This window comes from Thermostichus vulcanus str. 'Rupite' (assembly GCF_022848905.1).
In the GTDB taxonomy this organism is placed as follows: Bacteria; Cyanobacteriota; Cyanobacteriia; order Thermostichales; family Thermostichaceae; genus Thermostichus; species Thermostichus vulcanus_A.
This window is the reverse complement of the sequence record NZ_JAFIRA010000004.1, coordinates 57,672-111,691: the sequence shown is the minus strand read 5'-3', so window position 1 is coordinate 111,691 and position 54,020 is coordinate 57,672. Positions and strand designations below refer to the sequence as shown.

The following is a 54,020-nucleotide window of genomic DNA, read 5'->3' as shown; positions in this document are numbered from 1 at the left end:
ATCGCCTGAGGTGCGTAGGTGTGGCACTTTTTCGGGCAGATGCGTGAGCAAGCCTGGCAGCCAATACAGAGGGCGGCGTTAACGATGGTCATCACCTTGCGCTCGCTCTCTTCGTCTTCTTCGTCTTCAACAAATTCGCCCGCTTCGTTCAGGGCCTTGAGGGCAAAGACCCCACGGCCACAAACTTTCAGGCAGCGGCTACAGCCCAGACAGTGGGTGATATCCAGGCTTTCGATAAACTGAGGGATCCAAGGGGATCCGCCTTTGGTGAGAGCAGTCATCAGGGTGGCCATAACGGGGTCTCCAAAAGGATGGGGGTCTGTGGAAAATCTGGGCAGGTAACTTGAGGACTGAGGTGGAAATCAAGGCAAAAGAAGAACTAGGACTGAAGGGGGTTGTGCTCAGTCGCCTTGGCGGGACGGAGTTCTATCGCCTGGTTCACCAGCCAGGTTTGGTAAAACTTGAGGGCGACGGTTTCGATAACGTCGTAGTCTTCCACCACTTCCAGGCCCGCCTCGCGGATCCGTTTCATGGGGCAGTCACCGATCTTGGAGACCAGCACCGACTTACAGTCGCGGATCACCTCTAGGATTTGATCCAGGTTGTTGTCCTCGCCGGATCCACCGTGGCAGTACTGTGGGATCTTGCGGTGGCCGACGAACTGGGCACCGTGGGCGTTGACCTCGTAGATGAGGAACTCTTGGGCATGGCCGAAGTGGCGATTCACCAGCCCTCCCCCTTTGCTGGCCACCGCCACCAGAATGGCGGGGCTATCCGAGGGCACCGCCGTCGTCAGACTGTCTTTGGTCGCCTGCTGTTGAGCTTGCAACTGGGCAATGCCCACCTGCACCCGGCGACGTTGTTCGGGGTCGTACTCTGGGGTCATCTGCAAAAAGCGGTCTTTGGTGAACTCCTGGCTGCGGTCTTCCCCCAGTAGACCCACCGCATCTGCCCGGCACTGACGGCAGTGACGCATCATCTTCATGTTGCCGGAGCACTGATCTTGCAGGGCTTTCAGCTCTTTGGGGGTAGGGCCCCGTTGCCCATTCAGACCAAAGTAGGTGCCGTGTTCGGGGGCGGAGATCAGGGGCATGATGTTGTGCAAAAAGGCCCCTTTGGCCTGGATAACTCGATTCACCTCCGGCAGGTGGGTGTCATTGATGCCAGGGATCATGACGGAGTTGACCTTGCAGAGGATATCTGCCTCCCGCAACAGATCCAGGCTCTGCATCTGGCGCTCGTGCAGGATACGAGAGGCTTCTACCCCCGTGATGCGTTTGCGCTGCCAGCGGATCCAGGGGTAGATTTTCGCCCCGATTTCCGGATCCACCATGTTGATGGTCAGGGTGACATGGTCGATGTTGAGCGCTTTGATGGTGTCAATGTGCTCCGGCAGCATCAGGCCATTGGTGGAGAGGCACAACTTGATATCGGGGGCTTGCTCGGCAATGCGGGCGAAGGTCTCGAAGGTGTGTTTGGGGTTGGCCAAGGGATCCCCTGGCCCGGCGATGCCCACCACTGTCAACTGGGGGATCTTACCGGCAATCACCAGCACCTTGTGGGCAGCTTCGGCAGGGGTGAGCAGCTCACTCACCACACCGGGGCGACTTTCGTTGGCACAGTCAAACTTGCGATTGCAGTAGTTGCACTGGATGTTGCAAGCGGGGGCTACCGCTACGTGCAGGCGGGCGTAGTGATGGTGGGCGGATTCGCTGTAGCAGGGGTGGGTGGCGATGCGCTGCTGCACATTGGCCGGTAGGGTTTGTCCACTGGTGCTGGTACAGCCACAGGCGGTTACCCTGGCGCGGGGATCCGCAGATAAACCAGGGGATCCCGAGGAGGGGGGCGGCGTGGATCGCAGGGGGGTCAGAGTCATCGGCCTAGAAGCAGTTGGGTTACTGGTCGTTATACCAACCGCTTTTTTGAGGCCCAATTGCACTCAGTCCGATAAGACTGATTAGGTTAATTAGTCCTGCACTCAAGCTTTGAATGCCTGACCAGAAGCCCGATTCAATTTTTTTGTGGGTTAGGGGGTCTGGTTTTTTGAGGTCAGGGATCCCGTATTTTGGCCTGGGGGTACGGGGAAAACGGTTTCGAGTTGGATCCCGGAACCGTCCTATATACATGGACTTGCAGCGATGCTTAAGTAAACCTAAAGACCTCTAATCGTGCACTCAATCCCCGCAGATTCGACCTGCGTTTTGCATCAACGGCTACATTTAATAAGATATCAGCCAAAAAGTGTATTGAAAATAGCAATTTATGGGAAAAAGCCCATTGTTTGCCGGTGATGTTGGCAGGCAGGCCGAAAGTCGTTGAGTACATGGCGAACGCTCAGGGCCAGAGCTGCAAGTTTCCTGTCTGGGACTACCTCAGAGAGATTTGATGTACTCAGAAAAATACAGATCCCCCTTAGAAGAATACCGGATCCCTGAGGGCAAAAGACTCAACCCCCTGCCCCGAAAAAAACTTTTTTTCTGCCCAGGACAAGGATCCTGGGCTGTGAGTACAACCCCAATAATCCAATCAATCCTGATCGCCTGTCGCTAAATCTTGGCAACAGGTGCCGCTTGTTATAAGCAGGGGAACAGAAAAACCAACGTCCCCTCTTCGGTGAGCTTATGTCCCCCACCCTTTCTCCCCAACCGGAAACCGCCGAAGTGCTGCAGGTACCCCGCTGCGATCGCTGGCGGATCCTCTACCGTCTGCAGGAACTGGACTTGACCTGCGGTTGCACCCCCACCGACCAGGTGTGGGTGATGGTGCGTACCCCTACAGAGGCCCTGCTGGTGAACAGCGTCCTTTGGCCCTTCACCCACAACCGAGTTGGGCTGCTGAGCTGGTTGGATCGCTGCTGGTCAGCCTCCCTGCCCTCCGACTCAACTGGCCCCTGACACAGGCGCAACCCCGGATCCTGTCTTTTTCCCGTCTCCGGTGCCCGCCTTTCTTCACCCCTTTTCATCCACCCTACCCAGGCACGCTCATGGCAACGTCACCCACTCTGGTTCGCCCCTTCACCCAGGTTCAAGACAACCCTGTCGGCCTTGGGCGCGAGATCACCGTCCCTATCTGTGAGGGCCTCAACTTAGTTTGGGCCAGTTTTCAGGGGCTGTATCTGCAATACCTGAAGCACCATCTGGTGGTGGAAGGGGCTGAGTTCTACGAAATTCATCAGTTTTTCAACGAAAGCCTGCAAGAAGTTCAAGGCCATGCCCACGACGTGGGGGAACGGCTGAACGGACTGGGCGGGATCCCGGCCTCCAGCTTCAGCACCCTAGCCGAGCTGTGCTGCTTCACCCCAGAGGGGGACGATGCAGTGGCGATACGGCCCATGTTGGAGGCGGATTTGCAGGCGGAACAAAGCCTGATCGATCTGCTGCGTCGGCAAGCTGCTTTGGCTGAGAGCGTCGGGGATCGGGCTACCCGCTACCTCTATGAGCAGATCCTGCTCAAGACTGAGGAGCGCGCCTTTCATGTGTCCCATTTTTTGGCCTCTGACAGCCTCACGTTGGGTCTGTCGGAGAGTCTGTCGGGCTAAGGTTCCGAGTTTCGCTTTTGCTTCTGCCTTTGGTTCCCTGTTTTGGAGACTGCCCCATGATGCCCCCAGATCTTACCCCCTTGCTTCAGTTTTTGCGCTCTGAGTTGGGCATTCCTGAGGCGGCCATTCAGTTCATTCTGCGGCGACTGGTGCGGGAGCAGGGGCCATTGCCGGTCATTCTCTGGCGCTATGGCCTCGTCCCCATCGAGCGAATGCCCCAACTGTTTGAGTGGTGTGCTGGATTGGAAACTCGCATTCCCTCTACCTGGAGGCTAGACCCATGACTTCTCACTCCCCTTATCACCTCAGTAACCCTTCCCAGGGGCATCTCAATCCTTTCACCTGGCTGGTGCACAGGTTACGCCACTGGCTGGATGGCATTGCCATCACCAACCCTCGGCAAGCTGCGTGGATCTGTCGGTTGATCCCGGCCAGTTGCCCCTTTGAGCGGGACATCCGTCTGGGATCCCGCACCGTTCACATTCCGGCCCTATGCCGCATCAACCCTCTCTATGAGCAGTTGATTGCTTTACGGTTACGGGCCTCGAGCTATCTTGTTCAATCTTCCCGTTCAGGTTTTTCTAGTTCTTTCCAGCAACCCGATTCTCATCCTGTACAGGAGAGTCCATCATGCCCATGATCAGCCGCAGCAAGGTGGCAGAGCTGCTCAACGAAACTGCCTGTGAGCACAACCACAAAAAAGACGGCAAAGGCAAAAACAAGGTTTGCACCGAACAGGCCAAGCCGGGTGGAGCTCAGGGAGGGTGTGCCTTTGATGGTGCCTCGATTGCTCTGGTACCGATCACCGATGCTGCCCATCTGGTACACGGGCCGATTGCCTGCAGCGGCAACTCCTGGGGCAACCGGGGCAGCCTCTCATCGGGATCCCGTCTTTATCAGATGGGCTTTACCACCGACCTGAGCGAAAACGAGATCATCTTTGGGGGCGAGGGCAAACTGACGCAAGCCCTGCTGCAACTGCACGCCCGCTACGCCCCTGCCGCTATTTTCGTTTATCTCACCTGTGTCACTGCCCTGATCGGGGACGATGTGGAGGCGGTGTGTCAGGAGGTGAGCCGCCAGATCCAAATCCCGATCATCCCCGTCAATGCCCCCGGCTTTGTGGGCAGTAAAAACCTGGGCAACCGCCTTGCCGGAGAAGCCCTGTTGGACTATGTAATCGGTACCGCCTCGCCGGAGTACACCACCCGTTATGACATCAACCTGATCGGGGAGTACAACATCGCCGGTGAGCTGTGGAATGTGCTGCCTCTACTGGAGGAGCTCGGGATCCGGGTGCTGGCCAAAATCACGGGGGATGCCCGCTACCACGAGGTTCGTACCGCCCATCGGGCCAAGCTCAACGTGCTCATCTGCGCCAAGGCCCTGCTGAATGTGGTCCGCAAGATGCAGGAACGCTACGGGATCCCCTACCTGGAGAGCTCCTTCTACGGCCTGGCGGATATGAACCAGTGCCTGCGGGACATTGCCCGAGCGTTAGGGGATCCCGACTTGCAGGCACGCACCGAAACTCTGATTCAGCGGGAAACCGCAGCCATCCAAGCGGCCCTAGCCCCCTATCGGCAGCGGCTACAGGGTAAGCGCGTGGTGCTCTACACCGGCGGGGTCAAAAGCTGGTCGATCATCTCGGCAGCCCAAGATTTGGGCCTAGAGGTCACCGCCACCAGTACCCGTAAGAGCACCGAAGAGGACAAAGCCCGCATCCGCCAGCTACTCGGCCAGGAGGGCATCCTCATGGACAAAGGTGGCCCCCAAGAGCTGCTCAAGGTGGTGGAACGCACCCAGGCGGATTTGCTCATCGCCGGTGGCCGCAACCAGTACACCGCCCTCAAGGCCCGCATCCCCTTTCTGGATATCAACCAGGAGCGCCACCACGCCTACGCAGGCTACCGAGGGTTGCTCACCCTCGCTCAAGAGATCGACCAAGCCCTCAGTAGCCCGATCTGGGAACAGGTACGGCGGCCTGCTCCCTGGGATCTGGAAGGCGAACGTGAGGACTCTGGGCCGCTGATGCGATTGGATCCCGCCACTAATCCTGCTACTGATGCTGCACCGGAGGTGATGTGATGGCTCTGATCATGCACGACCGCAAACCCCTCACCATCAACCCCTTGAAGCTGAGTGCTCCCTTGGGTGCGGCCCTAGCTTTTCTGGGGGTCAAGGGTTGCCTGCCCCTGTTTCACGGATCCCAGGGCTGTACTGCCTTTGCCAAGGTAGTGCTGGTGCGCCACTTTCGGGAGGCCATCCCCATGTCCACTACTGCCATGTCTGAGGTGGACACGATTTTGGGGGGGGAATCCAACGTCGAAACCGCTATCCTCACCCTGGTGGAGAAAGCCCAGCCGGAGCTGATCGGCCTGCTCACCACCGGCCTGACCGAAACCCGTGGGGATGATATGCCTGGCATCCTGCGGGATCTGCGCCAGCGGCAGCCGCAACTGGATGGATTGCCCATTGTGCTGGCTGCTACCCCCGACTTCAAGGGATCCCTGCAGGAGGGCTATGCCACTGCTGTCAAGAGCCTGGTCAGCACGTTGCCGGAACCCCTCTTGGGATCCCCTGATCCTGCCCAGGTAACGGTGTTGTGTGGCTCCGCCCTCAGCCCTGCCGATGGCCAAGAGGTTAAGGAAATGGTGCAAGCCTTTGGCCTGGATCCAGTTCTGGTGCCGGATCTCTCGGGATCCCTGGATGGGCACCTGGGGGAAGGGTTTGCCACCACCCCCAGCGGCGGCACCACCCTGAGCCAATTGCAACAATTGGGCCGCTCGGCGGTAACGCTGGCCATCGGCGAGAGCATGCGCCCGGCTGCCCAGATTCTGTCAGAACGATTCGGCACCCCCTTTCACCTGTTTCCCAGTCTGACGGGTCTCAAACGGGTGGACGCCTTTTTGGCCAAGCTGGCGGATCTGAGCAAACGGCCCGTACCCGCCCGCTATCGACAGCAGCGACGGCAGGTGCAGGATGCTCTGCTGGACAGCCACTTTTTCTTTGGGGGCAAACGGATCGCCCTGGCCCTAGAGGCAGATCTGCTCTGGGGCTGTGTGGATTGGCTCCTGGATATGGGCTGCATTATTCAAGCTGCTGTCAGCCCCTCGGCTGCCCCTGGCCTGGAGGATCTGCCCATTGAAGAGGTTTGCATCGGCGATCTGGGGGATCTGGAAGACCTCTCGGGCGGGGCCAATCTGCTGGTGGGCAACTCCCATGTGGCTCGCCTGGGCAAACGACTCGGGCTCCCGGTGCATCGGCTGGGGATCCCGATCTTTGACCGCCTCGGGGCCAACCACATCTGTCAGGTGGGCTATCGCGGCACCCTTTCCCAACTTTTTGCCATCGGCAACCTGTTGATGGAGCAGGAAGAAGAGCATCACCCCACTCCATCGTGAAGTTCTTGGGCAGGGATCCCTTGGGAGCCAGCCCCTCTACCCCCCTCTCGACCTGAGAAACCCTCAAATCGCAAGGAGAACACCCATGCAAGTTGCTTTCGCCACCCGTGACGGGGAACACGTCAACGCCCACTTCGGTTGGGCCAGCCAAATCGACCTCTACGAGGTCACCCCACAGGGTTATCACTTCCGCAAGACCCTCACCTTTGGGGGCAACTTGGAGGCCGATGGCAGCGAGGATAAGCTGGTGCCCAAGCTGCAGGCACTGACCAATGTCACCCTCATCTACGTGTCCGCCATCGGCAGCAGTGCAGCAGCCCGCCTGATCAACCGCCGCATCACCCCGATCAAGGTGCAGTCAGAGGAGGAATCCATCGACAATCTGCTGCAACGGCTGGTAGCCACTTTGCACAGCCCTCCCCCTTGGTTGCGCAAAGTGTTGCAGACCGAAAACACACCCACCCCTACACCCCAGGAGGCACACCGATGACTGCCACCCCCCTGTCCCTCTCCCCCAGCACCAGCCCCATCCTGCAGGAGATCGTTCGCCAAATTCGGGCGGCGGATCCCTATGGCACCTACCGTACCTGGGCTGATGAGCTGTTGCTCAAACCCTTTGTGGTCAGCAAAGCCCAGAAGCGACAGATTGCGGTGGAGGGAGAGGTGGATCCGATCGTGCGGGGCCGCATCCTCACTTACTACCGGGCGATTGCCGCCCTGATTGAAAAAGAGACGGGCCTGTTGGCTCAAGTGGTACTGGATCTCAACGGCGAAGGCTTTGGTTGGGTGCTGATCTTTTCGGGACGGCTGCTGCTGCTGGTCAACACCCTGCGGGATGCCCATCGGTTCGGCTTTGACTCGCTGGAAACCCTCACTGAAAAAGCCACAGCTTTGATCGAAAAAGGGATCCAACTGGCCCAAACCTACCCGGAGGTGGGCCGACTGTAGCGGCTCATGGGCTGCATTCTAGCCCCGCATTCCCTATTGAGTGTTCTCAGTTTATTCAAAGTACTCGTTTTTTTGGAGAAGTCCCCACCCATGACTCGTGCGACCAATCCCCTTGTGGATCCCTCTAGTCCCTCTTTTGAAGAGCTGAAACACCTTTCCGCCAGCGAGATCCAGGCCCAGATTAAACGCCTAAATAGCAAAGCAGGCCAACTCAAAATGGATCTGCACGATTTGGCGGAGGGTCTGCCTACTGATTTTGAATTGCTGCCGGATTTGGCAGCCCGCACCTACGATTTGTTCGCTCTGCTGCACACCCTCAAGCAACACTTAAAAACCCTGGAGATCTCCCCATGAGTCTGAGCCCCAACCGACGCTGGCAAGACTTGCAAGCTCTGGTCAATGCCGAAGATTATTTTGCCTTTTTCGACCTCCCTTATGATCCGCAGGTGGTTAATGTGAATCGCCTACACATTTTGCGGAAATTTGCCCAGTATTTACGCCCTTTGGCAGACTTTCAGGGGAGCGAACAAGACCAACTGGACCAAGCTCGCCAAGGACTGGCCAAGGCTTATCAAACCTTTCTCACCTCTACTCCTCAGCAAGAAAAACTATTCCGCGTCTTTCAGGACTATGGCTCCTCCTGCCGGGATCCAGTCACGGGCTGTGGGGGCTGTGGATCCCTGGCAGAGTCAGGCGAATGCCGTTCCGGGATCCCGGCCTAAGCCCTTATTTGCCCCTATCCCTCGTTAACCCACTGGAGACTTTCCCATGGCCACCTACACCGTTCATCTGATCAACAAAAAACGACAACTGGATGCTTATATCTCGGTGGATGAGGATACGACCATCCTGTCCGCTGCCGAAGACCAGGATATTGATTTGCCCTCCTCCTGCCAGTCGGGAAGCTGCTCCTCCTGCGTGGGAAAACTGGTTGAGGGGGAAGTCGATCAATCGGAACAAAACTTTTTGGATGACGAACAAATAGCCAAAGGATTTGTGCTGCTCTGTGTGGCGCAGCCTCGCTCAGATTGCACCATTCGCACCCATCAGGAAGCCTACCTGGTTTGATGGGGCATTGACCCAAAGAATCTTCCTTCTTGTTCCACCGCATCAGGGATCCCGGTATGTTGTCTCAATCCACGATTTCCATTACGCTTTCTCCTCTCCACCTCATGCAACCAGGGGAAGAAGGGCGCATCCATCAACTGCGAGGATCCGACGATGTCTGTGCCCAGCTGCAACAGCTAGGGCTGACTCCGGGTACTCGCATCCGAGTTGAGCAGAACCATCCCCACTGGATCCTGGCCTCACACAGTCGCTCAATCTCTATTGCCGATCACTTGGCCAGCCAAATCTCCGTGTGGATGGATCCCTGTTGTCTATTGCCTTTTCCGAAGAAGCAGGAAAAGACGTTTTGGATCCAAAAAATTGCATTAAATCTGTCAAAGTGTATCCTGTTTATCAAACCGTCTGCTTGAAATCTAAAATAATAAAAATACGCGAAGAGTCTATCCTCAAAGCGGCCTCAATTTCTAGATATCCAATTTTGGATGTCTACTCTTGCATCCATCTTGCCAAACCTTAAATCCCGGCAAATTTGCTTAGTAAAGTTAACCCTTCGTTAATTCTTCAGTCAATCATTTTTCAGAGGGCAAAGAACCATGAACGTCTATTTCCTGAACTTAGGCTCTATCCTCAAAGTTGCTGAGGACCTGAGCTTAGTAGAAAGACCTTTCCCCAAGCTGCAACACATTCAGCGCTGCACAGGGCTGAGTACAGAAGAAATGGTACGGGCCTTAGAACTGGAGCCCAACCCTTTGGGGTGGCATTTGGAGCGCAGCGTAAATCCCAACGATGAATCTGCCTATTGGGTGGATGGTCAACCTGTTGTTGGTCTGGTCATCGAGCGTTTCGCGTGATCCATGTTCTGGAGGGGAATGGTCCAAATGGCTGGGATCCCTGGATGCCAATCCTCCGGTGCTCCGTATCCGCAAGTGCCCACAGCAAACTTCGTCACCGTTGAAGCGAACGCGGATTTACCACGGTAAAGCTTGGTTCAAAGCTTGGTTCTCCGCCCACACGGTAGGAGGAAGTTGCTGCGAGGGCTGTATAGCAAGCTCTATTGAACGATGAGAATTGTTTTTGGCCGATCGTTCTCCCCAGTTACGGCCAGTCACGACTGCTGGATAGATAGCTGGGCACTTCACTAATTCAACCAACTTAATTTTTTAACTTAATTTAACGACTCAGACAGGATTGCTGTAGGAGGAGATTGACAGTTGGGCTAGCATCCTGAGCCCTATAAAAAAGTTCAAAGCAAACATTAAAATAGTTAAGACAAACCAAAACTTCTAAGAAGGTTCACCCTAGACCAAATCCCTCTAGGCTAATCGGGAAAGGGTGGGGTATCGTTCATTCAAGTTCACGTCCCAATACAAAAAGCAATCCCTGAATCTGTTCCTTCGAGCCGTTGTAACCGCTCTGAGGGTACAGGGCTTGTCTTTGAACCTACGGATTTTGCTTACAAGTACAAGAAATAGCTATGGGGTCTTTGGCATTATGGCTTACCAAATTTCGGGTGAGTGTATAGGTTGCAATATCTGCATATCCAGTTGCCCTAACCAAGCCATTACCAACCAGGATGGAGAGTACTGGATCAATCCTCTACTGTGCAATAACTGTGAAGGATTTTTCCCGGAACCTCGGTGTCTGAGCTTATGCCCGGATTCGGCCCCCCAGCCTTATGAGGCAATGAAAGGGCGCAACCGCGCTATTGTTGGACGCATTCGCAGCAGCCCACCCCTATTTTTGAACGGCCAGAATCAGGCTTTCGCCTCATCGATTGTAGTATGGGAAACCTGTAATTTCCTGTCTCAATTGCAATCTTTACCCCTAGAGCAACAGGCAAACAACCAGGTTTGCTATCACAAATCCGTCAGCCACGACCAGGGATCCCTAACCCTATGTGGAGCGGGGATCCCGGAGGGTGCCACAGCAGATGTGCGGGCTGCTTGTCTACATCTGATCTTTGCTGCCTATGCTACAGGACTGGAGGTGCCCTGGAAGGAGTCGTTTGTCTGCACCGACCAGCAACTGGAGTCGTATTTGGGCTGGGATAAACGCAAAGATTTGAGCAAAATCGCCCGTCTTAATCTATTGATGACCTGGGTAGAGCAGGTGTGCCAAATCAAGGCCACCATCGATTGGCCCAGCCAGGGCAGAGTGAAGGGGTTTTCAGTGCCCTCGGGATCCCTGTGGACGCTCCTGAAGATGCAACGCCACTTTCAAAAAGATGAGCAAGGCTGTAACCATCTGGTGGGCCTAACCTGGGTGATCCAGCCCGGCGAATGGACACGGTACTTTTTGAATCGGCAGGGGTGCCGTCGGCGGGAAGCCTTTTATCAGTACGGCAGTTTGCCCCTATCCCTGTTGCAAGCGGTGATGAGCTATTGGCAACACCACGAGGGAGCTGTGCGCCTGCTGCTGTGGCTGCTGTTTAAGGTGCGGATGGGGCGGCAACAACGTCTGACGGTGCCCACCTTAATGCGGGTGGCCTATGGGGAAGAACGACTGCAAGAGGCACATCTCAACCTGCAGGAGCGCAAGCGGCTGGTACGCACCTTTGAGAGTGATCTGGAAATTCTCAACCACTATGGTCTCAAGCCAGAGTTTGACCCGCTCACCTATCCGCCCAACCTTCAACCCCTGTGGGCTCGATTGGAAGCGGTGCCTGAGGATGCCGATGAGGCGCTGGACTTTTGGATCGAGGATGCCAACAATGGCGGATCCTTGACCGCTAGCGGGCCGCGAGGCAAGTGGGGGCTTTTGATGCAGGCCCGCATCCAGCGGTTTCATTTGCCCCCTGACTGGCGGGCTCAACCTGTTCAAGACCCAAAAGCCTCCGCCAGCGGATCGGGATCCCGGCGACGCCGTAAGGCCAAGTCTGCCTCAGCACCAACAGCATCTGAACGCTCGAGAACCCCTGCTGAAATTTCTGAAAAACAAGCGCTGGGTTCTGAGAAGCTTCTGAGTGGGGGCGATATCTCGGCGGCCCGGCGACAACGGGGCATCAGCCAGCGGGAGCTAGCCCAACGGCTGGGACGCAGCCAAAGCTGGGTTCGGGATGTGGAGAATGAGCGCTTCCAGATTGGCTCGAATGATCACAAACGCCTGCTCAAGGCCCTGCACTCGGATCCCGGTCAGCAGCAAGCCTGAGCCGGTTTCTCGAATCCACCGCTAGTCCACAGCGATGATCACATCGGAGGCTTTGATGGCAGCATAGGCTTCTTTCCCAACTTCTATACCCAAGCGTTCGGCGGATTGCTTGGAAATAATGCCCGTCACTTCTAGCCCTGGCGCAATCTCCAGGACAATTTCAGCACTAACCATGCCCACATTGATACTTTTTACAGTTCCCTTAAAGAGGTTCCGGGTACTCATTTGCATAACTTTTTCCTCCATCAGAGCAGTAGGGGAAGTAGACAAAGTGGACGAAAAGTCAAGATTACGCAGTAACTCCCTCAACACATCCGTTTTGGTGCGCTGGGTCTGAGCACAGAAGCGTTCTAGGTGTTTCCGTTCGGTCTCGGACGTCTGAAAGGTGATCCAGCCTCGACTTTTCCTTGGCATTTTATCCCTCAATGATTTTCTGTGTGTTCAAGTTGTTACCAAAAAAGTTGACACTCTGGCCCTAATCCCAAGCCTGGTAAGCCAGAATACCAAAAAAGTTGGTAAGTTCTTATATCTTGAGTGCAATTGAGTGTCATCGATGGTTTTAATAACCCGCCATGAGACGAAGAACTGCACTCTTATTCACATGCTTATTCACAGGGATCCTGACTGCTGCTGCCCTTTTTCTGGCGGGGGATCCCACCCCGGCCCAGTCCCAGTCCATTTTGGTGGGTGCTGCGGTGAGCCTTCAGCCAGCCTTGACGGAGATTGACGCGCTGTTTAAGGCTGCCCATCCCGACATTCAGATTGAGTACAACTTCGCCAATTCTGGCTTTATCCAACAACAGGTGGAGCAGGGAGCACCTGTGGATGTGGTGTTTTTGGCAGCGGCTTCCTTTATGAACTCACTTGAGGAGCAAAATCTGTTGGTGGCGGGATCCCGACGGGATCTTCTCAGTAACCGCATGGCCTTGATCGTGCCTGCCGATTCTGATGCGACAATCGAAGACTTCGCCGGACTGACGGCAGACGAGATCCAGATCCTCTCTATCGGCGATTTACAAGCTATGCCCGCCGGACGATATGCCGAGGAGATTCTCACCGAAGTGGGGGTGTTTGAGGAACTGCGGCCCAAGATGGTCTTTGCCAGCACGGTACGGGAAATTTTAACGGCGGTGGAGCAGGGCAACGCCGATGCTGGGATCCTGTTTACTTCTGATGCTCAATTGTCCGATCAGGTGCGGGTGGTGGCCACAGCGGATCCGCTGACACCGATTGTCTATCCGGCAGCTTTGGTGCGGGATACCCCCGCGGCTCGGGCCTATCTGGAGTTTTTGACCACAGAGGAAGCCGAAGCGGTGTTTTTGGAGTATGGCTTTATCCGTCTGTAAGGGGATCCCGTCCTGAATGCGTTTTGAATCGGGGATGACCCCCTGTGATGACCTATGTGAGTAACCCCGAATGAGTGACTACAATCTGTCCCCATTGTGGATCTCGTTGCGGATTGCCGGGCTGGCCACTGCTATCACCTTTGTGCTGGGGACACTGGCGGCCTATGGAATGCTGCACTATCGGGGTCGCTGGCGCTCTCTGATTGAAGCGGTCTTAATTGCTCCGCTGGTGCTGCCACCGACGGTGGTGGGGTTTGCGTTGCTGCTGGTGTTTGGGCGGCGGACAATCTTGGGGCAACTCTTGGCCTCGCTGGATCTGTCGGTGATCTTCACCTGGTATGCCGGGGTGATCACGGCGGTGGTGGTGGCTCTGCCCTTGATGTACCGCACGGCCCTGGGATCCTTCCAGCAGATCGACCCGACGCTTCTGGCAGCAGCCCGCACACTGGGGGCCAGCGGGGTCAGGGTCTTTGGGCAGGTGTTGCTCCCCTTGGCCTTGCCAGGGATCCTGGCCGGGGTCACCCTTAGTTTTGCGCGGGCCTTGGGGGAATTTGGGGCCACCTTGATGCTGGCGGGCAACATTCCGGGCCGCACCCAAACCCTATCTATGGCCATCTTCTTTGCGGTGCAGGCGGGGGATATGCGGGGGGCAGCCCTTGGCTCAGCCCTGATCCTGATGCTGTCGCTGGGGGTGGTGACGGGGGTGAACCTCTGGTTTCAACGGCAGCCCCTGCAAAGGCACCGATCCCGAAACCCATCTCTACGGGTTGCAGCAGTGCCCTCGACCCTGGCCAACAGGGATCCTGGTGCTCCGGCCCCGCGCCTCTGGGTGGATATCCACAAACGGTTGCCCCACTTTGAATTGCGGGCTCATCTCACCAGCCGGGGTCAGCCCCTAGGACTGTTGGGGGCCTCTGGCTCTGGCAAAAGTCTGCTGTTGCGCTGCATTGCCGGCATTGAAACCCCGGATGCCGGGCGCATCCTGCTCAACGACCGGGTATTGTTCGATGCCGAGCAAGGGATCCGACTGCCCAGTGCCCAACGACGGGTCGGGGTCATCTTCCAAAACTATGCCCTATTTCCCCATCTCACGGTGGGGCAGAATATCGCCTTCGGGATCCCTGCCGGGTTGAGTGAGACAGAAAAGCAGGAGCGGATCCAGGCTCAGCTCAAGTCCATTCAGCTCAAAGGATGGGAAAACCGTTACCCCAGCGAGCTCTCAGGGGGACAGCAGCAGCGGGTCGCCCTGGCTCGTGCCCTTGCCTCCGATCCGGAGATTTTGCTGTTGGATGAGCCTTTTTCGGCGTTGGATACCCACCTGCGCAGCCATCTCGAACACCAGATGAGCGAGATCCTGGCGGACTACAAGGGGGTGACGATTTTGGTGACCCACAACATGGAGGAAGCCTTTCGGCTGTGTGAAGATCTGGCGGTGCTAGAACACGGTCAGATTGTGGCCCAGACCGATAAGCGGCGCTTGTTTGAGGCTCCCCCCTGTCTCAGCATTGCCCAACTAACAGGGTGCAAAAATATCTCGCGGGCGCAACCCCTTGGCCCCCAATGGATAGCGGCTCTAGATTGGGGCTGTGAGCTGCAAATACAGGGATCCCGGTCGGGAGAGCATATCGCCATTCGTGCCCATCACCTCGCCTTGAGGCGGGATGGATCCCTTCCCAACACCTTTCCCGCCTGGTTGGTCAAATGGAGCGAAACCCCCCATCGCTTTACCCTCTTTTTTAAGCTCAATAGCCCGCCCTCCCATAGCCAAGACTATCACTTGCAAGCAGAAGTCTTGCGGGAACGGTGGCAAGAGATGCAAAATTGGGGATCCCCGTGGTGGCTACAATTGGATCCTAGCCATTTAATGATGTTCTGAGAATGTCACAAACTGCTGGCTGTTCTTCCTGGAAGACCCAAAAATGAGTATGGTTATTTGTCTTCATTGGGAAGGCCATGGATTGCCCTAGGCCGGAGTTACAGCCCTTTAATGCCCCGCAGTCGCGTGTCGCGTAGCATTAGCGTTGCGTAGCAACAATGCCTACGGCAGGCTGCGCCACCCCAAAAGTAAGCGCGGGTTTGCTGCAACAACGGTTGTGTCCCTAATCCATTTTGAAAGTGCTAGGGTGCTCCGCACCGCTGTAGTGTATGGGCTTGCCTCAGTCATTGACTTTGTCTTAACCAGATTTGTCTTAACTAGATTTCTGGTTTTGCCTTTTCTTCCGCAGTTAGGTCTTCATTATTCTTAAGTATGATTCTTCTTGAGCCTTTTTCTGTGAGTCGAGACTGTCGTCTAAATTTGTCTAATTCTTTGACAGCTCTCTGCATCACATGAAATCTGTCATAGACAATATGTGCTTTGGGAAATACCGGCTTGACTACCCTGGCAAATCCAGCCCATATATCGATGCTAACCTCTTCGATATTCAGCCTCTCTTCCTCTGTCCATAGGCTTTCTAGGTATTCAGTAAGCTCTTCCGCCTTGTGAACATCAATCACCTCAATGAGGCAATGATTCTCCAAATTGCTGATAACTGTCACATATTGATTATGCCCTTTTCGCATGCTTACTCCGCACGACCCGGAGGGTCATCGTGCTCCGCACGACCCGGAGGGTCATCGTCTCGAAAGCTTTAGGGGAACGTTTGAAGACCCAGGATGCTGTAGCCTTGTGCGAGAGCCTGGGGGAGAAACCGATAACCTAACCGATAACCTAAAGAACCCCCTGGCTTCTAGCCACGGGGAGTCGTCAGTCTTTTGCAGCTGAGTTCTGCGGATCTTGAGGGGAGAGTGTTCGTACCAACCAGCGCCGCAAGGGGTGCCGTACCGGGAACGAGAGGATCCAACGGGATTGCTGCTCTAGCATGATCCGCTCGATTGGATATAAGCCGAACAGCTCATAACGACTTTGGGCGATCAGAATCCCCATCGTAAAGCTGACGCAGAGCAGCAGGCCCAAGGTCGGCCACCCCGGTCGGTAAAACAGAGCATACCGTAAGCCCGTCCAAGTGAAATAGCTGAACAAGCGGCCTAGATCCACTCGCAACGCCCATAGGCTAGGGATCCCGACCAACAGCCACAACAGGCCCAAAAAGACGAAACTACCGCCGTGATAGAGCCGCAACAAGCGCTTGGCTACCGGAGAAAGCGATTGAACGCTAGAAGAAGAAGCCTTCTCACCATCAACAGAACCAGAACCATGAGGGGCGGGCATGAGGATCCTAGTAACCAACATCCCACTGTGATGGGGCCTTCGCCATCATAGCTTTATCGATAGGGATCCCTGAGCGCCACCCTAGTTGAGACCCTCATTGAGACCCTCAACTCCCTTGGGCTGTCACCTCAACCGGATCTCCATTCTCCGGATCCCCATCATCAACAATGCGAGCCGAACGCTGCTGCCGCCACCACACCAGCAAGGGGCTAGCGATAAAAATGCTGGAATAAACCCCCAAAGCAAAACCCACCAGCAGTGCAATCGCAAATCCCTTCAAGGTCGCCCCACCCAAAATGGCAATGGCAATCAGGGGCAACATCGTCGTTAGGGTGGTATTGAAGGAGCGGGCAAAGGTTTGGTTCAAGGACAAGTTCACCACCTCTGCAAAGCTAACTTTGCGGCTAACCAGGCGCAGATTCTCCCGAATACGGTCGTAGATCACCACCGTGTCATTGACGGAAAAGCCAATAATCGTCAGCAGTGCCACCACAAACAGGCTATCCACCTCCATGCCCACCGTCAGACCCAAGAGGGCAAACAGCCCTATGGTCAGTACCACGTCGTGCAAAAGGGCTACGATGGCAAAAACGGCGTAGTCCAACTGGAAGCGCAGCGTCAGATAGACCACAATTAACCCGAAGGAGATCACCACTGCCAGAATGCCCGAACGGAGCAGCAGCCTTCCTACCGTCGGGCCCACAGTCTCAACCAAATTACGCTCAAACGGGCCAACCTCCTCCCGCAAAGTGGCTTCCACCGCCAACCGTTCCTCCTCGGAAAGGGGTGGCATCCGGATCAAGGCTTCTTGGCTGGTACTGGTATCCAGTTGAATGACACTACTGCCCAGGTTGTGCTCTTGGAGGGCTTGACGCAGCTCCTCTGTGGTGACGGGTTGCTCAAAGCTTAGGTCTAGCAACGTGCCCCCGGAAAAATCCAACCCCAAGCGCAGCGGTGTACCGAAAGAGGCCAAACAAAAGGCCATGCTGGTCAGACCCACCACCAACACCGCCAACGAGAGAGTGAACCACAGCTTGCTGCGCTTGACAATATCGAAGCGATAATTCAGTTGATGGGGGACTTGCAGCGTTGGATCTGTCGGGGATATCTCCTGAGTGGTCATGATTGGGACACCTCCATCCGAACACCATAAAACTGAGGTTTGCGCAAACTCGGGATCCCCATTGCTGCCAAAAGCAAGGTACGGGTACAGGTCAGGGCCGTAAAGAAACTAACCAAGATACCAATGCCAAGGGTCACCGCAAACCCTTTCACCAAGCCAATCCCCAGCCAGAAGAGCACGCCACAGACCAAGAGGGTGGTGATGTTGCTATCCAAAATGCTGCTAAAGGCGCGGTTAAACCCTTCCGAAATGGACTTATAGAGGGATTTTCCTTCCCGTAATTCTTCCTTGATGCGCTCAAAAATCAACACGTTGGCATCCACCGCCATCCCAATACTGAGAATAAAGCCCGCGATCCCCGGCAGGGTCATGGTTACCCCGAGCAACTGGAACAACGCAAAGGTGCAGAGGGCATAAATCAACAGCGCCACATCGGCAATTAACCCCGGCAACCGATAGTAAGCCACCATAAAGATAAATACCAGCACAATACCCCCGATGCCGGCATAGAGGCTTTGCCGCACACTCACCTCCCCAAGGGTGGCCCCGACGGTGCGGTTTTCAATCACCTGGATGCGGGCCGGCAAGGCTCCTGCTTTCAGTTTGACCGCCAGATCGTTGGCGGTTTCCACCGAAAAATTTCCTGTAATCACGGCTGTTCCGCCAGTAATGCCAGTACGGGCAAACTCCGCTCCCACCACTGGCGCACTGATCAGCACATCATCCAAGAAAATGCCAATCGGACGACCTGTCCCCGCCAAATCACGGGTCAGCTGAGTAAATTTTTCTGCCCCCTCCGGCTTAAATTCCAGCAGCACCTCCCAATTTTGGGATCCCCGTCTGGGAGCTTGGGGGTAAGCATTGCGTAGCAAATCCCCGGTTAGGCCCACGTGTTCAAACAGGGCATCGGGATCCTCACCGGCGGTTACCTCCCCCAATTCATTACGGGGCAAGGTATTCGCGGGCACCAAGCCTTTGCGAAACTCCAATTGGGCGGTATCCCCCAGTAGGGCAATGGCGCGATCCGGATCCGCCACCCCTGGCAACTGCACAAACAGGCGATCTTGACCACTGATTTGTACCAACGGCTCGGCTACCCCCAACCCATTGATGCGCTGCTGAATCACAGCCTCTACTCCCTGCATCACCTCGGAGGTAATCTCAGTCACTTCCTCGGTGGGCAGGGCTTGCAGGGTGAGTTGGGTTCCCCCCTTGAGATCAAGACCCAGGCGTACTTCTCGGCTAAAGCCCAGGTAGACAAAAGCCACCACCACCGCCAGGATGAGAATCAGCCCCCGCAAAAAGGCAAGCCGATTGAGCAATGAACCCGAGGATTTAACCATACTGCTGGAGGTGTGAAGAACACTGGCGCACCCAACCTGAACTCCTCAGGATTTTGGCGCTTACTGATCCTATCTCACACGGGATCCCTGGTTTGACAATGCTAGGAACGGTGATGCTAGTGGCGGGATCCCGAATAGATCAACCTTTAGCCCAGTGATAGCCAATTCCTCAAATCAGCCAGGGATGTAAAGTCTAGAAGAACTTCACTCAAGGTTTCCAGTTGTTCTAACGGTAAAGTCCGAATTTGACTTTGCAGCTCCTCAGGTATTTCTCCCACCTTTCGCCGCAGTTGTCTCAAAGTCATTTCTGCTTCCCCTTGCCGAATCCCCTGAGCAAGCCCTTGCTGGATCCCTTCTTGAATGACCTCTTGGTAAAACCGGGTCTGTCTCAAATCTTGTGTACCAAACATCTCCCCGATCTCCTCCCGACTCATACCTGGAAACTTGTACACCACCAACGTCTCTAAAAAATCAACCAGTTGCTCTCGCAGCTCTGGGTCTGTGAATTGCTCCTGACTCTTTTTTAGCAGGGATCCCACTTGTCTCCTAGCTACTGCCCCTGGTGCAACTACAAATCGTAGGGTAGCTACCCCGAAACCTTCCCCCTGCAGTTGATCCAGATAAACTCGGGCCACTCTGCCGCTATCCAGGAGTTCTCGGTAGTGCTCAAACCCTCCGCCTTCTGCGCCTACATGGGGGTAAATGACCACAGCCCGCCAATCGCCACAGATTTTGTGTCGGGACAAGTAGAGAAAGATTTCTGCAAACAGCCGCGCATACAATCTCTCATCCCGCTGAAACTGGATTTCCACAAAAAAGAGGGGATCCCCTTGCTGCTGAGGGAGGAAGAGGCCATCGATACGGAAGGCGAGTTGTTTGACCTCGATGGAGCTGAAGCGATAGTTTTCAGCTAACTGGGTTGGCAAGCCCAGAATTTCAAAGAGCAACCCCGGATAGAGCTGGAAGAAGCGGTAGAAGAGAGAGTCAGTTTCCATTTGGTTTCAGTTTATTCTCACCTGTTTCGGTCTTATCTCTTGAAATAAGGGATCCTGTTCTGGGTGTCTAATGGCTGGTTTTGAGCGGCAGCTTGGACAGCCCTAAGGTGGTGAGGGTAGTAGGTGCGGGCATATTCGCTCCGCCAGATACTGGATCCCTGCAACACCTCCCGATCCGCTCGGATTGCCTTGACCCCAGTTCGATAGGCATCAGCAAAGCGCCCCAGAGGCATGTAGATATGGGCAGGCATGTGCAGCAGGTGACCAGCAGCGGGGACCAGCGTTTCCAAGCGTTGCGCACTGGCTAGGGCTTTCTCGGGGGTTGGGGATCCCTCTAGAGCGTGGATGTAGAGGTGATTGGCCCCCGGATGGTCGGGATCCTGAGTGAGTACCCCTTCCAGAGTGGCAAGGATCTCTTGCGTATAAGGCCCTGGCTGGCCAGAAGGGATCCAATAGTGCCCTGGAGAGAGCAGCATTAGGGCTTCGGCGTAGAGGGTGGCCGCATCCAGATCTTCTGGGAAAAGGGTGGTCAGGCTGCGCATCGCCCCGGCATAGGTGAGGGCCGATTGTTGGTCCTCTTCGGGCTCAGAGGAGGGGTGGCGTTGAGACAGTGCCCAGAGATACGCTCGTTCCTCAGGGGTTTGGGCAAGCGCGCGCCCGATAGCCAGTCGGTGCAAAATCTTGGGGTCTGTCCCTTTCGGATCCGCCAAGTTTGGCCCCAGGGCATATGCCATTCCCCAGTAGCATAGAGCACAGCCGGGATCCCGTTCGATAGCGGCTTGAAAGGAAGCCACAGCCGCTTCCCGGTTGAACCCGTACAACCAGATCAACCCCTGGTCAAAATAGCGTTGGGCAACGGGATCCTCTGTTTCAATCGGGTGGTGCAGGGATCCCAATCCGTCCATGAGGGGAAAGGTGGGTTGTTCCGCCGAGAGCCAGGCGAAAGTGCCCCGCACCGCTGACGCGAACAAAAGTCCGCAACCCAAGCCGATACACAGGAGCAGAAGAACAATAACCCCCGCAATCCGTCTGAACATGCTTTCAAGAAAAGGACTCTGTCCCGCTCACGCGATCGGATCCCTCAATGTAGGAGTAGGGCTCTAAGTGAATGGTGGCCCGCACGGCTCCATAGCGCTCCCGCAACAGTTGCTCCACTTCTTCGGTAATCCGGTGGGCCGACTCGATATCCTGCGGTTCCACCACCATGTGCATTTCAATGAAAATCATCTGCCCAGGGATCCCACGCGAGGTAATTTCGTGGCAATCCAGCACCCCCGGCAAATTCATGACCAGATCCCGCAAGGCTTTGGGGGGAATGGCCACACTGTCGGTTAAATAGGGAACATTTTCCCGCAACACCTCCCATCCACTCCAAAACACCAGCAAGCCGACGGGAAAGGCTAGGGCTTGATCCAACCAGGTGATACCCCAGCGCACCCCCACCAACCCCAGTAACACCGTCAGCGTCACCCAAACATCACTGAGGGTATGGCGGGCATCTGCCAACAACAAGCGGCTGGAGAGAGCCTTGCCCCGTTGGTGCTCGTAAACGGTGACGAAAATGTTGATGCCCAGCACCCCCACCATCAACATCAATGTCAGTTCATCGATTTCCAGACGGGGAGCTGGTTCAAAAAACCGTCCAATCGCCGTGCGCAAAATCTCAAAACTGGCCATGCCCAAAAAAGCAGCGATCCCCAAAGCACCGATGGATTCAAACTTGGTGTGTCCGTAGGGATGTTCGGCATCCGGTTCCGGTGAAGAAAAACGCATCGCCAACAGGCCAAGGATGTTGCTGGCAGTGTCGGTGGAGGTATGTAAGGCATCGGCAATCAAACTCAGGGATCCCGTCATCAAGCCCAAAACAAACTTGACGAGAAACACCAGAATGTTCAGTCCCAGGGTGATATACAGCACCTTTTGCACCTGGCGCTGACGATGCCCTGAGACCCCACTGGAAGCCAACAGACTCACAAACCTAGGAAGAAGACCACCCCTTATTCTGCCATTGGCGACTAGCAAAAACCGATTTCCCTTGATCTCAGGGCTTGGGGATCCCGGCAGGCGGGGTATCTTGGGAGCAGGATGCGGGGAGTTCTGGTTCATTGGATACACCAAGCAACTGGAGAAGGGCTTGCTTATGCGCGTTGCGGTCATTGGCACCGGCTACGTCGGGTTGGTGACAGGGGCTTGTTTGGCCCATCTCGGTCATCACGTCATCTGTGTGGACAACAACCCGGCCAAAATTGAAGGGCTACAACGGGGTCGGTTGCCCATTTATGAGCCTGGGCTGGAGGACTTGGTGCGGGAGGGCTCTGCCAGTGGCCTGTTGCAGTTCACCACCGATTTACGCACCGGGATCCAAAACAGCCAGGTGGTGTTTATTGCCGTCGGTACACCCGCCCTACCCAGCGGGGATCCCGACCTGCGCTATGTGGAGGCGGTGGCACGGGAGATTGGCCAACAGTTAGACGAGCAGTATCGGGTCATCGTCAACAAGTCCACCGTACCGATTGGGTCGGGCGACTGGGTGCGCATGATCATCCTGGATGGGGCGGCAGAGACCGCCAAGCAACGATTGAGTAGCCCAGAAGAGGGCAAGGTAGAAGTTCTGTCAGAAAGGGATCCCGATGGGGAGCTAGGGGGAGTGGTTACCCAAGGACTCCGTCCCGCTAGCGCGAGCAGCGAATCCTGTTGGATGCCGCAGTTTGATGTGGTGAGCAACCCGGAATTTTTGCGGGAGGGCAGCGCCATCCACGACACCTTCAACCCCGACCGCATCGTGGTCGGATCCGAGAGTCCGCGGGCCATTCAGATCATGCGGGAACTCTACGAGCCGATTTTGAGCCGGCAAAAGGGTCTCAGTGGGGATCCCGTGCCTTGGGTGGTGACGGATCTGGCCTCTGCCGAGATGATTAAGTATGCTGCCAACGCCTTCTTGGCCACCAAAATCAGTTTTATCAACGAGATCGCCAACATTTGTGAGCGCACCGGAGCGGATGTGACGCAGGTGGCGGATGGGATCGGCCTAGACAAGCGGATTGGCCGAGCTTTTTTGAATGCAGGGTTGGGCTGGGGGGGCAGTTGCTTCCCTAAGGATGTGGCGGCTCTGATCCAAACGGCAGCCGATTATGGGTACGAAGCCCGTTTGTTGCGGGCCACCGTCGAGGTAAACCAACAGCAACGGCAACGGTTGGTGGAAAAACTGCAACAGGCCCTGAAAGTTCTGAAGGGGAAAACCATTGGCTTACTGGGCCTCACCTTCAAACCCAATACCGACGACATGCGGGATGCTCCATCTTTGAGCTTGATCGAACATCTGCACAAGCTGGGGGCGAAAGTAAAAGCGTATGATCCGATCGTGTCAGGCTCCGGGATCCGCGAAGGGCTGGCCCATGTGGTGGTGGAAACCGATGTGCTGCGGCTGGCTCAGGATTGTGATGCCCTGGTTTTGGTGACCGAGTGGCAGGAGTTTCAATCGTTGGATTACAGTCATCTGGCGGGCCTGATGCGGCGGCCCTTGTTGATCGATGCTCGTAACTGCTTGGATCGACAGGCCTTGCGGCAGGCGGGCATGACCGTATTGGGGATAGGGTGGTGAGTGCTTTGAAAATTCTGGTCACTGGCGGCATGGGGTTTATTGGCTCCCACTTGGTGACACGACTGCTGCAAGAAGGGCATCAGGTCATCTGCCTGGACAATGGGTACACCGGTCGTCGGCTCAATATTCAAATCCATCTGGACAACCCTGCTTTTCAACTCATCCTGCAGGATGTTGTCGATCCTCTGCCGGCAGCCTTGGAACACTCCGGCATCCAGCAGATCTACCACTTGGCCTGCCCCGCCTCCCCACCCCACTACCAAGCCGATCCAATCCGTACCATTCGCACCAGCGTTTGGGGCACCTACAACCTCTTGCAACTGGCCCAGAAAACGGGAGCTAGATTCCTGCTGGCCTCCACTTCAGAAGTGTACGGGGATCCCTTGGTCCACCCCCAACCGGAGGACTACTGGGGACATGTCAACCCGATTGGCCCAAGGGCTTGCTACGACGAATCCAAGCGCTTGGCAGAAACTCTGGCTTTTGATTGGCAGCGACAACATTCCATTGAAATCCGGGTGGCCCGCATTTTCAACACCTATGGCCCAGCGATGCGAGAGGATGATGGCCGGGTGGTCAGCAACTTCATCGTCCAGGCTTTGCGGGGGGATCCCTTGACCGTCTATGGAGATGGATCCCAGACCCGCAGTTTTTGCTATGTCTCCGACTTGGTGGAAGGCTTGGTGCAGCTGATGAAGGGATCCCATACCGGCCCGATCAATTTGGGCAATCCGAACGAGTTCACGATCCTGGAGTTGGCCCAACAGGTCTTAGCCCTCACAGGCAGTGCTTCGGTGATCGCCCATCACCCTTTACCAGAAGATGATCCCAAACAGCGGCAGCCGGACATTCGCAAGGCCCGTACCCTCTTGGCTTGGGAACCCCGCGTTCCGCTGCATGAGGGGTTGCAGCTGACCATTCCCTATTTCCGCCAACGGCTAGGGTTGGGCTAGGGATCCCTTCCCCCATCCCCATGAGTTGCCAAACCCCAACTTTGCCTTCCCAACAACAGAGAAGGCCGGATGGATATCGACAAAACGCGGAGCGTGATTCAGCGGTTTTACTGAGCGAACAGGTGAGTAAAATAATTTAAATTGTAGAGAATACTACCTAGAAGATACTCCCTGCGTCCTTCTCACCCCTGATTGCAACCCATGACTCTGTGATTGCAACCCATGACTCTGTCCGTTATGCCCCTGGATCCCATCTCCTATTCTCAAGAAGAGCCAACCACCCAAGTTCCGGAAGAGTCCTATGCGCGTGGATCCCGTGGCAGATCTGTGGAGGCATTTTTGACGGTGCTCAGTGGGGCCAATGCAGGCCTGACCCTGCCCCTTCGGGGGGGTATGGTTGTGGGGCGGGGTAGCAATGCAGATATTCAGCTGGCGGATTACGGCATTTCCCGGCAGCACTGTCGGCTGGATGTGGAGAGTGAGCGCTACATTCTCACTGACCTAGGGAGCTTAAACGGCACCTACGTCAATGGCGAGCGCATTACGCGCATTCCTCTTCTGGAGGGGGATCGCATTCAAATTGGGGCCAGTACCCTCAAATTTGCCTACTACGACTCGGTGGAAGAGGCATTTTTTCTGCAAATGGCCAGCGCCGCCATTTACGATCCCCTAACGGGCTTGTACAATCGGCGCTTTTTTATGGAGCAACTGGAGTTGGAGATTCGCTTTGCCCAGCGCCATCAGACCTCCCTCTACGTGCTCTACTTCGACCTGGACGGGTTCAAGCAGGTCAACGATCAATGGGGCCATTTGGCTGGGGATCAAGCCCTGATGCAAGCAGCACACCGGTTGCAAGCCCAAGTACGCAAAGAAGATCTGTTGGCTCGTTTGGGTGGGGATGAATTTGCTCTCATGGTGCGAGGGATCCAAGAATCCCAGGTCTTGCGGTTAGCGGAACGGTTTCGTCAGGCCATCGAGTCCTTGTCCTTAGAGATAGGAGAGATAGGCTCCGAGCTTGTGTCCTTTACCTGTAGCATCGGCATTGCCTCGATGTTCAGGCTCAGAGGAGAAATCAGCCGCCAAAACTTGCTGGCTGCAGCCGATATGGCCCTCTACCAAGCCAAATCTGGTGGGCGCAACCGTGTGGTTTTGCTCTGAGTAGTGAGTTGAAGCGGACAAAGGGAGCCTTCCAGGAACAGGACTGGAGGAATCCTGTTAGAAATACTGGAGAAATGGGGTTCAGGAGCCTTCCACCAAGCTGGCATAGGCCTCAGCACTGATCATCTCATCGAGCTCTTCAGGGTTGGCAATGCGCACCTTGAGTAGCCACCCATCCCCGTAGGGATCGTCAGCAATACTCTCAGGGCTATCGACCACAGTCTTGTTCACCGCCACCACTTCTCCCGAGAGAGGTGCGTAGAGATCCTCCACCGCTTTCACCGATTCCACCGAGCCGAAACTTTCCCCCTTCTCCAGCTCGGATCCCTCTTCTGGCAGACCCACAAAGACAATATCCCCCAACTGATCGACGGCATAAGCGGTGATGCCAATCACGGCAATATCATCCTCGACGCGGATATACTCATGGCTATCCACGTAGCGCAGGTGGGATGGATATTCCAGGGCCATGGGGATTCTCTCGATGCAGGATTCAGTGGATCATTTTAGTCGGAAAGAGCCCCCACGCCTATCTCATCAGAGAGATTCAGAGTCTTTGAGAGCAGATGGAGACAAATTGAGATGAGATCAGCTCTCTTTGACTTACTCTTTGACTTAAGAGATTAGAAATCAAAGAAACTCCATCAGCAGCCGATTCACGGTTTGTGGGGCCTCCTGCTGGGCCCAATGGCCACATTCGGGGATGTATTCCTTGCGAATGCCGTTGGGGAAAAACGAGTCCATGCCTTCGGTCAGTTCACGGCTGAGGGCAAAGTCTTCTTCTCCCCAAATCAGCAGGGTGGGGGCGAGGATCTGCCGCATCGGTTCCAAAAATAGGTTTTGCAACGTCGGTAGATTAAAGAGCTGGCGGTAGTAGTTGAGGGCGGAGGTGAGCACCTTGGGTTTGGCCAAAGCCTCTTGATAGAGTTGCAAATCGTGACGGGTAAAGGCACTTTTGCGCACGGATGTCTCCTGAAAGATGCGGCGTACCCAGTCGGCTAGATCCCGTTGCAGTAGCCACTCTGGCAACCAGGGCAATTGAAAAAAGAACATGTACCAACTGCGCCGTACTTGATCTAGGTTGCTGAGAAACTCACGCCGAAAACAGGCGGGATGGGGAGAGTTGAGAACCGCCAACTTGCGAATTTGCTCCGGGAAAAACTGCGCCCAGTGCCAAGCAATCGCGCCTCCCCAATCGTGGGCGACTACCGATGCGGTTTTCGCCCCAAAGTAGGTGAGCAGGCCGCGCATATCCTGGGTGAGGGTATCCAGATCGTAGCCGTGGTCGGGCTTGTCAGAATCGTTGTAGCCGCGCATGTCGGGTACCACAACCCGGAAGCGCTGCGCCAGGACCGGGATTTGATGCCGCCAGGAATACCAAAATTCGGGGAACCCATGCAGCAAAATCACCAACTCCCCTTCCCCTTGGGTGACATAGTGCAGTTGAATGCCATTGGTAAAGGCATAACCGTGCTGCCAACTCCCCATTTTGGCCGTCACGTCAGAAGGGAGGCGCGGGATCCCTGCTTCCGCCATGTCGTTTGCTCTGAGTCTGAACAGGTGATTGAGTATCCGTCCATACTAACCTTTGCGGTTGTTTTGCTGGGCTTGTGGGTCGCTGCAGGAAGAGGGCACCGGCGCGAATGGCCTCTGGAGGTATGCGGTGAAGGATAGCGCTACGGAACGACTGGCAACATCGACTCAAACCATCGCCATTTTAGGGGCGGGGGCTTGGGGGAGTACGCTAGCTATGCTGGCCCAGGCCCAAGGACATCGAGTTCGTGTCTGGGATCGCCGAACTGCTCCTGACCTGGCTGGAGTTTTGCAGGGGGCAGAGGTGATCGTTTCGGCGGTGTCGATGGCGGGGGTACGCCCGTTAGCAGGAGCGGTACAAAAAATCGGGATCCCTCCCCAAGCCATTTTGGTCTCGGCCACCAAGGGATTGGATCCAGTGGAACTCCTGACCCCCACCCAAATTTGGGCTGCGAATTTTCCCAATCAGGCGGTGGTGGTGCTGTCGGGGCCGAATCTCTCGGTGGAGATCCGCCAGGGGTTGCCTGCTGCGGCTGTTGTCGCCAGCCGGGATCCCTGGGCCGCCACCCAGGTGCAACGGGCCCTCTCTTCAGACCGCTTTCGTCTCTACACCAGCAGCGATCCGATTGGGGTGGAATTGGGGGGCACCCTAAAAAATGTGATCGCTATTGCTGTTGGCGTGTGTGATGGGTTGCAGCTGGGCACCAATGCCCGTTCTGCTCTGGTAACGCGCGGGTTGGCAGAAATGATCCGGGTGGGATCCCGGTTGGGGGCACGGCCCGAAACCTTGAATGGCCTGTCGGGACTGGGGGATTTGCTGGCCACCTGTCATAGCCCCCTCAGCCGCAACTACCGGGTGGGTTATGGATTGGGGCAAGGGAAACCGTTAGGACAAGTGTTGGCGGAAATTGAAGGTACCGCTGAAGGGATCCACACCGCGCCCGTTTTGCTGAAGATTGCCGCTCAACATGGGATCCCGGTGCCCATTACTCACGAAGTGCAGTTGTTGTTGCAGGGACAAACCACTCCCGTAGCCGCTTTGGCCCGACTGATGGAACGTCAGCTCAAATCTGAGTAACTCCTTTTACTCGTAGGATTACTGAGAGACTTGTTCCCACTGGAGGTTAGTTAGGTCGTGGGATCCCGCAAGTGAGCGATTTGGCGGAGGCTTCCATCCCAAAAATTTCCCTATACTTTCTCTATCGGCTTGTATATCTGTGCTGCACAAGGCTGGGAAAACAGGTTAATAGCTTGGTCTGGAGTTCTGTTTTGCCTTCTCTCGAGGAGAAGCCTACCTTTTACTCATGTCTAAACGAAAGCCTACCTTTTACTCATGTCTAAACGAATCTTGATTATCGAAGACGAACCCCCCATTCGCACCTATCTGCAAAAGCTGCTGCGACGGGCCGGATATGACACCCTAGCTGCTACCGATGGGGAAGAAGGGCTGAACTTGGTGCGCTCTCTACTGCCTGATCTGGTGTTGTGTGATGTGGTAATGCCCAAACTGAATGGCTATGGGGTACTGGATGCCCTGAAGCGGGATCGGGCTACTGCCCATATTCCTTTTGTGTTTCTCTCGTCCAAAACCCATTGTGCAGACATCGAACAGGGACTGCGCCTGGGTTCTGATGCTTACCTAACGAAACCAATTGAACAAACTCATTTATTGGGAATCATTGCCGCTCAGTTGGGCTAGATAATGTCGACAATCTAGACAATCTAGATCAGTCAATCTAGATCAAATCTAGATCAGTTTAGAACGGGCGTAGCTGGAAACTGCATCGATCAACAACACCACCCCAAACACAATCAAAATCAACACTGCTGTGCTGCGATAATCGAAAAAGCTGAGGTAGGTGCGCAACAGTTGGCCGATTCCACCTGCACCCACAAACCCCAAAACGGTGGAGGCGCGCACATTAATCTCGAAGATATACAACACATAGGAGGCCATGGTGGCAGCAATTTGAGGCACTACACCATAGACAATTTGCTGAATGCGCCCAGCACCCACTGCCTGTAAAGCCTCCAAAGGGCCAGGATCGATTGCTTCTACCGTTTCGCTACCCAGTTTGGCCAAAACAGAAGCTGTAAAAATAACGATCGCCACGACCCCTGGCAATGGCCCAAACGAGAGAATCCCGACACAAATGGCGGCATAGAGCAAATCCGGCACACTGCGCACCAAGGTTAAAAAGCCCCTTACTCCCCACATCACCACTGGATTAGCAGTCGTATTTCGGGATCCCAAAAAAATAAAAGGGATGGCCAGGATCCCGCCGAATAAAGTCCCCAAATAGGCAATTTGCAAGGTTTCTAGCAGAGGTTGCCCAATTTCCGGCAGAGCTCGCCAATCCAAAGGCCACATCTTGCCAAAAAAGGCGAAAAAATCCGGGATCCCTTGAGCAAGGGTCTGTAATGAGAAATTCGTGAAATGGGCGGAGGCCAAAAACAAAGCCAGGAAAATCGCCCAGGATCCGATCCCTACCAAGCGAGGTAGCAACGGGGGAGGTGGCAGGGTTGGAGGGGATCCCGTCATCTGATGGCCTGCCCCAATAGATCTTTTGCCTTGTCGATGGAACGGCCATAGATCTCGGTGAAGACCTGATCGGTGGCTTCGTCAGGTGTTCCATCGAACACCACCTCCCCCGCCCGCATTCCAATGATCCGATCAGCATAATCACGGGCCATGTCGATGAAGTGTAAATTCACCAACGTCGTAATTCCATCTTCACGGGTAATCCGTTTTAAGTCCCCCATCACAGCATTGGCGGTCGGCGGATCCAAGCTGGCCACCGGCTCATCCGCTAACATCACCTGCGGCTGCTGGGCCAGAGCGCGGGCAATCCCCACCCGTTGCTGTTGCCCTCCAGAAAGGGCATCGGCACGGACATAGGCTTTTTCCGGGATCCCGACCCGCTGCAAACAGGCATGGGCCATGAGCAGGTCGGATTTGGGGAAAAGACCCAGCAAACTGGCCATAGGATGGGCACTGCCCAACCGCCCCGACAACACATTGCGCAGGACAGTGGTGCGCTTCACCAAGTTATAGGTTTGGAAGATCATGCCGATCCCGGCCCGCATTTTGCGCAGCTCTGCCCCTCTAGCGCGGGTAATGGAGCGGCCTCCCACCCGTACCTCCCCTTTGGAGGGCACCACCAAGTTGTTAATGGTACGAATCAGGGTGGACTTACCTGCCCCCGACAAGCCGACAATGACAACAAACTGCCCCTTGGGAATGTCGAGGCTGATCCCCTTCAGGGCTTGGTACCCATTGGGGTAGGTAACTTCTACACCGTCAAAGCTGATCATGTTGCCAGGGAGGGTCGAGAAAAATCGGGATCCCCAACGGAAGGCGAGGATCCCTTTGAGCGTACTCTCAGTTGCGGCGGAAGGTACTGGACACTTCCCGCACAATGTCATAGGCGGAGGAGTCGATGGGAGCAAAGCCCGTCACGTTGAACAACGCTTCGGTGAGCTTTTTGCCCTCTTCTGTTTCAGCAATCTCGATCATCGCCGTGGCAATTTGCTCAGATAGGCCAGCCGGCAACCCGGAGCGCACCACTGTGCCATCGTTGGGAATATCAGAGGTATAGCCCAACACACACACCTTTTCATTCACATCAGGGTGATCGTTGGCAATGGTTGTCCGCGCATCTTCAAACGACACCGACACATCCACATCGCCGTTGTAAACCGCCAACACAGAAGCATCATGAGCGCCGGCAAAGATCGGCTGCATATCGACATTGGCATCGATATTGTGCTCATCCCTTAAAAACACAAAGGGGAACTGATAGCCCGAGGCAGACCCCGGATCCACAAAGGCAATGGTTTTTCCCTTCAAATCCTCGAAGCTGTTGATCTCGCCGCCACAGGGTATGTTGAACTGAGAACGATAGGTGGTGGATCCCCGCCGTACCGAAGCCAGGATCACCTCAGCATTGTGACGATCCACCGCTTCCACCAAAGCCGCAGGGCCGAACAGACCAATATCCACTCGGTTGGTGCCTATCGCCTCCACCAGGCCGGTATAGTCCGTGGAGACAAAGGTTTCCACCGGGATCCCGATTTTTTCACTGAGCAACTCGGCAAATGGATCGAGGCTATCGACAATGCGCTCGGCCTCACGGGAGGGCACCATGCCCAGCACCAACTTATCCGGGGTCGATTGGGCAAAAGCTTGAGTGCCAGCCAGAATGAGGCTTAGGCCAAGACCATAGGAAAGAGCTTGTTTGATCACAGTTGTGACTCCTAAATTGAGGGGTGAACGAGGGTTGAGGAATGGTCAACTCAGCGGCCCCAGCAGGCATAACACCCACATCCACAAAAAAGGGTAAACGAGAACCGCTCAAAACCCGTGTGTTCCCCAACACATTCAGCAGATTTTGCTGCCAAGCTATAGTCGCCTTCAGTTTCTCGCTTGTTCCCGCTTCAATATCCACTTCAATCGCTACGGGATCCACCCCATGGAGAGGCTCCTCAGGGATCCCGTCCACAAAGGAATGACCAGTTTGGAGAATGGTTCACCCTGAACCCAGCTTCATCTCAGCTTAATTTGAGATTGATTTCATGAAATTCTGGCCCAACAATTGCCGCCAAAATTGAGAATTTACGCAATCTTTAGGCAATCTAACGGAGAGAATTACAGAGTCTTGAAGGGTACTCTAAACCTAGAGGAAGGTTGGACTGTCAACACAAAAGTCTCTGTGCTATTTGGAGTTGTCTTTGCGATGAAGAAGCTTTCCATTCATGAAGCCTATCTAAAGAGAATGCTCTTCCGGCCAGCCGCTGCAACCTTGCAGGGCATGACGTTGATCGAATTGCTTGTCGTCATCGTCATCGTTGGGATCCTCAGCGCCGTAGCCATTCCCAGCCTGCTCACCCACATTCGCCGCTCCAAAGTTGCCGAAGCCCAAACCGCTTTGACAGCGATTAGTCGTGGGTCAGAGGTTTACCGCATGGACTTTACGGTTTATCCAACGGATTATGCTGATATTGAATTTGGTGGCATTCATGCGGATCGCTATTTGCAAGATCCATGGCAAGCCCCCAACTATCACCCTCCCGAAGTGGTTCCCCCAGTTCTTAACCTGACGGGTATTCGTTGGATGACTGAAGCGCGTATTTATGTGATCAGTACCGGGGATCCGCTGCGCTGTGACATCGGCCTTGGGGATCGCCGCCAAGAGGTCTTGCTTTCCGGTTACGACCTGCGCCACTCCTGCAATACCTATCAGTAATCCAATAGGTATTGGCGAATACCAGCTTGCCGATCCGCCTTAGGGAAGAATAAGTCTGTCTTTCCGTGAGGATCCCGGATTTATGCACGATATTGCTGCACTGCTGGATGATCTGACAGGGATCCCCTACTCGACGAATCTGAGCCAGGTGCGGGCCAAAAGCCGCGATATGACCCTCAGGTTTAGCCCCATCCTTAAGCAGGATCTCCAGGGTAAGTCGGCGGAGGTGGTGGTCACTCCCCATAGCCAGGCGGAGGTGATCCAAGTAGTGGCCGCTTGTGCGCGCCATCGGATACCCCTACTTCCCGATTGGGAGAGTTTGGCCCCCTCTATGAGTACACCTGGGGGCACACGGGTCTGTATGCCATCAAAGCGGGCATTTCTTTGTCCTATGCGTTGGGGCTTTTCCCACCCCATGACTTAATTGGTTCCATCGAGCGGGTTTGGCGACGGTTTCAATCCCTAGGCCCCCTTTGTCTGGAAATGAAACGGATGGATGGCCGGGGGGTGATGGCGCAGGGATCCCCGGTGTTTAACTTCGTCAGCAATGAACACATGATTCAAGTGATCCGGGAGATGGAAGCGGAGGGTGTGCATGTGCGCAACAGCCATACCTACCTCATCGAAGCAAGTGGCTTCAAAACCGTGGAGCCCGAGGAGCAAGCCTTTAAGCAGCGCATGGATCCCTACAACTTGCTCAATCCTGGCAAACTGAGCACCGCCAGCCCCAGGGATCCCGCTGGCAAAGCTGGACTGGATCTGGAGGTAACGGGCTGGAAAGCTTAAGTGATGAAGCGAAGAAAAGAGGATTGGGATGACAAGACAATTGGGATCAAAGGGAGATCATCCAATCTTCCAGGGTTTCCTGACGGCGGGGATGGCGCAATTTCCGCATGGCTCGAGCTTGAATTTGCCGAACCCGTTCCCGAGACAGACCAAACAGCTGGCCAATTTCGGAAAGGGTGTGCAGGTGGCCATCTTGCAAGCCGTAGCGCAGCTTGAGAATCTCCTGTTCCCGCGGGCTGAGCTGTTCGAGCAATTCCTCCAATTGGGCAGACAGAAGATGCAAGTCCATTTGCATTTCGGCGCTAGGGCCATTGGGAGCCTCAATCAACTGCATCAACTCGGTATCTTCCTCTTTGCCCACTCGCGCATGGAGGGAAAGGGTTTGGCGACCGGCTTCCAGAATGGCATCCAGCTTATCGGGGGAGATCTCCAAAGCTTCGGCAATTTCCGCTTGGGTAGGGCGACGATGCAAGGCTTCGGTGAGCTCCCGCCGGACGCGCTTCACCTGATTGAGCTTTTCCACCATATGCACCGGGATCCGCACCAAACGTGCTTGATTGGCCACAGCGCGGGTGATCCCTTGGCGAATCCACCAATAGGCATAGGTGGAAAATTTGTAGCCCCGCTCGTACTCAAATTTTTCTGCAGCTCGGATCAGGCCAATCGTGCCCTCCTGAATCAGATCCAGGAACGGCACGCCGCGATTCAGATACTTTTTGGCAATAGAAACCACCAACCGTAGGTTAGCCCGCACCAGTTCCCGCTTGGCCCGTTCCCCTGAAGCTCCACCTTCGGCAATCAACCGCCCCAGTTTCACCTCTTGTTCAGAATTAAGTAGAGGGTAGCGAGCCATTTCCCGCAGGAACATGCCCACAGAATCTTCAGAAGAAGCGGATGAAGAGCGAGAGCTGATGGGCTTGCTCTCCGCTAACCGTACCTCAACCCGTTTGGGCGCTGGGGGAGAATTCTGAACAGCCAAATCTGTATTCCGTTGGGATTTCATACGAATTTAAGGGGCCAAGCGGGCCAAAGGTCTTCATTGAAGAGTAGGCCAAGCAGCAGTTGACCCAAACCTCTCAAGGGATCCCTGCAACAAGCCGCAGAGACCTCACTCAATTTCAAGAGCCTACCCGATTTACCCCTCAGGTTTTGCAGAATTTAGCTTTTGCTAAGGTGGGGTGCGGGCCAAATCTACCCGTGATGGTAACGGTCAACACCAAGTCAGGATTGTTAAGCTGACTACAGAGTCAGACTTTGTTTTGCATCGTGCCATGGCACGCCAACGGAAGAAATCAGATTTGCCCAGCAAAATCTGTCTCACCTGCGGCAGGCCCTTCACCTGGCGCAAAAAATGGGCAGAATCTTGGCCAGAGGTGAAATACTGCTCCGATCGTTGCCGCAACCATCGCCCCAAAGGATCCCTGCCCTCTTCCGGCTGAAACCGTTGCGATGGATAATGTTGGCGTCCTGGCAGAGGGGCTAGAAGCCCTGTGGGGATGCGGCAATGCGTTGGCTCAAGTGGCTGTTCCACAATCCCCATGAAACCGAGGAGGAGGATCCCTTCCTGCGGAGCATCACCCGCCTGGAAAGTCTGGTTTCAAAGTTGCTTTCGATTTTGATGATCGGGCTGATCCTAGTGGCTGTGGTGGATTTGGCCCGGTTTTTGCTAATGGATCTACTGGTGGAGCCGACCGGATTTTTTTCCACCACCCTGATCGAGATCTTTGGCCTTTTTCTCAACATTCTGATTGCACTGGAAATTTTGGAGAACATCACCGCCTACTTACAGAAGCAGGTGGTCCAGGTGGAATTGGTGATCGTCACCTCTTTGATTGCGGTGGCCAGGAAGATCATCATCTTTGATTTTGAAAAGTTGGGGGGGCTGGATCTGATTGGGTTGGGGGCAGCCACCTTGGCCCTCTCGGTCAGCTATTGGTTGGTACGGCGGGCCAAACCCTCTTCTCAATGAACTACCGTCTATAGACCGTCTATAGAGCAGGCAGTGCAGCCGTCGCCATTGATGCAAGATTCTCTTTTGCTCAACAGTTGGGTATAACCGGGATGCGGTTTCGTTCATCGAATCACCTGGCGCATATAGTTTCCCCAGGTTTGGGCGGCAATGCTGCTGCTCCCGCGCGTTGGGCTAGCGTCGTCATTCCCCAGCCAGATCCCCGTGACCAGGGGTGGGGTGGGGGTATAGCCAACAAACAGCAGATCTTTATTGGCGGTAGTGGTACCGGTTTTGCCCGCTTCTCCAATGCCCAAGCGAGCTGTGGTGCCGGTGCCAGAAGTGATCACAGCTTGCAACAACCCTGTCATCTGTTGAGCTACGGATGCTGGCAGGACCCGCCGTTGGGCGCGGGGATCCTCTCGGCCCGGATAAATCTCACGGCAGGTGCGAAAATCGGTGCGGCTAGCACAATCGCTGCTATCCAAAATGCGCCGAATCGTGTGAGGTTTTGACCAAATCCCTTGGTTGGCAAAAGGGGCAAAGGCCGCCGTCAACTCCAGCAGGTTGACTTCCATCGTGCCGATCACCATCGAGGGATAGGGTTGCAAGGGGGATTGGATCCCCAGTTGGCGAGCCATACTCACCACCCGGTCTAGCCCCACCTGTTGGGCCAAGCGCAGAGCAATCACATTTTCTGAGAGGATCAGCCCACGGGCCAGATCCATCGGCGCGGATCCGGAGCGGCAGCCGTTGAAAGTGAGGTTGCCCCAGGTGAGCGGCTCACAGGAGAGCACCTCATAGGGGGAGATGCCCTGGGTGAAGGCAGCGGCATAGGTAAACACCTTAAAGGTGGAGCCGGGTTGTCGTTGCGCTTGGGTGGCCCGGTTAAATTGGCTGGTGCTGTAGTCGATTCCTCCCACCAAGGCCAGCACTTCCCCGTTGCGGCTGTCGAGGCTAACCAGGGATCCCTGGCGAAACCCCAACGTGGATCCCGACTCCCGTACAGTTTGGGCCAAGGCTTGCTCAGCCAGCCGTTGATAGGGCAAATGGACTGTGGTCTCAACAATGAAATTACCCTCCGCCGAGAGATCTTGGCCGAGCAGCTGCTGCATTTCCTCAAAGACCGCGCTGTAAAAATAGGGGGCGACGGTGGAGGTTTGCGAGCGCAAATTCGGGTTGAGGGTAAGGCGACTGCGACGTGCCCGACGAATCTCTTCTTCGGGAAAGGTTTGCAACTCACTGAGGCGATCCAGCACCCGATCCCGAGCGCGCACCGCGGCATCGTAGTTGGTGAGCGGGTTAAAAGCGTTGGGAGCGGGCAAAATCGCGGCTAGGGTTGCGGCTTCCGAAAGACTCAGTTGGTAACTGGGGATCCCGAAATAAAACTGGGCCGCCGTCTCAAAGCCGTAGATGCCATTACCCAGGTAAACATTGTTCAGGTACAGGGTGAGGATCTGCGTTTTAGTGTAGCGCTGTTCCAATTTCAGGGCAGCCACCGCCTCCCGTAGCTTGCGGCCAAAGGTGTTACCGGATCCGGTGTAGTCCCGCAACACGGTACGAGCCAGTTGTTGGCTGATGGAGCTACCTCCCTGTTGCAGTTCTCCTGAGCGCAGATTCACCCAAAAAGCCCGCCCAATCCCCAGCAGATCCACCCCAAAGTGGGAATAAAAACGGTGATCTTCTGCCGCGACCACCACCTTGGGCAAGATCGGGCCAAAGGCTTCCAGATCAGCCAAATCGCGGTAATGATCCGCCTGGGTTCGGCGCAGTTGAGTTTGTTGATCTCCCGCCAGCACCACCAGTGGGCTGCGTTCTGCCGCTAGGGGCGGCTCCACCGAGAACTTGCTCCACTCATAACCAATCCAGATCCGCAACCCCAAACCCAATGTCAGCACCAAGGCTAGACCACTGCGCACCCAATACACCTGTGGCGGTGGCGGATCCAAGACTTGAATCCAAACGCTCTCGGGATCCTGGGGTGGCCCAAAGCTAAGTTGACAACGATGCTGCAAAATGACTCGGCGCACCCGCTCGGCTCTGCCAAAGCGCTTCAGATGGAAGATCCCATTGGTGGAGTCTTGATCCTCCAGTAGATAGCGGCCTGCATTCCAACCCAGCCAGTAGAAAATCGGGGGCAATGGCATCCGCCAACCCAACCCAGGGATCCGCCAGCCCGGTCGGGGACGAATCCGGGCGTGTAAATGGCTGACGGCTGCCGCCGGGATGCGAATGGTGGACACCGTTTGGCTGCGCCCCAAAATATCGGATCCCTTCAGGACAAACACCTGTGGCGCTTCTCCCGGACAGGTAATGCGCAGACGCACCGGACGTTTGGGTGCTGTCGGTTCGGCGGGTTTGAGCAGGGCCGTCGCTCCAGCGGGGGAGGGTCGCCAGATCGATAGGGTTTTGAAGAAGCGGGTGACGGTGCCCAAAAGGGGCTTTTTGTCGTCTGAGGCGGACATGGCTTAATTTCCCCGCAATTCCCGTGCACGGTTGATTTGTTCTCTCAAAGTTTGTCCGGGGCGAATGTTGCCGGCGGGGTTGGGGTTTTGGGGCGGGCGGGGTTGTTGGATCCTAGGCGTTGGCGGGGCGGGGATGGGAGTGGCCGGTGGAGCACTCCGGTGCAGGTCGGGATCCCAGAGGGCCATATAAACGCGGCCTTGGGCATTCCGTTCGATGAGGCCAGCTAAGGGGCCAACGCGAAACTGCACCCGCTCCGACCGACGTTCCCGGACGGCTTGCAGTTCTCGCTGCAATTCAGCGGGCAAGGGGGCCTGCAACATATCCTCCAACAACCCTTCCACCTGGGGAGTGGGCAAGCTGTCATCGACGGTGGCTTCCGTTTGTCGCAGTACCAGACTGGACTCGTCGTAGATCAAGCCCAAATCCACGCTGCCAAAGCGATACAAGTCATATACGGTATTGGGCCAATAACCCCGCCCCTGCTCACTCGGGGATCCCAAGCTGGCCCGCACCGTCTCCCGCAGGGTATCGAGGGGAAAGGTGCGAAAGACCTGTCCGAGGGGGCCAGATGAGCTGTTGTAGGGCTCTAGTTCCGGGCTGGGATCCCGTTCAGTATCCAACCCATTAGGGATGAGGGGGACGTCACTTATATCAGTATCAGATGTATCAGATGGGTCGGGTGAGGAGCCCGTTGAGTCAGACTCGCTCGGCAATTCCTCCACCGTTGGGTCAGTTCCTGAGAAGATCGGTGCCAAGGGTTGTGAAGGGCTGAATCGACCACTCAGAAAATTCAAGACCCAGCTCATCAAGGCCAAACCCAGTAACCCACCCACCAATAGCGGAATCACCCGCAGCCAAAGCAGGGATCCCTTACCCTCAGCAACGGAATGGGTTAAGGGGCTCAGTCGTAGGGTACCCACTGTGGCTAAAGGTTGCATCGAAGGCTGAATCTGGCCAGTGATTGGAAAGAGAATCTGGGAAGTTTTACCCCCCACAGCCTTCCAAACCGTCATGCCAACCCCCAGCCCTTCCGCTTTGGCTTGAATGCGCTCCAGTTCCGCCAACACATTGGCGACCGATTGCGGGCGAGCAGCCGGATCCTTAGCCAGACAACTGAGGATCAGCTCCGATAAACCGGCGGGCAAGTCCAGGTTCACCCCCAGATCTTCCAGAGGAAGGGGACGGCGCTTGTGGTGGGCTTGGTACCAGCCGGGGAAAGAATCGGTGGTGGGTTTGAGGGGCATTTCCCCAGACACCATCTGGTAGAGCATGATCCCAAAACTATAAATATCGGAACGGGCATCCAATGGGGATCCCTCCAGTTGCTCCGGTGACGAGTAGGCCAATGTACCCAAATAGGCATGGGTAACACTTAGGGATCCACTGCTGTTCAGCAGCTTGGCAATGCCGAAATCCACCAGCTTGGCCAGTTCCCCGAGGCTGTCGTTGGCCACCACAATCACATTGGCCGGCTTCAAGTCACGATGCACCACCTGTACCAATTGTCCCTCCATGGGGATCCCTTCGTGGGCGGCCTTCAATCCCAAGCCGATTTGCCGAGCCAGCCGAAAGAAGCGCTCTAAAGGCAAGGCACCCGCTGCCAAAATCTCCTTCAGGGTTTGCCCGTTCAGGTATTCCATCACATAAAAGGGCACCTCATCGGGAGTAATGCCGTAGTCGTTGACCTTAACGATATGGAGGCTTTTTTGACCCAAGGCGGCGCAGGATTTTGCCTCCCGTTCAAAGCGCAGGCGAGTGCGTTCGTCCATCACCGGGTGGGAGAGCAACTTGACGGCCACTTCAACCCCGCCAAACAGTAAATCTTGCGCCAAATACACCCTTCCCATCCCCCCCTGACCCAGCAGGTTGGTCAGCCGATAACGCTGAGCCAAGAGGCGATCCAGAAAGGGATCCGGCGAGGTAAACATAGGGATCGCGGCGGTACGGAGAACAAAAGAAAGGATCCCGAGCGGATCCAGCCAGACTAGACTACCTCTAACATAAGCACTGGAGCTGCAATAGGCCATGCTCATACCCGTCAATCCGGCTACCGTTGATGTCTTTGCCTGTTGTTTATCATCCCGACTACACAACAGCCCTGCCGGAGGGCCATCGGTTCCCGATGCAAAAGTTTCGGCTTTTACAAGAGCAACTGCTGCGGGAGCGGGTGATTCGCCCTGAACAACTGCATCAACCGGAGCTTCCTCCCACTGCCTGGCTCGAAGCTGTCCACACCTCTGAGTACGTCAGCGCCTACTGTGAGGGATCCTTGGAACCCAAAGTCCAACGGCGCATTGGCTTACCTTGGAGTCCAGAGTTGGTACGGCGCACCTGTCGAGCAGTCGGGGGTACAGTGCTGACTGCCCAGCTGGCTTTGCGCTACGGACTCGCTTGCAACACCGCCGGCGGTACTCACCATGCGTTTCCCAGTTATGGCTCCGGGTTTTGCATCTTCAACGATCTGGCCATTGCCGCTCGGGTCTTGCTACAGCAAGGGCTGGTTCGGCAGCTGCTCATTGTGGACTTGGATGTGCATCAGGGAGATGGCACCGCCTGGATTTTTCAGTCAGAGGCGCGGGTATTCACCTTTTCTATGCACTGTGAGGCCAATTTCCCCGGCACCAAGCAGGTCAGCGATTTGGATGTGCCCCTCCCTGTCGGCATGGAGGATGAAGCCTATCTGCAAACCCTGGCGGCCCATCTGCCGGATTTACTTACCCAAGTGCGACCGGATCTGGTGCTGTACGATGCCGGTGTGGATCCCCATCGAGAAGATGTGCTGGGTAAACTGGCCCTCAGTGATCAGGGGCTATTTCGGCGGGAAATGCAAGTGTTGGAGACCTGCCTGAAACAGGGCTATCCTGTAGCCTGTGTGATTGGGGGAGGATATAGCAAGGACCTAAGCAGCCTGGCTTATCGCCATTCACTCCTGCACCGGGCCGCCAGTGAAGTGTATCGACAGTATCGCCTGTGAACTGAGACCCTAGGCGTATTCGGCGATCACCACCGTAATGTTGTCCCGTCCACCCCGCTCTTTGGCGGCTTCGATCAGCCGATTGGGGAGCTCCTCTAGATCCGTCACCTTGAGACAATATTCGGCGATCAATTCATCCTCTAGCTCTTCTGTCAGGCCATCGCTACAGAGCAACAGACGATCCCCTGGACGAACCGTAATCGGTTGCACCGAGGGAGCCCCTGAGTCGGGTCGGCCCAAGCAGCGCTCGAGAATATGTCGCCAAGGATGGGCGCGTGCCTGCTCGTGGGTCAGCTCCCCCTGTCGAATGGAGCGGGCCACTAGGGTGTGATCCTCGGTCATTTGCTGCATTTCGGATCCCCGCAGGCGATAGAGGCGCGAATCCCCAATGTGGGCGCTCCAGCAGTTGTCATTGGGATCCACTAATACTGCTACCACAGTGGTACCCATGTCTGCTCGTTCCGGGTTTTCTCGCTGATCCTTGAGAATAGCGTCGTTGGCTGCTTCCACCGCTTCACTCAGCAACTTGGGGGCAGGTACCGTTTTCCAGCCTCGCTCCAACCGCTCGCGAATCGCTTCCACCGCCAACAAGCTGGCTGTAGCCCCAGCGGCATGTCCTCCCATGCCATCGGCGACGATAAAGAAACGGCCTTCGGGATCACAATAATAGGCATCCTGGTTGCTATTGCGGATCTTGCCTGGATCCGTAGCACTGGCATGTCGTCGCATCACATCAATCGCTCTGACCGATTTTTTAATCTTAAGAGTACCCTGGCTAAAGCAAGAGCGGCGAGGGCGGCCAAAACCAAGGTGATAACCGTTAAAGTAGCATGTCCAGCCAAAAATAGCTGAGTTCCACTCAGAAAAAACGTTGCAAATAAGACAGCGTAGAGGATTCCCATGCTGGTGGTGTTCAACTTCCGCATCAGGCGCTCCGCCTCACTAGAGCGCACCCGTAGGCGGAGATCCCCCTGTTCCAACTTGCTCAACGTGGATTCGATGCGGCGGGGCAAGCTAAGGCTGCTGCTGGTGAACTCGGCGGCCTGACGACTGACTTGGGCCAGCAGGGTTTCGGTTTCGGCTCCGTTCAAGCTCATCAACTCCTCCACAAAGGGCTTGGCCACTTCCATAAAGTTAAACTCAGGATCCAACCCCTTCCCCAATCCCTCCAAGGTGGTCAGTGCCCGCATCACGAAAGTGAAGGTGGCAGGAAACCGAAAGGGTTGATCATAGACCAATTCGTAGAGATCTTCACTAATTGCTGTTACCGAGATGGCTTCCGGGTTGCTGGAGAAGGGCTGATCCATGAAATTGTCCAGCATGTACTGCACCGAGCGGCGTACCGGAGTCATATCGGCAGTGGGCACCAGCACCCCCAACTCCACCAGGGATGCCACCACCAATTCGGCATTTTTGGAAACCACACCCGCCAGAGTGCCCATTAGCTTTTCTTTGATGCCGGGGCGAATGCGGCCCATCATGCCGAAGTCGTAGAAAATTAGGGTGCCATCCGGCTTGACGGCGATGTTGCCCGGATGCGGATCGGCGTGGAAAAATCCATCCTTGAGTAACTGCCGCAGATAAGATGCCGCCCCCAAACGGGCCAATACCTTACGATCCAACCCCGCTGCGCTCAAGGCTTCGTAATCGCTGATTTTGATGCCGGGCAGGTATTCCAAGGTCAGCAGACGATGGGAGGTGTAACGCCAATAGACCCGAGGCACCGCGATTTGCGGCATATCCCGAAAGTTGCGGCGGAAGGTATCGGCGTTGCGCCCCTCGTTGAGGTAGTCCACCTCTTCCCATAGGGTGCGCCGACACTCTTCGTAAATGCCAATCCAATCTCGTCCGGCTCCCCCCCAGCGGGTGCGGTATTGAAAAAACTCAGCAATCCCCCGGCAGATCTCCAAATCGATGGTGAACAGACGGGTTAGCCCCGGTCGCTGCACCTTAACCACCACCTCTTCCCCAGTTTTCAGCTTGGCACGGTGGACTTGTCCCAAACTGGCGGCGGCCAAGGGAGTGGGATCGAAGTAACTGTAGATCTTGGCAATCGGTTTGCCCAGCTCCTGCTGCACGATGGCAGCCACCTGTTCGTAGCCAAAAGAGGGAACCCGATCCTGGAGCTTGGCCAGCTCCTCCACATATTCAGACGGGAACAGATCAGCGCGGGTGGAGAAAAACTGCCCCACTTTGATGAAGGTAGGGCCCAAATTGAGCAGGGTTTCGCGGATCCAAATGGCCCTGGCCCGCCGGCGTTTGGCCTTCCGTTCTGGTGTGGGTTGTCCGCCGTAGCTCCAGGCCTGCTGATCCAGCCACAGATAGGCCAGCCAAGTGAGGACAAACCGCCAGATGTCCAGCATACGACCCTGGCGAGTATAGTTTTCCCGCGCCCAACGGTAGGCCGTATAGGGTTTAACAGGTTCTGCTCCCAAGAGGGTTTGGGAGATGGACGTGCTAGCACTCAAGCCTTTTGACTCCGATATTTCTGCAACTCGGAGCGCAACTGCGCCACTTCCGCCCGTAAATCGTCTAAGGTCGCCTGGAGATCTTCTGTCTTAAAGGGGGGAGGAGTGATCTCACGTGCCGTTACCGAAGCTTCCGCCTCAGCTCGGGCAATGACATCCTCCGCAAAGGTTTGCCAACCCTCCTGCAGCTCAGCCCAAGCCTTACCCACTTCCCCAGCAAGATCGGTGAGGGTACTCTCCCAACGCTCCCGCAGAATGTCCGCCACAGCTTTGCCGACAAAAAAAGCCCGAACCACCGGATTACTCATGCGACCTGAAACGTTAAGAAGCGTCACCAGGATTATAACGAATCCTACTGCAGGGACTGACAGGGACTGAGATCCGCAAATTCCCAGAACAACAAACCGACCCTCCCGAAAGGCTTCGGATCGATCGGTCTGCATTTATTCTTCAGCTAGATATCCAATCTAGCGGGGATCCCTTCAGGTATTGGCTTGAGAGAGACCCAGTCCCCATGTCTAGCGACGGCTGGTGGTCATGTCTGGAATCTTCAGGTCAAACACACTGATGTTCTGGCGGGGGGCAGGCTTAGGATTTAGCATACGCGCCATGTTGAGGAAATTTTCCGGCTCTCCCGGTTTGGGAGGACGGGTGAGGCGATAGGTACGCACCACTTCCCGCGTTGACCGTTTCACTCCCGAGACATCCCGCCAACGGGCTCCATAGCGAGGAGTAACCAGATTAGCAGGGCGCTCAGAGAGGCGACGGCGCTGATAAGGCACCACATCATCTCCAAAGGCGGTGTTGTATTCTTCGCTATCCACCACGGCATCAATAAAGCCATTCAGTCCCTGGGTAGCAATGATGATGGAGTACTTGATGCGCTCCTGTTGGCTGTAGGTGGCCCGGCCCAAGAAGCGCTGGAAGGTGACCTCAATAAAGCGGTAGTTGTCGTTGGGGATCATGACCAGATCCCGGTACACCTCCGACTTGCCCAAGCCCCGCACAAACTCTTTCACCGAGATCGCCCCGTTGCGCAGTTGCGATTCCAGTGCCTTCTGTCGAAAGGACTCCAACATCAGATGCTCGCTGAAAATCTGGCGGTAGGCGGCGCGGATAATATTGTCCACTCCCGTTGGGTCGTCAGGTCGGTAGACAGGTGGAGTTTCATCGCTGGGGACAAAGTAGCGGGTGACCCGCTCGTTTTGGGTGGTGGGACGATCGGCAAGCAAAGGAAGAGACATGAGTTTTGCTCCTGAAGATACGAGAAAAACAAAGTGGGGCAGAGGTTACGGATCAGCAGCCAACTCTTGCTGGCTCATCTGGGCACGGAGGGAGATCAAGCGATCTGCATCAGCCAAGGCGGTTTGGATCCCAGCCTGGGCTTGAGAGCGTAATTCAGGCAGGCCAGAACGGGCCAAGTCCGTCAGGGATCCGACAGCGGCATAACGGACTCCCCAATCCGCATCGCTTAAGCACTGTTGGAGTAGCAGCAAAGCCTGCTCTTGGTCAGATACAGGCCGTCGGGCTGCCACTCGTCCTAGACCTCTTACCGCTGCCCGCCGCACACTGGGGGCAAAGTCTGCCACAATCGCCTCCACCAAAAAGCCGTAGGCATCCCCATGGCCAATGCGAGCCAAAGCCCGCACAGAATAGGCCCGTGCCCCGTAGTCAAAGCCATCCATGTGCTCTAGGAGCGGCTTGACCGCCAACTCCCCAAAGCGCAGCACCTCTTCAAGGGCGGCTTCTCCCACCGCAGGTCGGTTGAATCCAAAAGCCCGGATCAACAACGGGATCCCTTCCACTTGCCCCAAAGCCCCCAGCGCTCTCACCACCCGCAGCAATGCTTCGGGAGAAGTCGCCTGCTCCAACTCTGCCGCTAGTTGAGCAACGGCGGTAGAAGGCACTTGAGCAGCAGGTAAAGAGGCCATAGGTCAAGTAAAGTCCAAAAACACAGGATCAACAGGATCAGCAGTGGAGACATTGGGTTAGAACAGGCGATCCAGTTGCGGGATGATCAACTCCGCCACCTGAGAAGGCGGCACTTGCCCCAACTGGAGGGCCACGTCAAATAACCGCTTCAGGGCGTTAATGCGCAGATTCAAGGCCACATCTGCTGTTGCCAACAGCGCTGCTCCTGCGACCCAACCGGATTCAGCCAAATCAAAAAGTGCCGCCTGTCGCAGGCTGGGATTCGGGTGGGCCAGCAGTTCCGCCAGAATTTGGGTGAGTGCCTCAGCTTGTGTAAACCGATAGAGTACCCAAGCTGCCGCCGAACGGACTCGCTCTGAAGCATGCTGGAGAAAGGGGCGAATTGCCTCCTCCGCCTGCCGAGCGTTGAGCTGACCCAAAGCTTCGATTACCGCTTCCCAAGGTTGCTCAACCTCCGGTGCCTGCAAAAGGGCTAGCAAGGGATCCACAGCCCGTCCATCCTGCAATTGGGCCAAGGCGTAGGCAGCCTCCTCCCGCACGTGCAGATCCGTACAAGTGAGCGCCTCAACCAAACCGGGCAACGCCCGCACATCCCCAATTTGCCCCAGTGCTTTGGCGGCATTGCGACGCAGCGGATAGCCCCCTAAAGCGGTGCGATCCAGCTCATCCTGCAGGGCCAAAAGGAGAGGCTCTACCCCACGGGGATCCCGGACGGTACCCAGATACCAAGCGGCGTAGTAACGATCCTGCAAATCAGTCCCCTGCAACTGTGCTACCGCTTGCTCCCAAGTGAGCTGCTGCGGCAACACGGCGGTGTTAGAGGCCATGCGGGCTGTTGTAGAACCGTTCATGAAACCTGATGAACCCCGACTGAGCGGATGATCCCTTATTCAGCAGCACCGTTGCTCTGAGCAGGAGCCGCACTGGTTCCGGATATCGCAGCGACACGCACAATTTTGCCCCCCATCCGCAAAATGCGTTGCATCTCAGCCGATAGGCGAGCATAAGGAACGGTGGCGCTGACCGTACTGCGGCGAACCTTGTCGGAGGTCGCCAGAGCATCGGGAGGGTTGAGCAAGCCAGTGTACTCAATTTTGTAAACCCGGCTGCCCGCCTCAGTCAGGGTTTCAGGACTGGTGGTGCTTTGACCAAACATCGCTTTCCCCAAGATGGATTCTGTTAGGAACGGCGGTTCTGGGCGGAGATCCGGACCCTAGACAAATCCAACGGACTTCTCTGGAATCCCCGAACCTCTACCTCCAGGGAGCGGCCCAGAACACAGTGTAGAGAGCAGACGGACGGCAGAAACTCGAGATCCGAGAAGATCGATCCAGTCCCCCCCAGTGCGCCCGAGTCGATGGAACGACTTGAGAACAGACAACCCAGAAAGACCTGAGCCACCGCCTGCTCCATTTGGAAGACGAAGAAAGAGATCACCCACGCCTGAAAAGCAGGGATCTCTACCAATGGGATCCCTTAGCTAAGGGCGTTAATGGCGTAATCGAAGTAAATGGTGGCTTCGTTCGCCGCTTGGCCGCTCAGCATGCCCAAGGCACGACCCTTGATGTACTGCAGAGCCACGATGTACCAGCTGGGGGAGAGGTTGAAGGAGCGGTTCACTTCCCGCAGCCCAGCCACCAAGTACTCATCAAGGGGGCCAGTACCACCCGCAACCAACGAGTAGGTGATGAAACGGAGATAGTAGCCAATGTCACGGGCACACTTGGCTTGGAAGACATCGCCATGGCCCATTTCGCCAGGCTGGGTCAAGTAGGGGTACTTCTTGAACACTTCCTGCACAGCTTCCCGCACCAGGGTTTGCTGGTTGCTGGTCAAGACGCGGGCAGCTTCGAGGGAGGCGGCAGCACGTTGGTAACGCCCATACACGGACTGCAATTCGCTGGCATTGAGGAAACGCCCTTGGTTGTCAGCGGAAGCAATCGCTTCAGTGATGACGGTTTTCACCTTGCAACTCCTGAATTAAATCGGTTCTGTTGTTAACGAAGTTTCTGTAGGGAAAAACTGATCCTAGGGATGGGATCCCACTTCAGCCCTTGCCCTCACCAGAAAAAGACATGGATCAAAGAGCCCTCAGGGATGGCCAAACTGGCCTTCACCCAAAACTCAAACAATGGCAGCGGCAGCTTTGTCAAAGTAGCTGGCTACTTCGCTTTGCAATGCAGAGCAGTCGCCGGGGGTAATCCCTGCCGGATCCATGATCTTGGCCAAGGCCTCTTTCTTCATGGCAGCAATACCGTTGGCCACAGAGGTGGCAGGCACGCCCAGAGCAATGTAGGTTTCCCGTAGGCCATTCAAGCAGCGATCCTCCAGCACGGAGCTGTCACCGGCCAAAGTGGCATAGCTGATGTAGCGCAGGATGATTTCCATATCGCGCAAGCAAGCGGCCATGCGACGGTTGGTGTAAGCATTGCCACCGGGAGCGATCAGATCAGGCTCCTGAGCAAACAAAGAACGGGCTGCATTGGACACGATTTGTGCTGCATTGCTGGTAATGCGGTTCACGGTGTCGAGGCGCTTGTTGCCTTCAGCCACCAAAGCGGCCAAACGGTCAAACTCTTGATCACTTAAAAAAGCACCGCGTGTATCTGCCTGAGCAATCACCCGGGTAAAGGCGTCTTGCATGATTGATCTCCTTCTGGTCTTTCCAAAAACCGAATGAGCGACTGGCTGGACTTCTCAGAAGCCGGATCCCAGATGGACGTGGATGAGGGATCCCCTTTGCCCTCCAAAAACCAGGGATCCTGTGGCAGCAGGCTCGATCAAAATCTACCCCCACCGAAACCCTAAATTTTTAGACAGGTCAAGAACTTCTGCGACTTTCAGACAGCCGAGCATCCAGGTTAATTTTATAGCGTGGGATGGATGAGTGTTTTGTGAAGATTTACAAAAAGATAACCGTCAAAATCTCTGCTCTGCTTGAGGTTCATAGGCTTTAGGCGGCAAAAAGAAGGCTATCTTGAGGGCGTTGGGCTTGCGAATTGTAAACATTTGTTTTAAGGTTTGGGCAAACTGAGTGCGGGATCCCCTGAGTCGATCTAAACCTTTGCCGTATCCTGAAGGGCCGCTTTCAGCTCCCGACAGAACTGGCCGATCTGTTGTAACCCTTGGGCCGGAGTAGCTGCCTGCGCCAGACGCTGCACAAAGGCACTGCCGACGATGGCGGCATCTGCTCCCCAAAGAGCGATTTGGCGGGCTTGTTCCGGACTGGAGATGCCAAAGCCTACCCCAATGGGCAAGGGAGTTTGTTGGCGCAGCTGCTGCAACAAGGTCGGGATCCGCTCCGCTAGGGTAGCCCGTTGTCCGGTCACGCCGGTGGTACTGACCAGATAGATAAAGCCGCTGGAATGCTGGGCAATCTGGTGCATCCGCTCCACAGGGCTGGTTGGGGCCACCAGCAGGATCAGATCCATCTGTTCAGCTTGGGCTGCCTGTCGCAAGGGTTCGGCTTCTTCCAGAGGCAGATCCGGCACCACCAAGCCGGCACAACCTGCTGTTCGCAGTTGTTGCATAAATTTCGGGATCCCAATTTGGTGGATGGGGTTGTAGTAGGTGAACAGGATGAGGGGAGCTTGCAAAGCAAGCTGACTCAAACCCTGCAAAATGGCACGCAAGGTAACCCCGCGGTTAAGGGCACGGGTGGCTGCCGCTTGAATGACCGGGCCATCCGCCAAGGGATCCGAATAGGGCACCCCCAGCTCGATCAGGTCTGCACCGTTTTGATCCAAAACCTGCAAGGCTGCAAAGGTGGTCGATAGATCGGGATCCCCAGCGGTGATGTAGGGGATAAGGGCTGTTTCTCCTCGGTTGCGCAGGTCTTGAAAGCGGGCTGTAATCGGGCTGGGCATGGGGATCCGTCGAGTCCAGAGCACCACCCACTGTAGCGTTTGCCGGGAGCCCTAGGGGAGCGGCACAAAATCGTAACCTGTGCCGGAGCGATTCCCCCGTTCAACGCGCACCAGCACGTTCGGGGCATCGCGGTCGCCGGAGGGCAAAAAGCGCACCTGCCCAGAAGCCCCGTCTTGGACTAGAAAGTTTGGATCACCCAAACGGGCGAGGACTGCACTGCGGTTGGTGGAGCCGAAGCTAAAGGCCTGCAAAAAGGCATGGGTGGCATCGTAGGCCAAAGCCGTCCGCCAATTGACCTGCCCCCCCCACAGCTGCGCTGCTGCCTGGGCAAAGTCGCGGTTACGGGGGATCTCCGGGTGCCAGGGTACCGCCACCACCAGGCCCTCCACTGTGGCCCCTCCCTGTTGCAGCGTGTTGAAGCTAAACAGCACATCTCCCCCCAAGAGGGTAAGAGGGCCTTCCTGGAGGGCATTTTCCTGGGCCAAGGCCAAAGCTTGGGGTGCCACTGCGGCGGTTGGAGCCAAAAAAGCCAACTCAGCTCCCTGGTTCACCGCCATTCTGAGGCTGGACTGGGGGTTGAAGTCGGGGGCGGATAGATCAAACTCGGTGGTGATCTGTCCCCCTTCACTGGCTAGGGTGGTGGCAAAGGCATTGCGCAAGCTGGAGCTATAGGCGCTGTTGGGATTGTAAAAAATCGCCGCCCGTTGCAAGCGCAAGGTATTTAGGGCATAGCGGGCCAATTGGGTACCGGCAATTTGGTCGGAGGGCACCGTGCGGAAAATCGCATTGCCTAGGGTGCTGATTTGAGTGCTGGTGGAGGTGGAGGAGATCATCGCTAGCCCGGCGGCCTGATAAACAGCGGCGGCAGCGATTGTGGCATCACTGGCGTTGTGGCCCACCACCCCGAGAATCTCCGGTTGGTTCACCAAGGCTCTGGCTACTGCGGCAGCCTGCTCGGGATTGTCCCCATCATCGGCAATCACCACCCGCAACAGCCGCCCTCCGAATCCTCCGCGACGGGCAAAATCCTCCTGGGCTTGGGCCACCCCCCGCAGGGTTTCCTTGGCGCGGTCAGGGTTGCTGGAAATGGGCACCACCACGGCGATGCTGAGGGGATCCCTCTGCTGTTGGGCACGGGCATTGTTCAAGAAAATGCGCGCTTCTGGGTCGTTGCGGTAGTTCTGCAGAGCCGTCTCCAACACCGGAATGGCGGCGGCCAGGTTCCCTTGGCGCAATAGCTCGGCGGCGGCTGTCGTCGTCGGTCGGCTATCGGCAAACAGGCTGCGTTCGCCACTGCTAAGGGTTAGGGATCCGGTTCTTACCCCCGGACTCGACCCTCCCCCCAAACCTGGCAGCTGAACTTGAGGTAACGAAAGTGTCTCAGGCCAGCGGATGCGCCCGGAGCGTACCCCGTAGTACCCCCCACCGATTAACAGCAGACCCAAAGTGATATAGACGATGGGCGGCGGGGATTTGGCAGCCATGAATCCAAAAAAGGAATCGGAACAAACAAGAGGGATCCCGTGAAAACCTCAGGGATCGGCATTGTAGGAGGGGCTGTTGCGATACTGACGCTCGAGCTGTTCCAAAATGGAAGCAGGTGGAACTTCAGCGCTTTCCTCCGGTGTGGTGCGGGTGGGCACGGTAGATTCCAGAGCATCCAGGCTGACCCGCTGAGCTTTGGAGGTGGCCCAAACCACCAATCCGGTCAGCAAAAGCACAAGAGCAGCAGCGTAGAGAAATGCGATGATCGCCATCGGGTCAACGTTCTAGCGTTCTCTACCATGATAGAGGCTACCGGAAAAAATCAAGGTTGGGATCCCTTGGATCAGGCGCTATGGGATTGGCATCGGGGGCAGCCCCAGGGGCCTATTTTGATGCATGCTCACTCCCCCGACGGGATCCCGATCGAAGAGGCCCAGCGGATTTCAGCGGAGGTGTTTTTTACCCCGGAATTGCCGGAAACGGAAGCCTTGGCCCTGGATCTGTGCCGTGGACGGGTGCTGGATATTGGGGCGGGGACGGGTCGTCACGCCTTGTTGCTGCAGGAACGGGGGCTATCTGTTTGGGCTCTGGATCGCTCGCCAGTCGCCCTCCAGATCATGGAAGAACGCGGGATCCGTCACCTGGTTGAGGCGGATATTTTTCAATGGGCAGGGCCGGAATTTCGCTTCGACACGCTGCTGATGCTGATGAATGGCCTTGGCTTAGTCGGATCCCTGGCGGGGCTGGATCGATTTTTAACCTTGGCTCAGGATTGGATTCAACCGACCGGGCAGCTTCTCCTAGATTCCACCGACCTAGGGGATCCCGTGGATGAACTGGCGGAAGTCGATGGATCTGCAGACGAAACCGACCCCCCAGCAAGGGTGGTGCAATTTACCCCAGAGTATCAGGGGCAGCGAGGGGATCCCATTCCCTGGTTGTTCGTGGATCCGGAAACGCTCCTACAGCATGCCCAATCCGCCGGTTGGCAAGGACAAATTATCTATCAAGATCCCGAGGGGGCCTTTCTGGCACGACTTACACCCCTCTAGTGGGAAAGAATTTGCGACAGGAACAGGCGGGAGCGCTCCTCCCTAGGGTTATTGAAAAACTCGTATGGGGTATTTTCTTCAACGATTTTGCCTCGGTCGAAGAAGATAATCCGATCCGCCACCTCACGGGCAAAACCCATTTCATGGGTGACACATACCATTGTCATTCCCGACTGAGCCAGCTCCCGCATCACATCCAGCACTTCTTTGATCATCTCCGGATCCAAAGCAGAAGTGGGTTCATCAAAAAGCATTACCGCCGGACTCATGGCCAAAGCGCGGGCGATCGCTACCCGTTGCTGCTGCCCCCCTGATAGTTGCCCAGGATATTTTTCCGCTTGCTCGGCAATCCCAACCCGGTTGAGTAACTCCATCGCCCGTTCGATCGCCTCGACCTTTTTCATTTTCTTCACATGAATTGGGCCGAGTGTTACATTTTGTAAAACTGTTAAATGGGGAAACAGGTTGAACTGTTGAAACACCATCCCCACTTCCCGGCGAATGGCATCGATATTGCGCAGGTCATTGGTCAGCTCAATGCCATCGACAATGATGCGGCCCTGCTGATGCTCCTCCAAACGGTTGATGGTGCGGATGAAGGTGGATTTCCCCGACCCCGAGGGGCCACAGACCACCACCACTTCCCCCCGCCGGATGCTGGTGGTAATGCCCTTGAGAACGTGAAACTCACCGTACCACTTGTGAACATCTTCACATTGGATGATATCGGTGCTGGATGTGGTTTCTGGAGGGGTTGAAGACATAACACGCGAGGATCGTTCCATGGGCAGGTGAGCTCTCCTTCATGAAAGCAAGCATTGGTACCATTGCAGAACTAGCTAAGCAATAACCGTAGTCTTTGTAACATTGCTACACACCCTAACGTGTGAGGCTTTTTGCAAAGGACAGGTTTTAGTAGCCTTACGTAATTCTGCATGAGGTCATTCTATGAAATTGATGAAGCAATTAAACGGGTTGGCTCTCCTGGCCGGAGCTTTGGCTGTATCCATGGGTGTGCAGTCGATTCCTGCCCAAGCCCAGATAGGGCCGATTACTGATCGGGTGAAAGCTCGGGGCGAGCTGATCTGTGGTGTGAATAACCAGCTACCGGGGTTTGGCAACATTGATGAAAATGGAAACTACGTCGGCTTCGACATCGACATTTGCCGCGCTGTCGCTGCTGCCCTTTTCGGGGATCCGGACAAAATTCAATATGTCTATCTCACGGCTGCCAACCGTCAGTCGGCAATGCAGTCTGGCGAAGTGGACATTATGAGCCGCAACACCACCTGGACCCTAACTCGTGACCGGGAATGGGCAGTCACCTTTGGCCCCACCACCTACTACGATGGCCAAGGGTTCATGGTGAAGAAGGAGTTGGGAGTTGAAGATCTGGCAGACTTGGATGGAGCCACCATCTGTGTGATTGCCGGTACCACCACGGAGCTAAACCTGGCGGATACCTTCCGGGCTCGCGGCATTGCCTTTACGCCGGTGACTTTTGATGGGGACGATTCCTCCTTCAATGCCTATGAAGAAGGACGCTGTGATGCCATCACCTCCGACCAAAGTGCGTTGATCTCTCGCCGGGCAACCCTGCAAAACCCTGATGATCACGTCATCCTAGAGGAAGTGATCTCCAAAGAACCCTTGGGACCGTTGGTGTCGCAAGGGGATGAGAGCTTTTCCGACATCATGAACTGGACAGTCTACGCCCTCTTCTACGCAGAAGAAAAGGGGATTACCAGCGCCAATGTCGAGGAGTTCCTCAGCTCTGAGGATCCCGATATCCGGCGGTTTCTGGGCCAAGATGGCAACCTAGGGGAATTGCTGGGGTTGGAACCGGATTGGACGGTCAACGTGATCAAGGCAGTCGGCAACTATGGTGAGATCTTCGATCGCCATCTGACTCCCTTGGGAGTAGCTCGTGGCTTGAACCAGCCCTATACCCAGGGTGGGATCCAGTACGCGCCTCCCTTCCGCTAATTCGGAACCCAGCTCCCATGCTGCTGATCTGACCTCCAAAACAGGGATCCCGTCTGGCACAGACTGGATGGGGATCCCTTGGGGGAAAAGTAGAGCTTTCTCCTAGCATCTTTTGGACTTGTTTGGACTTGTCTGTTTGGACTGCCTAGAGACCCATGACTTCTCTTTCCAGCCAACCCCATATTCAGCCCACCTGGTGGCGAGACGAACGTATCCTCAAAATTCTCTTGCAAGTGGCTTTTGTCATTGCAGTGCTGGTGGTGTTCGGGATCCTTACCCAGAACCTGACCAGTAGCCTGCGCCGCTTGGGGATAACCTTTGGGTTTCGCTTTTTGGGCAATTCCGCCAACTTTGGCATCACCGAAGGGATCCCTTATGACCCCTCGGAGAGCTACCTAAAGGCTTTTGTAGTCGGGGTGGTGAATACCCTTTGGCTATCCTC

At 55.7% G+C, this 54,020-nt stretch carries 62 protein-coding genes (2 of these 62 cut by a window edge); 31 read left to right on the top strand and 31 right to left on the bottom strand.

Annotated elements, in window-relative coordinates:
* A protein-coding gene (gene fdxB, locus JX360_RS03185) for a ferredoxin III, nif-specific (protein ID WP_244349128.1) crosses the window boundary here: on the bottom strand, positions 1-293 show its 5' portion. The gene continues 4 nt to the left of window position 1, outside the view; the window shows 293 of its 297 coding nt (coding positions 1-293); it begins with the start codon at positions 291-293; its stop codon lies off the left edge, out of view.
* A gap of 86 nt (positions 294-379) precedes the next feature.
* A complete protein-coding gene (nifB, locus tag JX360_RS03180; protein WP_244349127.1) occupies positions 380-1,876 on the bottom strand; it encodes a nitrogenase cofactor biosynthesis protein NifB in 1,497 nt (498 codons plus the stop codon).
* 745 nt (positions 1,877-2,621) lie between these two features.
* Between nifB and JX360_RS03175 the strand changes: the two genes are divergently transcribed.
* The 14 genes from JX360_RS03175 (at position 2,622) to JX360_RS03110 (ending at position 12,105) form a co-directional block, all read left to right on the top strand.
* Entirely contained in the window at positions 2,622-2,894 is a 273-nt protein-coding gene (locus JX360_RS03175; protein WP_244349126.1) for an Asr1405/Asl0597 family protein, read from the top strand.
* Between the two features lie 89 nt (positions 2,895-2,983).
* Entirely contained in the window at positions 2,984-3,538 is a 555-nt protein-coding gene (dpsA, locus tag JX360_RS03170; protein WP_244349125.1) for a DNA starvation/stress protection protein DpsA, read from the top strand.
* A gap of 56 nt (positions 3,539-3,594) precedes the next feature.
* A complete protein-coding gene (locus JX360_RS03165) occupies positions 3,595-3,822 on the top strand; it encodes a DUF2949 domain-containing protein (protein WP_244349124.1) in 228 nt (75 codons plus the stop codon).
* Positions 3,819-4,178 carry a Mo-dependent nitrogenase C-terminal domain-containing protein gene (locus JX360_RS03160; RefSeq protein WP_244349123.1) on the top strand — a complete coding sequence of 120 codons (360 nt, stop codon included), beginning with the start codon at positions 3,819-3,821 and terminating at the stop codon, positions 4,176-4,178. The genes JX360_RS03165 and JX360_RS03160 overlap by 4 nt, the downstream gene beginning before the upstream one ends.
* The gene (gene nifE / locus JX360_RS03155) at positions 4,169-5,626 is read left to right on the top strand and encodes a nitrogenase iron-molybdenum cofactor biosynthesis protein NifE (protein WP_244349122.1); all 1,458 of its coding nucleotides are present in this window, start codon (positions 4,169-4,171) and stop codon (positions 5,624-5,626) included. Before JX360_RS03160 ends, nifE begins: the two co-directional genes overlap by 10 nt.
* On the top strand, positions 5,626-6,942 hold the full coding sequence (gene nifN / locus JX360_RS03150; protein ID WP_244349121.1) for a nitrogenase iron-molybdenum cofactor biosynthesis protein NifN: 1,317 nt from the start codon (positions 5,626-5,628) through the stop codon (positions 6,940-6,942). Before nifE ends, nifN begins: the two co-directional genes overlap by 1 nt.
* An 85-nt stretch (positions 6,943-7,027) precedes the next feature.
* Positions 7,028-7,432, top strand: a complete 405-nt coding sequence (gene nifX / locus JX360_RS03145; RefSeq protein WP_244349120.1) for a nitrogen fixation protein NifX — start codon at positions 7,028-7,030, stop codon at positions 7,430-7,432.
* Positions 7,429-7,890: a NifX-associated nitrogen fixation protein gene (locus JX360_RS03140; RefSeq protein ID WP_244349119.1), complete on the top strand. Its 462-nt coding sequence runs from the start codon at positions 7,429-7,431 to the stop codon at positions 7,888-7,890. The genes nifX and JX360_RS03140 overlap by 4 nt, the downstream gene beginning before the upstream one ends.
* 90 nt (positions 7,891-7,980) lie before the next feature.
* Positions 7,981-8,244 carry a CCE_0567 family metalloprotein gene (locus JX360_RS03135; protein ID WP_244349118.1) on the top strand — a complete coding sequence of 88 codons (264 nt, stop codon included), beginning with the start codon at positions 7,981-7,983 and terminating at the stop codon, positions 8,242-8,244.
* Positions 8,241-8,612, top strand: a complete 372-nt coding sequence (nifW, locus tag JX360_RS03130) for a nitrogenase-stabilizing/protective protein NifW (RefSeq protein ID WP_244349117.1) — start codon at positions 8,241-8,243, stop codon at positions 8,610-8,612. Before JX360_RS03135 ends, nifW begins: the two co-directional genes overlap by 4 nt.
* Before the next feature lie 46 nt (positions 8,613-8,658).
* Complete coding sequence (locus JX360_RS03125; RefSeq protein ID WP_244349116.1) at positions 8,659-8,958, top strand: 2Fe-2S iron-sulfur cluster-binding protein; 300 nt, start codon at positions 8,659-8,661, stop codon at positions 8,956-8,958.
* A 56-nt stretch (positions 8,959-9,014) separates the two neighbouring features.
* Entirely contained in the window at positions 9,015-9,368 is a 354-nt protein-coding gene (locus tag JX360_RS03120; RefSeq protein WP_244349115.1) for a FeoA family protein, read from the top strand.
* A 183-nt stretch (positions 9,369-9,551) separates the two neighbouring features.
* On the top strand, positions 9,552-9,809 hold the full coding sequence (locus JX360_RS03115) for a hypothetical protein (RefSeq protein WP_244349114.1): 258 nt from the start codon (positions 9,552-9,554) through the stop codon (positions 9,807-9,809).
* Positions 9,810-10,449: 640 nt separating this feature from the next.
* Positions 10,450-12,105 carry a helix-turn-helix domain-containing protein gene (locus JX360_RS03110; protein WP_425244342.1) on the top strand — a complete coding sequence of 552 codons (1,656 nt, stop codon included), beginning with the start codon at positions 10,450-10,452 and terminating at the stop codon, positions 12,103-12,105.
* A 21-nt stretch (positions 12,106-12,126) separates the two neighbouring features.
* Here JX360_RS03110 and JX360_RS03105 read toward each other — a convergent pair whose 3' ends face one another.
* A complete protein-coding gene (locus tag JX360_RS03105; protein WP_244349112.1) occupies positions 12,127-12,336 on the bottom strand; it encodes a TOBE domain-containing protein in 210 nt (69 codons plus the stop codon).
* Between the two features lie 341 nt (positions 12,337-12,677).
* On the opposite strand from JX360_RS03105, the gene modA reads away from it, so the two are divergent.
* Complete coding sequence (gene modA, locus JX360_RS03100; protein ID WP_244349111.1) at positions 12,678-13,451, top strand: molybdate ABC transporter substrate-binding protein; 774 nt, start codon at positions 12,678-12,680, stop codon at positions 13,449-13,451.
* Between the two features lie 70 nt (positions 13,452-13,521).
* Positions 13,522-15,327 carry a molybdate ABC transporter permease subunit gene (modB, locus tag JX360_RS03095; protein ID WP_244349110.1) on the top strand — a complete coding sequence of 602 codons (1,806 nt, stop codon included), beginning with the start codon at positions 13,522-13,524 and terminating at the stop codon, positions 15,325-15,327.
* A 317-nt stretch (positions 15,328-15,644) separates the two neighbouring features.
* Here modB and JX360_RS03090 read toward each other — a convergent pair whose 3' ends face one another.
* From JX360_RS03090 to JX360_RS03060, 7 genes are all read right to left on the bottom strand, one after another.
* On the bottom strand, positions 15,645-16,013 hold the full coding sequence (locus JX360_RS03090) for a transposase (RefSeq protein ID WP_244349109.1): 369 nt from the start codon (positions 16,011-16,013) through the stop codon (positions 15,645-15,647).
* Positions 16,014-16,197: 184 nt separating this feature from the next.
* A complete protein-coding gene (locus tag JX360_RS03085; RefSeq protein ID WP_244349108.1) occupies positions 16,198-16,662 on the bottom strand; it encodes a hypothetical protein in 465 nt (154 codons plus the stop codon).
* A gap of 106 nt (positions 16,663-16,768) precedes the next feature.
* Positions 16,769-17,785, bottom strand: a complete 1,017-nt coding sequence (gene secF, locus JX360_RS03080) for a protein translocase subunit SecF (RefSeq protein ID WP_244349107.1) — start codon at positions 17,783-17,785, stop codon at positions 16,769-16,771.
* On the bottom strand, positions 17,782-19,128 hold the full coding sequence (gene secD, locus JX360_RS03075) for a protein translocase subunit SecD (protein ID WP_244349106.1): 1,347 nt from the start codon (positions 19,126-19,128) through the stop codon (positions 17,782-17,784). The genes secF and secD overlap by 4 nt, the downstream gene beginning before the upstream one ends.
* Before the next feature lie 146 nt (positions 19,129-19,274).
* Positions 19,275-20,123: an Rpn family recombination-promoting nuclease/putative transposase gene (locus JX360_RS03070; protein ID WP_244349105.1), complete on the bottom strand. Its 849-nt coding sequence runs from the start codon at positions 20,121-20,123 to the stop codon at positions 19,275-19,277.
* A 32-nt stretch (positions 20,124-20,155) separates the two neighbouring features.
* The gene (locus JX360_RS03065; RefSeq protein WP_244349104.1) at positions 20,156-21,160 is read right to left on the bottom strand and encodes a tetratricopeptide repeat protein; all 1,005 of its coding nucleotides are present in this window, start codon (positions 21,158-21,160) and stop codon (positions 20,156-20,158) included.
* A gap of 4 nt (positions 21,161-21,164) precedes the next feature.
* Positions 21,165-22,097 carry a cation diffusion facilitator family transporter gene (locus JX360_RS03060; RefSeq protein ID WP_244349103.1) on the bottom strand — a complete coding sequence of 311 codons (933 nt, stop codon included), beginning with the start codon at positions 22,095-22,097 and terminating at the stop codon, positions 21,165-21,167.
* A 166-nt stretch (positions 22,098-22,263) separates the two neighbouring features.
* Between JX360_RS03060 and JX360_RS03055 the strand changes: the two genes are divergently transcribed.
* The 3 genes from JX360_RS03055 (at position 22,264) to JX360_RS03045 (ending at position 25,835) form a co-directional block, all read left to right on the top strand.
* Positions 22,264-23,724 carry a UDP-glucose dehydrogenase family protein gene (locus JX360_RS03055; protein WP_244349102.1) on the top strand — a complete coding sequence of 487 codons (1,461 nt, stop codon included), beginning with the start codon at positions 22,264-22,266 and terminating at the stop codon, positions 23,722-23,724.
* Positions 23,725-23,729: 5 nt separating this feature from the next.
* Complete coding sequence (locus tag JX360_RS03050; protein WP_244349149.1) at positions 23,730-24,677, top strand: UDP-glucuronic acid decarboxylase family protein; 948 nt, start codon at positions 23,730-23,732, stop codon at positions 24,675-24,677.
* Positions 24,678-24,899: 222 nt separating this feature from the next.
* Positions 24,900-25,835, top strand: coding sequence for a diguanylate cyclase (locus JX360_RS03045; protein ID WP_244349101.1), 936 nt, complete (start codon positions 24,900-24,902; stop codon positions 25,833-25,835).
* 81 nt (positions 25,836-25,916) lie between these two features.
* On the opposite strand, the gene gcvH is transcribed toward JX360_RS03045, so the two are convergent.
* Together gcvH and JX360_RS03035 are read right to left on the bottom strand one after the other, a co-directional pair.
* Entirely contained in the window at positions 25,917-26,306 is a 390-nt protein-coding gene (gene gcvH / locus JX360_RS03040) for a glycine cleavage system protein GcvH (RefSeq protein WP_244349100.1), read from the bottom strand.
* Positions 26,307-26,465: 159 nt separating this feature from the next.
* Positions 26,466-27,371 carry an alpha/beta fold hydrolase gene (locus tag JX360_RS03035; RefSeq protein WP_244349099.1) on the bottom strand — a complete coding sequence of 302 codons (906 nt, stop codon included), beginning with the start codon at positions 27,369-27,371 and terminating at the stop codon, positions 26,466-26,468.
* 127 nt (positions 27,372-27,498) lie between these two features.
* On the opposite strand from JX360_RS03035, the gene JX360_RS03030 reads away from it, so the two are divergent.
* Entirely contained in the window at positions 27,499-28,446 is a 948-nt protein-coding gene (locus JX360_RS03030; protein ID WP_341830523.1) for an NAD(P)H-dependent glycerol-3-phosphate dehydrogenase, read from the top strand.
* 255 nt (positions 28,447-28,701) lie between these two features.
* Positions 28,702-29,067 (top strand): response regulator, encoded by a 366-nt coding sequence (locus JX360_RS03025; protein ID WP_244349098.1) that lies wholly within the window; start codon positions 28,702-28,704, stop codon positions 29,065-29,067.
* 48 nt (positions 29,068-29,115) lie between these two features.
* On the opposite strand, the gene phnE is transcribed toward JX360_RS03025, so the two are convergent.
* The 3 genes from phnE to JX360_RS03010 all read right to left on the bottom strand — a co-directional run bounded on the left by phnE (position 29,116) and on the right by JX360_RS03010 (position 31,614).
* The gene (gene phnE, locus JX360_RS03020) at positions 29,116-29,910 is read right to left on the bottom strand and encodes a phosphonate ABC transporter, permease protein PhnE (protein WP_244349097.1); all 795 of its coding nucleotides are present in this window, start codon (positions 29,908-29,910) and stop codon (positions 29,116-29,118) included.
* The gene (gene phnC, locus JX360_RS03015) at positions 29,907-30,683 is read right to left on the bottom strand and encodes a phosphonate ABC transporter ATP-binding protein (protein ID WP_244349096.1); all 777 of its coding nucleotides are present in this window, start codon (positions 30,681-30,683) and stop codon (positions 29,907-29,909) included. Before phnC ends, phnE begins: the two co-directional genes overlap by 4 nt.
* A gap of 67 nt (positions 30,684-30,750) precedes the next feature.
* Positions 30,751-31,614, bottom strand: coding sequence for a phosphate/phosphite/phosphonate ABC transporter substrate-binding protein (locus JX360_RS03010; protein WP_244349095.1), 864 nt, complete (start codon positions 31,612-31,614; stop codon positions 30,751-30,753).
* Positions 31,615-32,104: 490 nt separating this feature from the next.
* Here JX360_RS03010 and JX360_RS03005 point away from each other — a divergent pair, with 490 nt between their 5' ends.
* From JX360_RS03005 to JX360_RS02995, 3 genes are all read left to right on the top strand, one after another.
* Positions 32,105-32,614: a type IV pilin protein gene (locus tag JX360_RS03005; RefSeq protein ID WP_244349094.1), complete on the top strand. Its 510-nt coding sequence runs from the start codon at positions 32,105-32,107 to the stop codon at positions 32,612-32,614.
* Between the two features lie 82 nt (positions 32,615-32,696).
* Positions 32,697-33,038 carry a hypothetical protein gene (locus JX360_RS03000; protein ID WP_244349093.1) on the top strand — a complete coding sequence of 114 codons (342 nt, stop codon included), beginning with the start codon at positions 32,697-32,699 and terminating at the stop codon, positions 33,036-33,038.
* Positions 32,999-33,400, top strand: a complete 402-nt coding sequence (locus JX360_RS02995) for a hypothetical protein (RefSeq protein WP_244349092.1) — start codon at positions 32,999-33,001, stop codon at positions 33,398-33,400. The genes JX360_RS03000 and JX360_RS02995 overlap by 40 nt, the downstream gene beginning before the upstream one ends.
* Positions 33,401-33,446: 46 nt before the next feature.
* Here JX360_RS02995 and JX360_RS02990 read toward each other — a convergent pair whose 3' ends face one another.
* Positions 33,447-34,403, bottom strand: coding sequence for a sigma-70 family RNA polymerase sigma factor (locus tag JX360_RS02990; RefSeq protein WP_482147546.1), 957 nt, complete (start codon positions 34,401-34,403; stop codon positions 33,447-33,449).
* Positions 34,404-34,671: 268 nt separating this feature from the next.
* Here JX360_RS02990 and JX360_RS02985 point away from each other — a divergent pair, with 268 nt between their 5' ends.
* The gene (locus JX360_RS02985; RefSeq protein ID WP_244349090.1) at positions 34,672-34,839 is read left to right on the top strand and encodes a DUF2256 domain-containing protein; all 168 of its coding nucleotides are present in this window, start codon (positions 34,672-34,674) and stop codon (positions 34,837-34,839) included.
* Positions 34,840-34,904: 65 nt separating this feature from the next.
* The gene (locus JX360_RS02980; RefSeq protein ID WP_244349089.1) at positions 34,905-35,369 is read left to right on the top strand and encodes a phosphate-starvation-inducible PsiE family protein; all 465 of its coding nucleotides are present in this window, start codon (positions 34,905-34,907) and stop codon (positions 35,367-35,369) included.
* A gap of 104 nt (positions 35,370-35,473) precedes the next feature.
* On the opposite strand, the gene JX360_RS02975 is transcribed toward JX360_RS02980, so the two are convergent.
* Positions 35,474-37,813, bottom strand: a complete 2,340-nt coding sequence (locus JX360_RS02975; RefSeq protein ID WP_244349088.1) for a transglycosylase domain-containing protein — start codon at positions 37,811-37,813, stop codon at positions 35,474-35,476.
* A 3-nt stretch (positions 37,814-37,816) separates the two neighbouring features.
* Positions 37,817-39,847, bottom strand: coding sequence for a serine/threonine-protein kinase (locus tag JX360_RS02970; protein ID WP_244349087.1), 2,031 nt, complete (start codon positions 39,845-39,847; stop codon positions 37,817-37,819).
* A gap of 23 nt (positions 39,848-39,870) precedes the next feature.
* Here JX360_RS02970 and JX360_RS02965 point away from each other — a divergent pair, with 23 nt between their 5' ends.
* Positions 39,871-40,788 (top strand): histone deacetylase family protein, encoded by a 918-nt coding sequence (locus JX360_RS02965; protein WP_244349086.1) that lies wholly within the window; start codon positions 39,871-39,873, stop codon positions 40,786-40,788.
* A gap of 9 nt (positions 40,789-40,797) precedes the next feature.
* Here JX360_RS02965 and JX360_RS02960 read toward each other — a convergent pair whose 3' ends face one another.
* The 9 genes from JX360_RS02960 to JX360_RS02920 form a co-directional block, all read right to left on the bottom strand.
* Positions 40,798-41,517, bottom strand: a complete 720-nt coding sequence (locus tag JX360_RS02960; protein WP_244349085.1) for a Stp1/IreP family PP2C-type Ser/Thr phosphatase — start codon at positions 41,515-41,517, stop codon at positions 40,798-40,800.
* Positions 41,517-43,256, bottom strand: a complete 1,740-nt coding sequence (locus tag JX360_RS02955; RefSeq protein WP_279611198.1) for an ABC1 kinase family protein — start codon at positions 43,254-43,256, stop codon at positions 41,517-41,519. The genes JX360_RS02960 and JX360_RS02955 overlap by 1 nt, the downstream gene beginning before the upstream one ends.
* On the bottom strand, positions 43,253-43,564 hold the full coding sequence (locus JX360_RS02950; protein ID WP_425244341.1) for a DUF6825 family protein: 312 nt from the start codon (positions 43,562-43,564) through the stop codon (positions 43,253-43,255). The genes JX360_RS02955 and JX360_RS02950 overlap by 4 nt, the downstream gene beginning before the upstream one ends.
* 210 nt (positions 43,565-43,774) lie before the next feature.
* Positions 43,775-44,500, bottom strand: coding sequence for a phycobilisome rod-core linker polypeptide (locus JX360_RS02945; RefSeq protein ID WP_244349083.1), 726 nt, complete (start codon positions 44,498-44,500; stop codon positions 43,775-43,777).
* Between the two features lie 45 nt (positions 44,501-44,545).
* Positions 44,546-45,187, bottom strand: a complete 642-nt coding sequence (locus tag JX360_RS02940; protein ID WP_244349082.1) for a HEAT repeat domain-containing protein — start codon at positions 45,185-45,187, stop codon at positions 44,546-44,548.
* Positions 45,188-45,244: 57 nt separating this feature from the next.
* Complete coding sequence (locus JX360_RS02935) at positions 45,245-46,039, bottom strand: HEAT repeat domain-containing protein (protein ID WP_244349081.1); 795 nt, start codon at positions 46,037-46,039, stop codon at positions 45,245-45,247.
* A gap of 35 nt (positions 46,040-46,074) precedes the next feature.
* Positions 46,075-46,344, bottom strand: a complete 270-nt coding sequence (locus tag JX360_RS02930) for a phycobilisome linker polypeptide (RefSeq protein ID WP_244349080.1) — start codon at positions 46,342-46,344, stop codon at positions 46,075-46,077.
* 320 nt (positions 46,345-46,664) lie between these two features.
* Positions 46,665-47,153, bottom strand: coding sequence for a globin family protein (locus JX360_RS02925; RefSeq protein WP_244349079.1), 489 nt, complete (start codon positions 47,151-47,153; stop codon positions 46,665-46,667).
* Between the two features lie 159 nt (positions 47,154-47,312).
* Positions 47,313-47,831: a phycocyanin subunit beta gene (locus JX360_RS02920; protein WP_235278416.1), complete on the bottom strand. Its 519-nt coding sequence runs from the start codon at positions 47,829-47,831 to the stop codon at positions 47,313-47,315.
* 33 nt (positions 47,832-47,864) lie between these two features.
* Here JX360_RS02920 and JX360_RS17435 point away from each other — a divergent pair, with 33 nt between their 5' ends.
* Positions 47,865-47,996 (top strand): hypothetical protein, encoded by a 132-nt coding sequence (locus JX360_RS17435; protein WP_279611197.1) that lies wholly within the window; start codon positions 47,865-47,867, stop codon positions 47,994-47,996.
* Positions 47,997-48,244: 248 nt separating this feature from the next.
* On the opposite strand, the gene trpA is transcribed toward JX360_RS17435, so the two are convergent.
* From trpA to JX360_RS02905, 3 genes are read right to left on the bottom strand one after another with little or no spacing between them, the layout of a single operon-like run.
* Positions 48,245-49,054: a tryptophan synthase subunit alpha gene (gene trpA / locus JX360_RS02915; protein WP_244349078.1), complete on the bottom strand. Its 810-nt coding sequence runs from the start codon at positions 49,052-49,054 to the stop codon at positions 48,245-48,247.
* A 51-nt stretch (positions 49,055-49,105) separates the two neighbouring features.
* Positions 49,106-50,539 carry an ABC transporter substrate-binding protein gene (locus JX360_RS02910; RefSeq protein ID WP_244349077.1) on the bottom strand — a complete coding sequence of 478 codons (1,434 nt, stop codon included), beginning with the start codon at positions 50,537-50,539 and terminating at the stop codon, positions 49,106-49,108.
* 48 nt (positions 50,540-50,587) lie between these two features.
* Positions 50,588-50,812, bottom strand: a complete 225-nt coding sequence (locus JX360_RS02905) for a hypothetical protein (RefSeq protein WP_244349076.1) — start codon at positions 50,810-50,812, stop codon at positions 50,588-50,590.
* A 27-nt stretch (positions 50,813-50,839) separates the two neighbouring features.
* On the opposite strand from JX360_RS02905, the gene JX360_RS02900 reads away from it, so the two are divergent.
* A complete protein-coding gene (locus tag JX360_RS02900) occupies positions 50,840-51,592 on the top strand; it encodes a class I SAM-dependent methyltransferase (RefSeq protein ID WP_244349075.1) in 753 nt (250 codons plus the stop codon).
* Here the strand turns inward: JX360_RS02900 and JX360_RS02895 are convergent.
* Positions 51,589-52,356: an amino acid ABC transporter ATP-binding protein gene (locus JX360_RS02895; RefSeq protein ID WP_279611196.1), complete on the bottom strand. Its 768-nt coding sequence runs from the start codon at positions 52,354-52,356 to the stop codon at positions 51,589-51,591. The two genes, JX360_RS02900 and JX360_RS02895, sit on opposite strands and share 4 nt — an antisense overlap.
* A gap of 184 nt (positions 52,357-52,540) precedes the next feature.
* On the opposite strand from JX360_RS02895, the gene JX360_RS02890 reads away from it, so the two are divergent.
* The gene (locus JX360_RS02890; protein ID WP_244349074.1) at positions 52,541-53,578 is read left to right on the top strand and encodes an amino acid ABC transporter substrate-binding protein; all 1,038 of its coding nucleotides are present in this window, start codon (positions 52,541-52,543) and stop codon (positions 53,576-53,578) included.
* Positions 53,579-53,733: 155 nt separating this feature from the next.
* Positions 53,734-54,020 carry the 5' end (the start) of an amino acid ABC transporter permease gene (locus JX360_RS02885; protein ID WP_244349073.1) on the top strand. Its footprint extends 883 nt past the window's final position, so 287 of the gene's 1,170 nt are visible here — the first part of the coding sequence; it begins with the start codon at positions 53,734-53,736; its stop codon lies beyond the right edge, outside the window.

Excerpts from the sequence above, each read along its gene's own strand:
- nifB (WP_244349127.1), bottom strand. The coding sequence starts at position 1,876 with ATGACTCTGACCCCCCTGCGATCCACGCCGCCCCCCTCCTCGGGATCC.
- JX360_RS03175 (WP_244349126.1), top strand. The coding sequence starts at position 2,622 with ATGTCCCCCACCCTTTCTCCCCAACCGGAAACCGCCGAAGTGCTGCAG.
- dpsA (WP_244349125.1), top strand. The coding sequence starts at position 2,984 with ATGGCAACGTCACCCACTCTGGTTCGCCCCTTCACCCAGGTTCAAGAC.
- JX360_RS03165 (WP_244349124.1), top strand. The coding sequence starts at position 3,595 with ATGATGCCCCCAGATCTTACCCCCTTGCTTCAGTTTTTGCGCTCTGAG.
- JX360_RS03160 (WP_244349123.1), top strand. The coding sequence starts at position 3,819 with ATGACTTCTCACTCCCCTTATCACCTCAGTAACCCTTCCCAGGGGCAT.
- nifE (WP_244349122.1), top strand. The coding sequence starts at position 4,169 with ATGCCCATGATCAGCCGCAGCAAGGTGGCAGAGCTGCTCAACGAAACT.
- nifN (WP_244349121.1), top strand. The coding sequence starts at position 5,626 with ATGGCTCTGATCATGCACGACCGCAAACCCCTCACCATCAACCCCTTG.
- nifX (WP_244349120.1), top strand. The coding sequence starts at position 7,028 with ATGCAAGTTGCTTTCGCCACCCGTGACGGGGAACACGTCAACGCCCAC.
- JX360_RS03140 (WP_244349119.1), top strand. The coding sequence starts at position 7,429 with ATGACTGCCACCCCCCTGTCCCTCTCCCCCAGCACCAGCCCCATCCTG.
- JX360_RS03135 (WP_244349118.1), top strand. The coding sequence starts at position 7,981 with ATGACTCGTGCGACCAATCCCCTTGTGGATCCCTCTAGTCCCTCTTTT.
- nifW (WP_244349117.1), top strand. The coding sequence starts at position 8,241 with ATGAGTCTGAGCCCCAACCGACGCTGGCAAGACTTGCAAGCTCTGGTC.
- JX360_RS03125 (WP_244349116.1), top strand. The coding sequence starts at position 8,659 with ATGGCCACCTACACCGTTCATCTGATCAACAAAAAACGACAACTGGAT.
- JX360_RS03120 (WP_244349115.1), top strand. The coding sequence starts at position 9,015 with ATGTTGTCTCAATCCACGATTTCCATTACGCTTTCTCCTCTCCACCTC.
- JX360_RS03115 (WP_244349114.1), top strand. The coding sequence starts at position 9,552 with ATGAACGTCTATTTCCTGAACTTAGGCTCTATCCTCAAAGTTGCTGAG.
- JX360_RS03110 (WP_425244342.1), top strand. The coding sequence starts at position 10,450 with ATGGCTTACCAAATTTCGGGTGAGTGTATAGGTTGCAATATCTGCATA.
- JX360_RS03105 (WP_244349112.1), bottom strand. The coding sequence starts at position 12,336 with ATGCAAATGAGTACCCGGAACCTCTTTAAGGGAACTGTAAAAAGTATC.
- modA (WP_244349111.1), top strand. The coding sequence starts at position 12,678 with ATGAGACGAAGAACTGCACTCTTATTCACATGCTTATTCACAGGGATC.
- modB (WP_244349110.1), top strand. The coding sequence starts at position 13,522 with ATGAGTGACTACAATCTGTCCCCATTGTGGATCTCGTTGCGGATTGCC.
- JX360_RS03090 (WP_244349109.1), bottom strand. The coding sequence starts at position 16,013 with ATGCGAAAAGGGCATAATCAATATGTGACAGTTATCAGCAATTTGGAG.
- JX360_RS03085 (WP_244349108.1), bottom strand. The coding sequence starts at position 16,662 with ATGCCCGCCCCTCATGGTTCTGGTTCTGTTGATGGTGAGAAGGCTTCT.
- secF (WP_244349107.1), bottom strand. The coding sequence starts at position 17,785 with ATGACCACTCAGGAGATATCCCCGACAGATCCAACGCTGCAAGTCCCC.
- secD (WP_244349106.1), bottom strand. The coding sequence starts at position 19,128 with ATGGTTAAATCCTCGGGTTCATTGCTCAATCGGCTTGCCTTTTTGCGG.
- JX360_RS03070 (WP_244349105.1), bottom strand. The coding sequence starts at position 20,123 with ATGGAAACTGACTCTCTCTTCTACCGCTTCTTCCAGCTCTATCCGGGG.
- JX360_RS03065 (WP_244349104.1), bottom strand. The coding sequence starts at position 21,160 with ATGTTCAGACGGATTGCGGGGGTTATTGTTCTTCTGCTCCTGTGTATC.
- JX360_RS03055 (WP_244349102.1), top strand. The coding sequence starts at position 22,264 with ATGCGCGTTGCGGTCATTGGCACCGGCTACGTCGGGTTGGTGACAGGG.
- JX360_RS03045 (WP_244349101.1), top strand. The coding sequence starts at position 24,900 with ATGACTCTGTCCGTTATGCCCCTGGATCCCATCTCCTATTCTCAAGAA.
- gcvH (WP_244349100.1), bottom strand. The coding sequence starts at position 26,306 with ATGGCCCTGGAATATCCATCCCACCTGCGCTACGTGGATAGCCATGAG.
- JX360_RS03035 (WP_244349099.1), bottom strand. The coding sequence starts at position 27,371 with ATGGCGGAAGCAGGGATCCCGCGCCTCCCTTCTGACGTGACGGCCAAA.
- JX360_RS03025 (WP_244349098.1), top strand. The coding sequence starts at position 28,702 with ATGTCTAAACGAATCTTGATTATCGAAGACGAACCCCCCATTCGCACC.
- phnE (WP_244349097.1), bottom strand. The coding sequence starts at position 29,910 with ATGACGGGATCCCCTCCAACCCTGCCACCTCCCCCGTTGCTACCTCGC.
- phnC (WP_244349096.1), bottom strand. The coding sequence starts at position 30,683 with ATGATCAGCTTTGACGGTGTAGAAGTTACCTACCCCAATGGGTACCAA.
- JX360_RS03005 (WP_244349094.1), top strand. The coding sequence starts at position 32,105 with ATGAAGAAGCTTTCCATTCATGAAGCCTATCTAAAGAGAATGCTCTTC.
- JX360_RS03000 (WP_244349093.1), top strand. The coding sequence starts at position 32,697 with ATGCACGATATTGCTGCACTGCTGGATGATCTGACAGGGATCCCCTAC.
- JX360_RS02990 (WP_482147546.1), bottom strand. The coding sequence starts at position 34,403 with ATGAAATCCCAACGGAATACAGATTTGGCTGTTCAGAATTCTCCCCCA.
- JX360_RS02985 (WP_244349090.1), top strand. The coding sequence starts at position 34,672 with ATGGCACGCCAACGGAAGAAATCAGATTTGCCCAGCAAAATCTGTCTC.
- JX360_RS02980 (WP_244349089.1), top strand. The coding sequence starts at position 34,905 with ATGCGTTGGCTCAAGTGGCTGTTCCACAATCCCCATGAAACCGAGGAG.
- JX360_RS02975 (WP_244349088.1), bottom strand. The coding sequence starts at position 37,813 with ATGTCCGCCTCAGACGACAAAAAGCCCCTTTTGGGCACCGTCACCCGC.
- JX360_RS02970 (WP_244349087.1), bottom strand. The coding sequence starts at position 39,847 with ATGAGCATGGCCTATTGCAGCTCCAGTGCTTATGTTAGAGGTAGTCTA.
- JX360_RS02965 (WP_244349086.1), top strand. The coding sequence starts at position 39,871 with ATGTCTTTGCCTGTTGTTTATCATCCCGACTACACAACAGCCCTGCCG.
- JX360_RS02960 (WP_244349085.1), bottom strand. The coding sequence starts at position 41,517 with ATGCGACGACATGCCAGTGCTACGGATCCAGGCAAGATCCGCAATAGC.
- JX360_RS02950 (WP_425244341.1), bottom strand. The coding sequence starts at position 43,564 with ATGAGTAATCCGGTGGTTCGGGCTTTTTTTGTCGGCAAAGCTGTGGCG.
- JX360_RS02945 (WP_244349083.1), bottom strand. The coding sequence starts at position 44,500 with ATGTCTCTTCCTTTGCTTGCCGATCGTCCCACCACCCAAAACGAGCGG.
- JX360_RS02940 (WP_244349082.1), bottom strand. The coding sequence starts at position 45,187 with ATGGCCTCTTTACCTGCTGCTCAAGTGCCTTCTACCGCCGTTGCTCAA.
- JX360_RS02935 (WP_244349081.1), bottom strand. The coding sequence starts at position 46,039 with ATGAACGGTTCTACAACAGCCCGCATGGCCTCTAACACCGCCGTGTTG.
- JX360_RS02930 (WP_244349080.1), bottom strand. The coding sequence starts at position 46,344 with ATGTTTGGTCAAAGCACCACCAGTCCTGAAACCCTGACTGAGGCGGGC.
- JX360_RS02920 (WP_235278416.1), bottom strand. The coding sequence starts at position 47,831 with ATGCAAGACGCCTTTACCCGGGTGATTGCTCAGGCAGATACACGCGGT.
- JX360_RS17435 (WP_279611197.1), top strand. The coding sequence starts at position 47,865 with ATGAGCGACTGGCTGGACTTCTCAGAAGCCGGATCCCAGATGGACGTG.
- trpA (WP_244349078.1), bottom strand. The coding sequence starts at position 49,054 with ATGCCCAGCCCGATTACAGCCCGCTTTCAAGACCTGCGCAACCGAGGA.
- JX360_RS02910 (WP_244349077.1), bottom strand. The coding sequence starts at position 50,539 with ATGGCTGCCAAATCCCCGCCGCCCATCGTCTATATCACTTTGGGTCTG.
- JX360_RS02905 (WP_244349076.1), bottom strand. The coding sequence starts at position 50,812 with ATGGCGATCATCGCATTTCTCTACGCTGCTGCTCTTGTGCTTTTGCTG.
- JX360_RS02900 (WP_244349075.1), top strand. The coding sequence starts at position 50,840 with ATGATAGAGGCTACCGGAAAAAATCAAGGTTGGGATCCCTTGGATCAG.
- JX360_RS02895 (WP_279611196.1), bottom strand. The coding sequence starts at position 52,356 with ATGTCTTCAACCCCTCCAGAAACCACATCCAGCACCGATATCATCCAA.
- JX360_RS02890 (WP_244349074.1), top strand. The coding sequence starts at position 52,541 with ATGAAATTGATGAAGCAATTAAACGGGTTGGCTCTCCTGGCCGGAGCT.